The sequence below is a fragment of the Raineyella sp. genome, assembly GCF_034933565.1.
In the GTDB taxonomy this organism is placed as follows: Bacteria; Actinomycetota; Actinomycetes; order Propionibacteriales; family Propionibacteriaceae; genus Raineyella.
On record NZ_JAYFNG010000030.1, the window covers coordinates 1 to 57,671 of the forward strand.

A 57,671-nucleotide genomic window follows, 5' to 3' on the forward strand; every position below is an offset into this window, starting at 1 on the left:
TGGGGGCGGTGGGCGGCGACGTCGACCATGAATCCCTCGCCCCGCAGGCCGTCGGCGACGAGCTTCGAGAGGGAGGGATCGTCCTCGACCATCAGCACACGCATGGGCCCATTGTCGTCCCTCGGTGGACGCCATGTGGGCCACCCCGCCGCGGTGGTGGTCGGCTCGCGGGGTGCAGCGGCGTCGGGCGGCCTGCCGGGGCGGGCGTAGGGGCACCGGACGGCCTGCGGGGGCGGGCGTAGGGGCACCGGGCGGCCTGCGGGGGCGGTGCGCGGGCGGTCGTCGGGCCGGCGACCCTCCGGGGGCTAGCCTGCAGCCGTGACTCTTGTCATCGCCCATCGTGGCTGGTCCTCCCGTCAGCCCGAGCAGAGCCGCGCGGCGTACGTCGCCGCGATCGACCTGGCCGCCCGCACCGGGCGTCGGTTGGGACTCGAATGCGACACCCACTTCAGCGCCGACGACCGGTTGGTCTGCCTGCACGACCTCGACCTGGCGCGTACCGGCGGCCTCGAGGTGGCCGCCCGCGACCTGACCGTCGCCCAGCTCAAGGGCATCGACATCGGCTCCTGGCTGGTCGGCCCCGGGGCCACCGCCGAGCAACGGGAACTGATCACGGTGCCCGAGCTGTTCGACCTGGTGGCCGAGGCCCGGGGGCGCGGCGTCGACGTCCTCGCGGTGGTGGAGACCAAGCACCCCAACCCGCGCGGCACCGACGTCGAGCGCGCGCTGGCCGACCTGTTGCGCGAGCGCGGCTGGGTCCGCGCCGACGCGCCGGTACGGATGATCAGCTTCAACCCCGAGGGCGTACGCGTCTTCGCCGAGCTGCTGCCCGACGTCCCCCGGTCGCAGCTGCAGTACCCCGTGCCGGTGCTGGCCGGCGTGGAAGCCCCCGCCGTCAGCCCCTGGCTCGGCATGGTGCGCCGCGACCCCGACCTGGTGCGTCGCGCCCACGAGGCCGGATTCGAGGTGCATGTCTGGACAGTGAACGATCCCGCCGACATCGCCTTCTGCCTGCAGCTCGGGGTCGACGCGATCACCACCGACCAGCCCGACGTCGCGCTGCAACTGGTCGTGGACTGAGACAGGCCCGGGCCCGGCGGCCGGGCGGGCGCTCCGGGCTGTGCGGTCCGGATTTGCGTGGTCCGGGTTGCGTGGTCCGGGCCTCGTGGGTGGGGCTGTGAGGGCGGGGCTGGCGTGTATCGGCCGATGCTGTTGATGGACGCTCCCCTTCCTCGCATGGGCCGACGGGGCTCCGTCGGTCAGGTCGAGGAACGTCGCCTGATACGTGGAGCATCGGTCAACGTGTGGAGCATCGGCTGTGGGCGTACGGCATCGCCGGGTGGATGGGGCCGGGGGGCGTCGGCTGTGGGCGTACGGCACTACCGGGCGGAGGAGAGCGGGCGGGCAGTGTCCGAAGGTGTCGGTGCGGGTGCGTGGCACTGCCGAGACCGGTAGGGCGAAGCTCCGGGATCCGGTCGGGACCGAAGGCGTGCAGCACCGACCGGCATACCGGCATACCGGTCGACCGGTCGCCCGGCATACCGAGGATGCATCGGCGCATCCGTTCGTGTGATGTACACCTCGGTGTCACGTCGACAGCGCCGCGCATTCATCGACGAGGGGCAACGTTCGAGCACGTGAGTCCGTCGATGCTCTCGCCGCGGACGAGCGGCGCAATCCCTGGTGCGGTGGCCCAGGCCCCGAACGGGGCGGCTGTTCCCCTCGATGGGGTGGCCCTGACGAACGGGGTGACCCCGTCCCCTGGTGCGGTGGCCCAGGCCCCGAACGGGGTGACCCCGAACGGGGCGGCTGTTCCCCTCGATGGGGTGGCTCTGACGAACGGGGTGGCCCCGTCCCCCGGCGTGGTGGCCCAGGCCCCGAACGGGAAGGCCTCGTCCCCCGGTGTAGGGGCGCCGGCCCCTGACGTGGTGCCGCGGCGGCGGCCGTACGCCTGGCGTGAGGTCGGGTTGGCCGCGGTGCTGGTGCTGCCCAACGTGGTGCTGCTGGCGCTGTTCACCTACCGGCCGCTGCTGGACAACATCTGGCTGTCCTTCTTCCACTGGAACATCTCCTCGCCGCGCCGTACGTTCGTCGGCCCGGCGAACTACGTGGAGTGGTTCACCGCCCGCGACACCGGCACGGTGGTGCTCAACACACTGGTCTTCACCGTCGCGGCGGTGGCCGGGTCGATGGTGCTCGGGCTGGCGCTGGCGCTGCTGCTGGACCAGAAGCTGTTCGGCCGCGGGGCCGTACGATCCATGGTCTTCGCCCCGTTCGTCATCTCGGGGGCGGCGATCGGTGTCGCGTTCCAGTTCGTCTTCGACCCGACGTTCGGGCTGATCCAGGACCTGCTCGGCCGGCTGGGCGTCGCGTCGCCGAACTTCTACCAGGTGCCCGGCTGGGCGCTGTTCATGGTGACGGTCACCTACATCTGGAAGAACGTCGGCTACGTCTTCGTCATCTACCTGGCCGCCCTGCAGGGCCGGCGGGCCGAGCTGGACGAGGCGGCGGAGATCGACGGCACCTCGACGGTCCGCAAGTTCTTCCGGGTCACGCTGCCGCAACTGCGGCCGACGACGTTCTTCCTGTCGGTCACCGTGCTGCTCAACTCGCTGCAGGTGTTCGACATCATCAACGTGATGACGCGGGGCGGCCCACTGGGCACCGGCACCACCACGATGGTCTACCAGGTTTACCAGGAGACCTTCGTCAACTCCCGCGCGGGCTACGGCGCCGCGGTGGCCACCATCATGTTCCTGGTCGTCCTCGCCGTCACGCTCGTCCAGGTGCGTCTCCAGGACAGGCAGGACTGACGATGACGATCACGCACACCGACGCCCCGCTCGAGGACGGCTCGCCCGTCCCGGAGACCGAGGGTGTGCGACGTCCGCGTCGCCGGTCCACCTCCGGGACCGGTCGTACGCGTCGCGGGTCCGCCGCCGCGAGCCGGGACGTGGAGACCGAAGGAGCGCGACGTACGCGTCGGCCCACCCGCGAGTCGGGGGAGCGCGGCGTCGCCGGCCGGATGCTCGGCTACCTCGGCATCGTGGTCACCGTCGCAGTGATCATGGTCCCGCTCTACTTCATCGTGATCACCTCGCTGAAGACCCGGCCGGACATCTACTCCGACCCGATCACCTGGTGGCCGCACCCGCTCGCCCCGGAGAACTACACCTACGTCCGCACCGAGGTGGCCTTCCTCACCTACCTGCGCAACTCGCTCATCATCACCGGCACCCTGGTGGTGGTGAAGGTGACGCTGGGCGTGCTCACCGCGTACGCCCTGGCGTTCCTGCGGTTCCCGGGGCGCAACGTCATCTTCATCGGGGTGATCGCCTCGCTGATGGTGCCGAACCAGATCACCGTCATCTCCAACTACGCCCTGGTCGCCGGCTGGGGGTGGCGCAACACCTTCCAGGGCATCATCGTGCCGCTGGCCGGGGTGGCGTTCGGCACCTTCCTGATGCGCAACCACTTCCTCTCCCTGCCGCGGGAGATCCGCGAGGCCGCACTGATGGACGGTGCCGGGTTCGTCCGGACCCTGTTCCGGGTGATCCTGCCGATGTCGTGGCCGACGGTGGTCGCCTTCGCACTGATCACCATCGTCAACGAATGGAACGAGTACCTCTGGCCGTTCCTGATGTCCGACGGCGCCGAGGTGGCCCCGCTGCCGGTCGGCCTGACGTTCCTGCAGAACAACGAGGGCCTGACCAACTGGGGCCCGGTGATGGCCGGCACCGTGCTCGCCTCACTGCCGATCCTCGTCGTCTTCCTCATCCTGCAGAAACAGATGATCAAGGGCCTCACCGCCGGCGCCGTGAAGGGCTGACCGCCGTGAAGGGCCGGCCCCACCGCCTCCGATCCCCCTCCCTGGCCGCGTACGGCACCCGATGCCGTCCACGATCCACCATCAGCAACCCCCTGCCAGCACGCCCATCAGCAGTCCACAACAGAAGGAATGGAACGAGCATGTCCCTCTCCCGTCGTCGTTTCCTCGCCCTGTCCGGTGCCGCCGCCTCGGTGGGAGCCCTCGCCGCCTGCGGCACCCGGGCCTCCGCCGGTCAGAAGGGCAACGGCACGCTCCAGTTCTGGTCCAACCACCCGGGCAAGTCGCAGGCCATCGAGCAGAAGATGATCGACGCCTGGAACACCGCCAACCCGAACACCCCGGCCAGGCTCGTCGACGGTGGTGCCAACTACGAGGAGCTGGCGCAGAAGTTCAACGCCGCCCTCGCCGGTGGTGAGCTGCCCGACGTGATCGTCGCCTCGGACGTCACCTGGTTCAACTTCGCCCTCAACAAGGCCACCACCCCGCTCGACGAGCTGTGGGCCACGGCCGGGGTGAAGGCCGAGACCTTCGTCGACACCCTGCGCGAGGACTACGCCTACAACGGCAAGCACTACGGCATGCCGTACTCCCGGTCGACCAACCTGATGTACCTCAGCACCGAGCTGATGCAGAAGGCCGGCCTCGGCAGCACCGGCCCGGCCACCTGGGCGCAGTTCGCCGAGTGGGCCCCGAAGCTCAAGGAGGCCAACGGCGGCAGGCCGGCGCTGGTCGTCCCGGACGGCAAGAGCTACCTCGACTGGTACTTCCAGGGCATGGTGTGGACCTTCGGTGGCGCGTACTCCGACGGCTGGACCCCCACCTTCACCAAGGCCGGGACCATCGCCGCCGGCCAGTTCCTGCAGGATCAGGTCAAGGCCGGCAACATCGCCATCTCCCATGACGCGGTGAACCAGTTCTCCACCGGCGGCGCCGCCGCCCTGCTGGAGTCGACCGGCTCGCTGAGCGGGCTGACCGCGTCCGCCTCGTCGCCCTTCTTCACCGCCTACCTGCCCGGCCCGAGGCCGGGTGCCGCGACCGGCGGCGCCGGCCTGGCCGTGCCCGCCGGGATCAGTGACGAGCGCAAGGTGACCGCGGTGAAGTTCATCGACCACCTCACCAACACCGCCAACACGGTGACGTTCACCCAGGCCACCGGCTACATGCCGGTCCGCAAGGACGCCCTGGACGACGCGGCCGAGCAGAAGTTCCTCGCCCAGAACCCGAACGCCACCACCGCTATCCGCCAGGTGAACGAGAACACCAGGTCGCAGGACGCCGCCCGCGTCTTCGTCCCCGGTGGCGGCCAGCGGATCGGCGCCGCGCTGGACCGGATCACCACCGGCAAGGAAGACGTGGCGACCGTCTTCGGGCAGCTGCAGGACGAGACCCAGAAGGTCATCGACCGCGACATCAAGCCGCTGCTCTGACCCGCCGGGTCCGCTCGCCGCGGACCCACCGGTCCGCGTCGGGCGGGACGTACGCCGTACGCCACAGCGTCGTACCTCCCGCCCGGCGCGGCCGGCCCCCGCCACCCCGCCCCACGTCCCCTGGGGGCGGCCCGTCCCGTTCCCCGCACACCCGCCCCACCACGTACGTCCACGTCCCAGGAGGACCCCATGGCCACCGTCGACTTCGTCGCGGCCACCCGCATCTTCGACCCCGCGCAGCGGCCGGCGGTGAACCGGCTCGACCTGTCCATCGAGGACGGCGAGTTCCTCGTCCTGGTCGGGCCGTCGGGCTGCGGCAAGTCCACCACGCTGCGGATGCTCGCCGGCCTGGAGCCGGTCGACGCCGGCAGCATCATGATCGACGGCAAGGACGTGACGACGATGCGGCCGCGGGACCGCGACTGCGCCATGGTCTTCCAGAGCTACGCGCTGTACCCGAACATGACGGCCCGGCAGAACATGGCCTTCGCGCTGGAGAACGCGAAGATGCCCCGGCCCGAGATCACCACCAAGGTCGAGACCGCCGCGCGGATGCTGCAGCTGGAGGACCTGCTCGACCGCAAGCCCGGCAAGATGTCCGGCGGGCAGCGGCAGCGCGTGGCGATGGGCCGCGCGATCGTCCGCGACCCCAAGGTCTTCTGCATGGACGAGCCGCTGTCGAACCTGGACGCGAAGCTGCGCGTGTCGACCCGCTCCGAGATCGCCGCACTGCAGCGCCGGCTGGGGGTGACCACGGTGTACGTCACCCACGACCAGACCGAGGCGATGACGATGGGGGACCGCGTCTGTGTCCTCGACGCCGGCCGGCTGCAGCAGGTCGACCGCCCGACGACCCTGTACGAAGCGCCGTACAACACCTTCGTGGCCGGGTTCATCGGCTCCCCGGCGATCACCCTGCTGGACGGCGTCCCGATCCGCGAGGGTCGCGCCCTGCTCGGCGGCACGGCGCAGCACTCCGGGATCGACCTGGGCATGCCGCCGCGGCTGGTGGCGAAGCTGGCCGCCACCGGCGCCTCCTCGGTGATCGTCGGGATCCGCCCCGAGGCCTGGGAGATCGTCGACACCGCTACCGCTACCGCCTCCACCGACGTCACCGGCGCCGCCTGCCTCGATGCCGCCTCCGTGGGTGCTGCGTCCGTCGAAGCTGCCGATGCCCCCGGGCTCGACACCATCGCGCTGACCGTCGACCTGGTGGAGGAGCTGGGCTCGGAGTCCTTCGCGCATTGCACCCCGGCGGCGGCGGAGGGCCCCGTGACCGTACGCGGGGGCCGGCTGACCGTACGCGCCGACAAGCACCAGCACCTGGCTGCCGGGCAGCGCCTCCGGGTCCGACCGCGACCGGGGGAGTGCAAGTTCTTCGACCCGGCCGGCGAGGTCAACCTTGAGTACCTCTGATCGCCCACGTCTGCTCGGCCACACGTCTGCTCGGCCACACGCCTGCTCGGCCACACGCCGAGGTGCTCGTCGTGACGGGAGGCACCGCTGGGCGCCAGTTGTTGCGTCGACCGATATCCGCCGGCTGCGGTGCCGGCCGGGGCGAGCCGACCTCACCGGTGGGGCCCGGATGGGCCTACCCTCGTCAGGAGGGGCCGGGGCCCGGTGCGGACGCGTCCGAGTCGGGCCACGTCCGAGCAGCCGCTGCCGTCCCGGACGACGACGAGGAGGCCGTGTGATGGAGATCGTGAACCTGCCGGCGGGTGATCCACGCTGGGCCGCAGCGCTGCCGGTGCTGCAGCAGTTGCGGACCCACCTGGGGGCCGACGACCTGACGGAGGTGCTGGCCTCCGACGCGCAGCGGCCCTCGTTCTTCGCGGCGTTCGAGGGGGATGTCTGTCTGGGGGTGTGCGGGTGGCGGGTCATCGCGAACACCTCCGCGGGCCGCAAGCTCTACGTCGACGACCTGGTGACCGCCGATTCGGTGCGGTCGCAGGGGGTCGGGGCCGCGCTGCTGGAACACGCCGAGGAGATCGCCCGGCGGCACCGCTGCGGTGTGCTGGACCTGGACTCCGGCGTGCAGCGGCACGCGGCGCATCGTTTCTACCTGCGTGAGCGGTTGGACATCGTGTCCTTCCACTTCGCCGAGAGCCTGCAGATCGACGAGTGACCCGGGCGGCCGCCCGGTCGGGAACGCTGACCGTTCCCGCCCCTCGTCAGGCCTGGTCGCGCTGCGACAACGAGAGGCCCGACGGGTGGGACCTGCGACGGTGTGCCGCCTGACGGCGAGCCGTCCGACAGCGGGACCTGCGACGGTGTGCCTGCCGTCGGTGGGACCTGCGACGGCGTGCTGTCCGACGGTGTGCCTGCCGTCGGTGGGACCTCCGACCTGTCACCGGCCGACCGGCGGGCCAGTGCCTCCAGGATCGCCACCGCCTCGGTTCGGCGTTCCCAGGGCACCAGCAGATGGTCGTGGAAGGCGCCGGCGATGACGTTGCAGCTCATCCGGGCGCGGGCCAGCGCGGTCGACACCGCCGCGGTCAGCCCGACCGCCTCGAGGGCCGAGTGCACCTGGAGGGTGACGACAGCGGCGACCTGGTCGTACGCCAGCCCCAGCCGGTCCGCCTCGGCCTGCGCCAGGACCAGCGTCAGGCCCTCGGCCTCGCGTACGGTGGCGAACGGCGAGACATCGTCCGGGAGGTCCTCGACGACGACGTGGACCACCGGTGTCGGTGACAGCTGCGGGGTCAGCTCGGCGAGCAACCGGGCCAGGTCGGTGATCGCCCCGTCCGAGGGGGACGGGAGCTCCGAAGGCCGGGGGCCGGAGGCGGACCGTGGGGCCGAAGGGCGGGGGTCCGAAGGGAACCCTGGGCCGGAGGTGGACGGTGGGCCCGAAGGGCGCGGGTCCGAAGGAACGAGGGGGCGCTCGGAGGTCATGGGCACAGTCTCGCCCGTCCGGACCGCCGGCGCCGCGGACCGAACGCCGCGAACCGAACGCCGCGGACCGAACGCCGCGGACCGAACGCCGCGAACCGAACGTACGCTGGGGGCCATGGCCCGGGAGTTCCGTACGGTGCGGCGGCCGGCGAGCATGGACACGCCGGAGTTCGACCTCGCCTATGTCCGCGCCCACCGGGGCGCCGGCGTGCCGGTGGTGATCATCCCCGGCGGTCCGGGGCTGGGGTCCGTCCGGGTGTACGGCGGCCTGCGGCGGTCCGCGCCTGACCTCGACATCGTCATGGTCGAGCACCGGGGCGTCGGGTATTCACGCCGTGACCTGACCGGCGCCGAGCTGCCCGCCTCCGCGATGACGGTCGCCGCCGCCGTCGACGACATCGCCGCTGTCCTGGACGCCGAACACATCGACCGGGCGGTGATCGTCGGCAGTTCGTACGGCACCTATCTCGCGCAGGGCTTCGGGGTGCGCCACCCGGAACGGGTGGTCGCGATGGTGCTCGACTCGACATTGCTCTCCGCGCAGGACCACGACGCCGTACGGGCCCATGCCCGCCGGCTGCTGTGGGAGGGGGAGCGCGGCCCGACCGCGGCCGCAGCCCGTCGGATCCGCCGGCTGGTCGAGAAGGAGGGGGCCGATCCGCTGCCGCTGGGCGCCACCTCGGCGTTCCTCTACGAGTTCGGCGGGGTGCCCCGGCTCGAGCGCTACCTGGAGCAGCGGGCCCGCCACCGCACCGGCCTGGTGGACCGTACGTTCCGGGTGGCGCGGACGCACGGCACTGCCCGGTCGGTGCCGTACGTGATGGAGTTCGGGCTGGTCGGCAACCTGGCCACCCGGGAACTGCAGTACGCCCCGGCCCCCGACGGGCTGATCTTCGACCCGGCGTACGCCACCGCCGGCCTGCTGGCCCGCTTCCCGGCGTTCGAGAAGGAGCCGTTCGACCTGCCCGCCGCGCTGCCGCGATTCGACTGGCCGGTGGTGGTGCTGACCGGGGAGCGGGACCTCACGACGCCGCCGAGCGTGGCGAAACGGACCGCCGCGCTGGCCCGTCGGTCCCGGTTCGTCCGGGTGCCGGGCATCGGGCACAGCGTGCTGGACTCCCACCCCGAGGCGCTGCTGGCCGCGATCCGGGCCCTGCTCCGGGGCGAGCCGATCTCGCTGGGCGGGCTGCGGCGCCGCGGCCTCACCCGACACCTGGCCCCGGCGATCGGTGGCCTGCTCGCCGTCGACCGGCTGTCGGCTGCCCTGCTCCGTGACGCTCCGTCCGGCCGGGACGGGGTGGACGGCCGGGACGGGGCGGACGGCCCCGATGGCCCCGGTATCGAGGGCCGGGACCCGATGGACGAGGAACAGCCCTCGGCTCCTCGCCCCTGACAGTCCGACGGACCGGCGGACGAGGGGCAGCTCTCCGGCCCCGGTCCTGACGATCCGGCAACGGACGGTCGCGTCAGGCGCGGGTGCGGGGCTCCTCGGTGGCTCCGGCGGCACTGCCTGCAGCCGGCTGTTCCGCCGCGGCCAGGGCGGCCTGGTAGCTCGGCTCGGTCCGCTTGATCCGGCGGATGACGTACGCCGTCAGCGGCATCACCGCGTACTGCACGGCGACCTTGTAGACGAACCCGAAGAACGTGTAGTTGGCCCACTGGCCGGGCGTGGTGATGCCGATCGCGGTCGCGGCGACCGAACAGAAGACGAGGGTGTCGACCAGTTCCCCGGCGCCCGTCGACCCGGCCAGCCGGCCGATCAGGCCGCGCTCCAGGCGCCGTTTCTTGCGGGCCCACATGATGAAGGAGTTCACCGACTGGCCGCAGATGAATCCGAGCATGCTGGCCAGCACGATCTGCCACACCGGGCCCAGCGCCGTCTCCAGGGCCGCCTGCTTGGCCAGCCCGTAGTCGTCGGTGAAGCCGGGCAGCGCGATGATGATCGCGTACGTCAGCACCGCCCCGATGCTGGTCAGGAACCCGGCGGTGATCGCCCGGCGGGCGGCGCGGACGCCATAGATCTCGGTGATGGTGTCGCCCAGGATGTAGGCGAGTGGGAAGAGGAAGAAGCCGCCGTCGGTGATGACCGGGCCGAGGACGACCCCCTTGGAGCCGCCGATGTTGGACAGCACGACGACCACGCACATGATCGCGAGCATCGTGGCGTAGCGGGGGGAACCGGGGTCCGCGTACGCCGCGCGGCGCAGGGGCTGGCCCTGGTGGGCATCGGTTGTCACTGCTGTCACAGGTCGGCAGTCTAGGCGTCGGAGCTGTCCGAGGTCCCTCGCCGCCGTCAGCGGTCCCGCCCCAGGAACCGGCCCGGCGGTCCGCAGGAACCCGGCCCAGCGGCCCGCCCCAGCGGCCCGGCTCGGTGGTCCGGCGCAGGAACCCGGCTCGGTGGTCCGGCGCAGGAGCCCGGCTCGGTGGCTCGACCCAGCGGCCCCTTCCAGGAACCCGGCCGGGCGGCCCGGCCCGGGGACCCGGCCCGAGAGCTGGCCGGCGGGGGGCGGAGGCGTGTCGAGGGCATCACCCCTTGTCGTACGGGTGTTCGATTCATTGTCAGAGGCCTCCTCTAGTGTCGGGGACATGGAACGGGAGTGGGGTACCCGGACCGGCGAGGTGCTCGCCGGGATCCTGGGGCTGCTTGACGGTCTGACCGAGGACTGTGGTCCGGGTGGTGACGGTGGTCCGGGTGACCGTGGATTCGCCTCCGATCGGGAGCGGGTGGATCTGGCATCGGCGGCGATCGAGGCCGCGGACCGGCTGCGCATGCTGGCGTCGGTGCTGATCGGTGAGGCCGAGGCCACCGGTGCTGATGTCGCGGCGACCGGTCTGTCGGTGGTGAGTTGGCTGGCCGACACCCGGCGGATGACGCGACGGGAGGTGTGGGCCTTGTTGCATCAGGGTCGTGACCTGGCGGCGTTCCCGCTGGTGCGGGCGGCGGGGTTGGCGGGCGAGGTGTCGCCGACCCAGGCGCGCTCGATCTGCGAGGTGCTGGTCGATCTGCCCGACGAGCTCGGCCCGGAGACGCTCCGGCAGGCCGAGGTGGACATGGTCGGTTTCGCCGCGGCCCTGGATTCGCGCGGCCTGACGACCGCGGCCGAGCACCTGCTGGAGGTCCTCGCGCCCGACACGGCGGACGAGCTGGAGGCCAAGAGGCTGGAGCGGGAGGCGCGGCGGGCCCGGCGTAACCGGTCGCTGTTCTTCGTCCCCGACGGGCAGGGGTCGGTCCTGATCAAGGGGAAGTTGCCGGTGCTGGCCGCGCAGGCGCTCATCGTGCAGATCGACGCGATCGTTGCCCGGGATCGCCGCGCCGCCCTGGATGCCCTGGATCCGCTGGCGGAGGAGGTGACTCCGGCGATGCGGCGGGCCGATGCGCTGGTCGAGCTGGCGGCTGCTGCCGCCCTGCACCAGGACGCGCCCGCCCACGGGGGTGATCGGCCGCGGATCGTGGTCACCGTCCCACTGGAGCGGCTGACGGAGCTGGCGACGTCCGGTGACCTGATCGGGCCGGGTGAGCGGGTTGCGGCGGGGGACCTACGGCAGCTGTGCTGCGATGCCGACCTCGTCCCGGTGGTCCTCGGTGGGCGCTCGGAGGCGCTGGATGTGGGGCGCGAGCATCGCCTGGTCACCGCACCGATCCGTACGGCACTGACCATCCGCGACCGGGGCTGCGTGTTCCCCGGTTGTGACAGGCCGCCAGCGGCGTGTCACGCGCATCATCTGGTCCCGTGGCAGAGCGGTGGAGCGACATCGCTGGACAACCTGGTGCTGGTGTGCGCGCACCATCACGGGATCGTGGAACCGACCGCGGACCCGCCGGGGCGTCGGTGGGAGATCCGGCTCGGCGCCGACGGCCTCCCCGAGGTCCTGCCACCGCTCCACGTCGATCGGACCCGCCGGCCCCGTCGCCACCAACGGTTCCGCGCCGCGCTGACCGCGTGAAGCCGCGATGACTCTGTGAAGAGGAGGCGGCCTGACGATGAGCGTCGGACTCTGCCGTGACGGTCTCGTCGTGACGGTCTCGTCGTGACGGTCTCGCCGTGATGGTCCTCTGTGGGAGGTGATCCCGTTGCGAGGGCCGTACTGCGACGATCCCGCTGTGGCGACCTGAGAACCCAATCCGCTGCCTCGCTTCCGGCCCACACGGCGAGGGCCGTACTGCGACGATCCCGCTGTGACGGACCCCTCGGACGGTGCCGTGGCGTGGGGCGGCTGCGGCGCGCCCGAACGGCGCGGGTACCGTCAGCGGCCCCAGTCCCCCAGGGCGCCCTCGAGTGCGCCGAGCGCCGCTTCGATCAGTGGCCAGCGCTCCTCCTCGCGGCAGCCGCCCGCGACCCAGCGCGCGCACGCTCCGTCGAGGAACCCGAGGAAGCCCCACAGGGCGAACTCATGGCGGTCCCACGGCGTTGGTAGCAGGATTCGGCGGAGGGTCTCGATGGTCGCGGCCCGGGCCTCCCTGCGGACCGCGAGCGTCTGGGCGGGTTCGGTGCCGCTCTCGAGGAATCCGCGGGTCGCGACCGCGCCGTCGGCGACATGGCCGAGCTGGATCTGCAGGGCTGCCGTCACCCGGTCGCGCGCTGAGGTGGTGGGCGGGAGAGTGTCGTCGGCGGCACGCTGCTGCCGGGCGAGGTCCGCGAGGGAAGCGCGGACGACCTCGGTGTAGAGCCCGGCCTTCGTGCTGAAGTAGCGAAACACCAGCGCCTCGGAGGAGCCCGCGGCGGCGGCGATATCGGCGACGGCGACATCGGCGTACGCGGCCCCGGCGAAGAGGTCGGTCGCCGCTGTCAGGATCTCGGCGCGACGGGTCTCGGCATCGAGGCGCTGCCGTGGGGAGCGATCCGTACGTGGCCCACGCTCGTGGTCGGCCGTACGCGCATGCTCCGCCACCTGGTCGTGTCCAGCCGCCTGGTCGTGTCCAGCCGCCTGGTCGTGCTCCGCCACCCGGTCGTGCCCAGCCGTAGGCCGATGGCCGGCCGTACGCACACGGTCCGTCGCACGTTTGTGGTCGGCCGAAAGTTCATGGTCAGGGGGCACGGGTTTCATTCTAGCAAGCTAGTGAGTTAGGCTCGGCATCATTGCTGAGGCTGACTCAGTAACGATGTTGATCGTCGGTTTGCCTGCACGTGCACCCTGCGCCTCCCGCACACCCGCAGGTCTCGGCGAGCCTGCCGGCCGGAAAGGAACTCCCATGTCTCTGCTCGACACCGCCGTCTGGTGGCACGTCTACCCGCTGGGCGCCCTCGGGGCCCCGATCCGTGGCGAACGACCGGCCGAGGTGGTGCATCGGCTGTCCGGCCTGGAGGCGTGGCTCGACCACGTCGTCGACCTCGGCTGCTCGGGGCTGCTGCTCGGTCCTGTTTTCGCCTCCGACACCCACGGCTACGACACCCTCGACCACTTCGCCCTCGACCCCCGGCTCGGCGACGACGCGGACTTCGACCACCTGCTCGCCGCGGCGGCCGAGCGGGGTCTGGCCGTGGTGCTCGACGGGGTGTTCAACCACGTCGGCCGTCGCCATCCCTGGGTCGAGCGGGCGCTGGCCGAGGGGCCGCAGAGCGAGTGCGCCGGCCTGGTCCGGATCGACTGGTCCGACGACGGCCAGGGCCACCGCCGGGGCGTCCCGGCGACCTGGGAGGGGCACGGCGACCTCGTCCCGCTGCGCCACGACGATCCCCGGGTCGCGGACGCGGTGGTGGCGATCATGCTGCACTGGTTGCGTCGTGGCATCGCCGGCTGGCGCCTCGACGTCGCCTACTCGGTGCCGTCGTGGTTCTGGCGCACCGTCCTCGCCCGGGTCCGCGCCGAGTTCCCGGAGATGATCGTAATCGGCGAGGTCATCCACGGCGACTATCCGGCGATCGCCGCCGCGGGCACCCTCGACTCGGTCACCGGGTACGAGCTGTGGAAGGCGACCTGGAGCTCGCTGCGCGACCGCAACCTCTGGGAACTCGCCTGGGCGCTGGAGCGCCACGACCGGTTCAGCCGTGACGTCGTCCTGCAGACCTTCGTCGGCAACCACGACGTCGACCGGATCGCCGACACCGTCGGCGACGCCGGGGCGGCTCTCGCCCTCGCCGTGCTGATGACCACCCCCGGCATGCCGAGCATCTACTACGGCGACGAGGAGGCCTTCCGCGGTCGCAAGGGCACCGGGCCCGCCGCGGACGATCCGGTCCGGCCGCCACTGCCCGCCGGCCCCGACCGACTCGCCCCGTACGGCGCCTGGATGTACCGGCTGCACCAGGACCTGATCGGGCTGCGCCGCCGCCACCCCTGGCTGGTCCGTGCCCGGCTGCGGGTGGTCGGCAAGGACTGCACCTGGATCACCTACGAGTCGACCGGACCGGCGGGACAGACCGTACGGGTCGGGATCACCCTGGATCCGCACCCGGCGGTGCGGATCCGGACGGACTCCGAGGAGCTCACCTGGTCGGGCGCGCCGCTCGACATGGCGGTCCGGTGACCGCCCGGTGAGCCCTTGCGGTCGGGTCGGCGTCGAGCGGGTGTCCGCAGGCTGCCCCGGCGGGTCTGCCGGCCCGTACGACCGCGTGACGACGGTGCGTGCGGCGCCCGGGGGGAAACCCAGGAGCGTCCGGCGACATGCCATCCCGATGCGGGAGACCGATGGCGCGCCGACTAGCATCCCTGAACAGTGCCATCCGGCTCTCCGGCCCCGCGTGAGCGGACCGGCCGATCGCCCGCGCGGCGGCGCCCGGGTGGGTGGCCCCCGATGAGCCCCCTGGCGGGTGGCCCGGACGAGCGGTAGGAAGGCAGGACTGTGGTGGAGACCGGTGGAGGCCGTACGGCCGACGGTGCGGGGGGCGCGCAGGGCGCGGCTCCGGACGATCCCGACAGGCACGATCACAGCAGGCAGGCACCCCCGGTCCCGGGCCCCGACGCGGGTGCGCCCGGTGGCTCCGACGCGGGGGAGCACCGCGGTCCCGAGGCCGGCGGGCACGACGTGAGTGCGCACAACGTGAGCGGGCACGGTCCGGATGTCGGAACGTACGATGCGGTCGTCGTCGGCGCCGGGTTCGCCGGCACCACGATCGCCCGGGAGCTCGCCGAGCGCGGCGGGCGGCGGGTGCTCGTCCTCGAACAACGCCCGCACATCGGCGGCAACGCGTACGACCATGTCGACGAGGCCGGGGTGCTGGTGCACAAGTACGGCCCGCACATCTTCCACACCCGCGACGAGCGGGTCTTCGACTACCTGTCCCGCTTCACGCAGTGGAACGGCTACTCCCACGAGGTGCTGGCGAACGTCCACGGCACCTTCCTGCCGGTCCCGTTCAACAAGGTGTCGATGCGTCTCGCGTTCGGCGAGGAGCGTGGCGAGCAGCTGATCGCCAAGATGGTCGCCCGCTTCGGTGACGGCGCCAAGGTCTCGATCAACGATCTGCGGGCCGAGGACGATCCGGAGCTGGCCGAGGTCGCCGAGTACGTCTACCGCAACGTCTTCCTCACCTACACGCTCAAGCAGTGGGGCACCACGCCGGACAAGATCGACGCGTCGGTCACCGCCCGGGTGCCGGTGTTCCTCTCCGAGGACTGCCGCTACTTCCAGGACCCGCACCAGGGCCTGCCGACCGACGGCTACACCGCGCTGATCGGGCGGATGCTCGACCACCCCGGCATCACCGTCCGCACCGACGTCGACGCCCGCACGGTGCTCGACCTGACCACGCCGGGGGTGGTCCGGATCGACGGGCAGACCTTCGCCGGCACGGTCGTCTACACCGGCCCGCTGGACGAGCTGTTCGACAACCGCTTCGGCAGCCTGCCGTACCGTTCGCTGGACTTCGTCTTCGAGACCTACCAGCAGGACTGGTTCCAGCAACGCGGCACGATCAACTACACGGTCTCCGAGGACTACACCCGGATCACCGAGTTCAAGTACCTCACCCGCCAGGAGCTGGCCGGGGTGACGACGATCGTGCGGGAGTACTCCAAGCCGTACGAGCCGGACACCGGGATGGACCCGTACTACCCGGTGCTCGACGCCGAGCACCTCGCGCTGCACGGCAGGTACGTGGCGCTGACCCAGGAGTACCCCGACTTCCACCCGATCGGCCGGCTCGCCGAGTACCGCTACTACAACATGGACGCGACCGTGGCGAACGCCCTGGCGCTGTCCGACCGGCTCCTCGCCGGAGCCCCAGGGCCCCGCAGCGGCGGCCGGGCCGCAGCACAGACCGAGGAGAACTGAATGCCCGCCGCTGACCGTCCGATCCTGAGCATCGCGATCCCCTGCTACAACTCGGCCGACTACATGGACCACTGCGTCGAGTCGCTGCTGACGGGCGCGACCGACGTCGAGATCATCATCGTCGACGACGGCTCGACCAAGGACAACACGGCGGCGAAGGCCGACGCCTGGGGCCGTCGCCACCCCGACACGATCAAGGTCATCCACCAGGAGAACAAGGGCCACGGCGGCGCGGTGAACGCCGGCCTGGCCGCGGCGACCGGGCACTACTTCCGGGTGGTCGACTCCGACGACTGGCTCGGCCGCGACGCCCTGGGCCTGCTGCTCAGCAAGCTGCGCGGGTTCGTGGCGTCCGGCGATCCGGTCGACCTCGTGGTGACGAACTACGTGTACGAGCACGTCGCCACCGGCAGCCGTCGGGTGATCCGCTACCTCGGCCCGCTGCCGACCAACAAGAAGGTCGCCTGGGAGAAGACCCGGCTCTTCGCGCTGGGGCAGAACATCCTGATGCACGCCGCGACGTACCGGACCCAGGTGCTGCGGGACAGCGGCGTGGTGCTGCCCGAGCACACCTTCTACGTGGACAACATCTACGTGTATGTGCCGCTGCCGAACGTCAGGACCCTCTACTACCTGCCGGTCGACCTCTACCACTACTTCATCGGCCGCGACGACCAGTCGGTCAACGAGTCCGTGATGCTGGGGCGTCTCGACCAGCAGATGCGGGTCACTCGGGCGATGGTCGAGGCGCACAAGTTGCCCGAGGGGATCCCGGACCGCAAGCTGGCCCGGTACATGGAGAACTACCTGGCGCTGATCGTCGCGGCGTCGTCGATCTTCGCCATCATCCGAGGCGACGAGGAGGCGCTGGAGATGCGCCGGTCGATGTGGGAACACATCGACTCGGTCGATCCGGACCTGCGGGCGCGGCTGGGCCGTCACTTCGTGGTGCTCGGCTCCAACCTCGCCGGGCCGCTGGGCCGGCGGCTGTCGATCGCCGGCTACCGGATCGCGCAGCGGCTGTTCCACTTCAACTGAGCAGGCGGCGCCCCGTCCCTGACTGAGCGGGCGGCCCCGTCCGGCTCAGCGCAGGACGGGGCGCTCGTCCCAGGACTTGTCGAGCCGGGTCAGCACCACCACGCCGGTGACCGCCAGTGCGGCGAAGAGGACCATCGTGACGGCGGCCGGCACGTCCAGCAGCCGTCCCTCGCCGAGGACAGCGATGCCGTACGTCACGGCGATGACCGGGCTGGTGATGGTCGTCGAGCCGACCACGATCTCGCTGGGCCCGGTGGCGAAGCCCTGCTGGATCATCCAGCCGGCGGTCAGGCTGCCCAGCGCCAGGGCGATCAGGATCGTCCACAGCAGCGGGGAGTGCATCCAGTTGACCTTGCGGATGAAGTCGATCAGCGACTTCACCAGGGCCGCCTCGAGGCCGTAGAGCATCGCCCCGCCGGAGGACCACAGCAGGCAGCGCCAGTGCTTGGGGCCGTGGGCGCCGAGCAGGCCGAAGGCGAGGGTGAGCAGGTAGACCACTGCGGCCCCGATCGCGACGCGCACCCCGTTGAGGTCGGAGCGCGGCACGGCGTGCAGGGCGCTCTGGACGGTGAAGGCGGCGGTGGCGCCCACGGTGAGGGTCACCGCCAGGCCGACCCGGCGCCGGATCCGCTGGTGGTGCAGCCGGGCCTGGATCAGGATCGACCACGGGAAGGCCAACAGCCCGACCGGCTGGACCACGCTCACCGGGGCCAGCGACAGGGCGATGATCTGCAGGATCGCCGAGATGCCGAGCAGGACCGCGCCCGCCAGCCACCGGCGCGAGGTGACCGTCTGCAGGAATGCCCGGAAGCCGAGCGGGCGCTTCTCCTCGTTGCGATGCACCTTGCGCTTGATGGCGCGGTGCTGGAACGAAGCGGAGAGTGCGTAGCAGAACGAACCGACGACGACCAGGATGATCGCGAGCGTGGTGTTCTGACCCACGGTTCTCCTTCGGTCGGGTGTGTGGCGGCTGTGCAGATGTTGTGACAGCCATGTCTGCACCCAAACCTAGGGCCGGGCGGGTCCGCGCCGCGAACCGGGGCCCCGTCCGCGGGGGACCTTCCAGGAATGTCCCCCAGCGCGCCCGGGCCGGCGGGCCCTCGGCGGATCGGTCCGCTCCGCCGGAGGCGCTCGCCCCCGGCCGGAGACAGCCGGGCTCACGGTGGTGGTCGGGGTCCGGTCCGGAGGCAGCCGGGTCGCTCCGGGTGATGGTCAGGCGCCGGGTGCGACGCCGAGGGCGAGCTCCGCTGCGGCCCAGCCGGCGCGCAGCCGACGGTCGTGACTGGCCACGACCACCGCGCCGGGGTAGTCCGGGAGGGACCGCTCGAGCTGGGTGGCCAGCAGCAGCGAGAAGTGGTTCGTCGGCTCGTCGAGCAGCAGCACGTCCGGCGGTGCGGCGAGCAGGATCGCCAGGTCCAGACGGCGGCGCTGACCGACGCTGAGGGTGCCCAACGGCCGCTCCTCGTCCCGGCCCGCGACCAGGCCGAACCGACCCAGCGGCGTACGCCCGGCCCGGTCGGCCCCGACCGCCTCCCGGTAGGTGTCGAGGACCGTACGGTCCGGGTCGCGGGGCACGATGTCCTGGCCGAGCAGCCCGACCGACAGCCGCCCCACCCGCGACACCGTCCCGGTGGTGGGGGTCAGGGTGCCGGCGAGGATCGCCAGCAGGGTCGACTTCCCGGAGCCGTTCGGGCCGGTGACCAGCAGCCGGGTGGTGACGCCGAGTGCGACCGAGATCGGTGCCAGCCGCCCGGGGATCGCCACCTCGGTGGCGACCAGGACCGGCCCGGGCGTCCGCCCCCGCGGGGACGGTGTGCCGGCCAGGCCGCTGAACCGCAGCTCGGCCGGTGGCCTGCGCACCTGGGCCGCCTCGAGCGCGGCCAGCGCGGCGGAGGCGTCGGTGACCCGGCGCGACACGACGGTGGCGTTGCGGTCGGCGTAGAACTTCTTCGCGGCCCTGCCCTCGGTGCGGGGTGCCCGGCCGGCGTGCCCGACGGTGTGGTCGGCGCGGACGCGCCGGCGGAGCCGCTCGAGCTCGGCCTGTTCGTCGCGGTACTGCCGTTCCCAGCGCTCCCGGGCTGCGTCCCGCTCGGCCCGGTAGGCCGTGTAGCTGCCGGCGTAGCGGGTCACCCCGAAGCCCGACCCGGGCGAGTCGCGGTCGTGGCGGACGGCCGCGTACGCCACCGGCGCGGGATCCAGGTCGAGGAGGACGGTGGCCGCCTCGTCGAGGAACGCCCGGTCGTGGCTGGCCAGCAGCACCGGGCCGGTCCACCCGGCGAGCAGGTCGACGAGCAGGGCGGTGGCCGCGTCGTCCAGGTGGTTGGTGGGCTCGTCGAGCAGCAGGGTGTCGGGCCGGCGGACCAGCAGCCAGGCCAGCGACAGTCGGGCCACCTGGCCCCCGGACATGGCCTCGGCCTTGCGGTCGGCGCGGATCGCGCCCAGACCGAGGCCCTCGACGAGCCGGTCGACCAGGTGCCCGGCCTGCCAGGCCTGCCGGGCCTCGGCCTCCTGCAGGGCGGCCTCGAAGCGGTCGGCCGCCGAGGCCTCGCCGCGGGCCATCGCCTCACCCGCGGCCTCCACCCGGCGGGCGATCGCACGCAGCGGCGCCACGGCGTCGGCCAGCACCTCGGCGCGGGTGAGCCCGAGCGGGAACGGCGGCTGCTGGTGGAACAGGCCGACGCTCCCGGGGGCGGTGACGATGCCGGTGTCGGGCCGGTCGAGGCCGGCGACGATCCGCAGCAGGGTCGACTTGCCGGATCCGTTCTCCCCGATCAGGCAGGCCCGGGCGCCGGACGCCACCAAGAAGGACACGTCGGTGAGCACCCGACGGTCGGCGAAGGAGCGGGAGACCCCGTCCACCCGCAGGTGGTCGGCGCCCGCGGCCGACGAGGCCGCCAGGGGAGCGCGGGCGGACCGCCGAGCGGCACCGGGGGTGCCGGCGTGGGGGTGCGAAGAAATATGCGATGACGGCATCAGGATCCTGGGAGGGCAGCGGGAATCCCGCCGGGCAGGGCCTCGGGCGCGGGACGGACTCGATCCTCAGGACAGCACGGGCTGAGTCTACCCCGGGACGTACGGGCCGGACCAGCACGTACGGTCGGCGGCCGTCGGCGGCGTACGGCCGGGGTCGGGATCCGTGGCGATCAGCGGGCCGTCGGCGGCATACGGCCGGCGGCGTACGGGGGGCGGTGGATCAGCGGCGTACGGGCAGCGGCGTACGGCCGGGGTCGGGATCAGCGGCGGACCGGCCGCAGGGAGTCCAGGGCGGCGCGGACCACGGGGTGCGGGCAGAGCGGCTCGATCAGGATGACGTCGTGCATCCGCGGGGCGGACTGGCGCTGGTAGACGTCGGGGAAGCCGGTCATCGCCGCGGTGAGGAAGGCTGTGCTGCAGGGCTGCCAGCCGCCATCGGCGAGCCGGGGCAGCCAGCCCTCGCGCAGCTCGTCCCACTCTTGCTGCTTGAGGTCGAGACAGTCGGCGAGGAACCCGATGGTGTCCACCACCTCGTCGTCACGGACCACCTCGGCGCCCATCGCCACGACGGGTTGGTCCCGGTCCCACTGGACGACCCGGCCGGGATCGTCGAAGGTGAGCCGGGCGCAGCGCTGTTCGATCTCGGCGAACGGCTCCATCAGGACGTCGGCGACCAGGGTCTGCGGGGAGCGGGCGACGAGGACCTGGTCGAGCAGGTCGAGGTCGGTGGTCCCGGCCGGGAACACGCCGATCGGCAGCGGGCGCGGCGTCAGATCGGCCCGGCGTGCGGCGAGCTGGCCCATCGTCGTCGCGATCTCGGCGAACGGGTGGAGCTCACGGGCCCACAGGTGAGCCTCCGCCACCGTGTCCGTCCAGGTGAACTCGATCATTGCTGCCCCTCTGCCTGGTTCCGGCTCGTCTGGTTCCGACGGTGCCTGGCCCCGACTCCGTCTGGTTCCGACTGCGCCTGGCTTCGGCCGTGTGTGTTCGGTCCGTGCGTGTTTCCGGCTCGGCCTGGTTCCGGCTGGCTTGGTCGGAGTCCTTGTCCGGTTCCAGTGTGCCGGGTCAGCGCTCCGCGTCGGCCAGGTGGTGCTGCACCTCGTGCAGCCAGTAATCGGCCAAGGACGCGATGGTGAAGCGCATGCCGTCCGCGCGCAGCCCGGGCCGTTGCCAGGCGTCCTCCTCCAGTGCGGCGAACAGCTCGGCGGCGCGATGGGCCGCCGTCTCGTAGTCGGAGGCGACCGAGCGCGGGTCGCGAGCGTTGTAGTCGCCCTCGACGGCGGCGACCTCACCGTCCCACTCCGCGAAGGTCGGCGTGTCCTCCGACCGCATCTGCTCGACCCGGGTGGTGAACACCCGATGGACGTCCAGCACGTGGCAGGCGTACTCCAGCGGCGACCACACGTCGGGTTCGGGACGTACGGCCACGTCGGCGCGCTCCAGCACGACTCGCCAGCGTCCGATCGAGTCGGTCAGCCGTGCGGGGATCGCACTGAGCGGACGGATCGGCCGGAAGCCGCACTGCGCGCAGCCCTCGAAGCCGGCCACCGTCCAGTCGGTCGTGTCGGGACGGGACGGGGTGCTGTGCGCCGGCCGGCGAGAGATCTCCACCCCTGCATCGTAGGTTTCGTCCCCGTCGCAGGGCCAGAGCCGGCGGCCCGTACGCATCGCGGGCCGCGCCCGGCGTACGCATCGCGCATCGTGAGCCGAGCCCGGCGTACGCACCGCTTCGTTGACCCGCCCGACGGAGGGGGCGGGGATCTTCGCCGCGTCTCAGCGCGCTCCGGCTATCGTCGGGGGGGCGTACGTCTCCCGATGGGCCCGACCGCTTGGATGCCATGACCTTCATCACGTTCCTGCACTCCATCCCTCCGCTGGCGGTCTACCTCGTCATCGGGCTGCTGGTCGGTGTGGAGAGCATCGGGGTGCCCGTCCCCGGGGAGACGGCGCTGATGACGGGGTCGCTGATGAGCACCCGTCCCGACCTGCACCTGTCCGGGGTGTGGGTGGCGGTGGCCGCCTTCACCGGCGCGGTGGTCGGGGACTCGATCGGGTACAGCGTCGGCCGGCACTACGGACCGTCGCTGCTCGACCGGCTGGCCCGACGGTTCCCGCGCCATGTCACGGCGGACCGGATCGCGTACGCCGAACACCTCTTCGACCGCTACGGCACCGGCACGGTCTTCGTCGGACGGTTCATCGCCCTGTTACGGATGTTCGCCGGCCCGCTCGCGGGCACCCTGCGGCTGACCTATCCCCGCTTCCTGATGGCCAACGCCGCGGGCGCGGCCTGCTGGGCCGGGGGGATCTCGATCATCATCCACCTGCTCGGTGCAGCCGCCGACCGCTACCTCAAGGACGCGAGCTGGGTCCTGCTGGTGGTCGTCCTGGCGGCCGGCCTGGTCGTCGGGCGGGTGGTCGGGCGCTCGTTCGAGCATCGGGTGGAGCGGTACGCCGCCGAACGGCTCGCCGCCGACGGTGGGTCGGCCGATCCGCCCGCACCGGGGCAGTGACCGGCGCCCCGCTCCCGGGCCGGGCCGCAGTGGCTCCGGCGGGGCGGGGGATGCAGCGGAGTGGAGTGCTGGTCGCGCTGGATGCAGCGGAGCGGGGCTGTGGCGGAGCGGGGTCAGAAGCTCGAGGCGATCGAGGCGACGAGGTTGACCGTCGAGGCCAGGATCACCGCGCCGAGCAGGTAACTGAGCAGGGTGTGGCGCAGCACCGTACGGCGGATCGCCTTGCCGGTGATGTCGGTGTCGCTGACCTGGTAGGTCATCCCCAGGGTGAAGGACAGGTAGGCGAAGTCCTGGTAGTCGGGGTCCTCGTCCTGGTTGAAGTCGACTCCTCCGTCGCCGTCGTAGTAGAGGCGGGCGTAGCGGACGGTGAACAGGACGTGCACCAGCACCCAGGAGGCGGCGACGCAGAGCACGCCGAGTCCGGTCTCGATGATCGCCGCGACGCCCTTCTGGGAGCCCGCGGCCAGCAGGACGCCGACCCCGACCAGGCTCGCCATCGAGGCGACCAGCAGGATGACGTCGGTGGCGCCGCGCCCGGCGTCCTCCTCGGTGGCGTGGGAGCGGGTGTCCGCCGGGTCCATGCCGGCGACGATGGCCCAGGTCCACGCGCAGTAGACCCCGGCGGTGACGATCCAGCCCGACACGGCCGCGGCCTCGGGGCGCCAGGTGAGCATCACCACGGCCCCGGCGACCACCCCCAGCGCCAGGCTCACGATCAGTCGGACCAGCACCAACCGGTGAAACGGGCGTGCAGTGCTCACATCGTCTCCTCTCGTCGGCGGGCCGTCGGCGGGCCGGTGGATCGTCTGCGGAACGGCCCCGTGGCGACCCGCGGTGGCACGGTGCCGCCCGCCCGACACCGGTCCGTCACAGCCTGCTGCTAGGTTCGCCGCACGCGGACGTCCGCAGCGGGCCCGCCCCACGGTGTGCTCGCAGGCACGTGTCGCACATTATGGACCGAATCCGGGAGGATCCCATGGCCGGTGGACTCGCCGCCCTGCTCGATGACGTGGCGATGATCGCGAAAGCCGCCAGCGCCACCACCACCAAGGCGATGGGTGTGGTGGTCGACGACGCCGCGGTGACCCCGCAGTACGTGGCCGGGATCCACCCGAGCCGTGAGCTGCCGGTCATCTGGCGGATCGCCAGGGGGTCACTGGTCAACAAGGCGATCCTGATCGTCCTGCTGCTGGTGCTCGACCACTTCCTGCCGGTCGTGCTCACCCCGCTGCTCATGCTGGGTGGTCTCTACCTCTCCTTCGAGGGCGCGGAGAAGCTCCTCGACGCGGTCCGCGGGGGCGGGCACAGGATGCCGGAGGAGCCCGGGCAGGGCGGGCCGGCGGTGGACCGCGGCGCCGCGGAGGAGCGGACCCTGGTGAACGGCGCCGTCCGTACGGACTTCATCCTGTCCGCCGAGATCATGGTGATCTCCCTGGCGACGGTGAACGCCGGCCGCTCCTCGTCCATGGCGCTGCTGCCGAAGACGCTCATCCTGGTGCTGGTGGCCGTGACGCTGACCGCCGTCGTGTACGGGGCGGTCGCGCTGATCGTCAAGATGGACGACATCGGCCTGGTGCTCGAGGGGCGGGAGCGTCGCGGCTCCCGGCGGGTCGGCGCCGCGCTGGTGGCGGCCATGCCGGTGGTGCTGTCGGTGCTGTCGACCGTCGGCATCGCCGCGATGCTGTGGGTCGGTGGGCACATCCTCGTCACCGGCGCGAACACCCTGGGCTGGCACGCCCCGGCCGATCTGCTGCACCATCTCGCTGCGCCGGCGCACGAGGTCCCCGGCGTCGGTGGGCTGCTGGCCTGGCTGATCGACACCCTCGGCTCAGCCGTGGTCGCGATCGTGCTCGGTGGCCTCCTGGTGGGTATCACCCACCTGGTGCCGTCGCGGCGCCACGACGGGCACCGAAGCGCCTGACCGGCCTGGACCCCGACCGGCGTCCCCCGGACCGGCCTGGACCCCGACCGGCGTCCCCCGGACCGGCGTTGACCCGGACCGGCGTCCCCCGGACCGGCGTTGACCCGGACCGGCGTCCCCCCGGACCGGCGTTGACTTTGCCCGGCGTTGGCCCTGCCCGGTGTTCCCCCGGACCCTCGGCGTACGGCCCGGCCGGGCCGTACGCCGGCGTCAGCGGATGGCTGACCGGAAGCCGCGCAGCCGCAGGCTGTTGGTGACCACGAAGACGCTGGAGAAGGCCATCGCGGCGCCGGCGATCATCGGGTTGAGCAGGCCGAGGGCGGCCAGCGGGATGGCGCACACGTTGTAGGCGAAGGCCCAGAAGAGGTTGCCCTTGATCGTCGCGAGCGTACGACGCGACAGCCGGATCGCGTCCACCGCGGCGCGCAGGTCGCCCCGCACCAGGGTGAGGTCGGCCGCCTCGATCGCCACGTCGGTGCCGGTGCCCATGGCCAGGCCGAGATCGGCCCGGGCGAGCGCGGCGGCGTCGTTCACGCCGTCGCCGACCATCGCCACCACCCGGCCCTCTGCCTGCAGTTCCTTGACCACCCGGACCTTGTCCTGGGGCAGGACCTCGGCGATCACACGGTCGATGCCGAGGGTGTCCGCCACCTGCTGGGCGACCGTACGGTTGTCACCGGTCAGCAGCACCGGGGTGAGACCGAGTCCCCGGAGCCGCGAGATCGCCTCTGGGCTGGTCGGCCGGATCGCGTCCGCGACGGTGATGACGCCGCGCGCGGCCCCGTCCCAGGCGACGACCACCGCGGTGCGCCCGGCCGCCTCGGCGTCCGCCGCGGCCCGGGCCAGCTCCGGCGGCAACCCGGCGCTCTCGCCGGTGAGGCGTCCGCTGTCGTCGCCGGTCGGTCGTTCACTGCTGCCGCCGACCGGGTGCCCGCTCTCCTCGCCGGCCAGCAGGGTGCGGCGGCCGACGAGGACCGTACGTCCCTCGACGGTGCCGCGGACGCCGCGGCCCGCCAGGTTGGTGAAGCCCTCGACGTCCGACAGCGGGCCGACGCGGTCCTCGGCGCCCCGCGCGACGGCGCGGGCGATCGGGTGCTCGGAGGCGGCCTCCACCGCACCGCCGAGGCGGAGCACCTCGTCGACGGTGGTGCCGTCGGCGGCGTACGCGTCGATCAGGGTCATCGTGCCGGTGGTCACGGTGCCGGTCTTGTCCAGCACGATCGTGTCGACCTTGCGGGTGGACTCGAGGACCTCGGGGCCCTTGATCAGGATGCCGAGCTGGGCGCCGCGGCCGGTGCCGACCAGCAGGGCGGTCGGCGTGGCCAGGCCCAGGGCGCAGGGGCAGGCGACGATGAGCACCGCGACGGCTGCGGTGAAGGCCGCCGTCAGCGGGAAGCCCAGGGCGATCCAGGTGGCGAGGGTGGCGAGGGCGACGACGATGACGATCGGCACGAAGACGCCCGAGACCCGGTCGGCGAGCCGCTGGATCTCGGCCTTGCCCGACTGGGCGTCCTCGACCAGGCGGGCCATCCGGGCCAGTCGGGTGTCGGCGCCGATCCGGGTGGCCCGGACGACCAGCCGGCCGCCGGCGTTCACCGTGGCCCCGGTGACGGTGTCGTCGGGGGCGACCTCCACCGGCACCGACTCGCCGGTGAGCATCGAGGCGTCGACGGCGGACGTGCCGGCGACGACCACCCCGTCGGTGGCGATCTTCTCCCCGGGGCGGACGACGAACTCGTCGCCGACGCGCAGATCGTCGATCGGGATCCGCACCTCCGCACCGTCGCGGAGCACCGCGACGTCCTTCGCGCCGAGCTCGAGCAGGGCGCGCAGTGCGGCGCCGGCGCGGCGCTTCGACCGCTTCTCGATGTAGCGGCCCAGCAGGATGAACATCACCACGCCCGAGGCGACCTCGAGGTAGATGTTCGCCGCACCGTCGCTCGGGCCGACGGTCAGCTCGAACGGGTGCTTCATCCCGGTCATCCCGGCGGTGCCGAAGAACAGGGCGTACAGCGACCACAGGTACGCCGCCCCGGTCCCCATCGAGACCAGGGTGTCCATCGTCGCGGCGCCGTGGCGCAGGTTGGTCCACGCCGCGCGGTGGAACGGCCAGGCCGCCCAGACGATCACCGGCGAGGCCAGGGTGAGGGACAGCCACTGCCAGTTGTCGAACTGCAGGGCCGGCACCATCGCCATCAGGATCACCGGGACCGAGAGCACGGCACTGCCGATCAGCCGCTGGCGCAGCGCCCGCAGCTCGAGCTCCTGGCGGTCCGGGGCGCCCGGGCGTTCCGCCCCATCGGCGCCCGCACCCGTGCCTGCCGCTGCGCCCGCCTGCGCACCGGCGTCGCGGGGCGTGGCGACCCGCGGGAGGGCGGCGGAGTAGCCGGCGGCGGCCACGGTGTCGAGCAGCTGCTGGGCGTCGTACCCGTCCGGGACGCTGACGTGGGCCTTCTCGGTGGCGTAGTTGACCGCGGCGGTGACGCCGTCGAGCTTGTTGAGCTTGCGTTCGATCCGGTTCGCACAGGAGGCGCAGGTCATGCCGCCGATCTCGAGGTCGAGTTCGGTGAGGTGGCCGAGAGCCGTGGGGATGGATCTCTTGTCGACCTGGGTCGCTGACATGGAGGGGGCTCCTTGCTGCACGGGATCGAAGTGTTGCCCGCGCGGACGCGGACGGTGCTGACGGGACGGTGCTGATCAGCCGGCGGTGATCGGGCGATGGTGATCAGCGGATGGTGATCGGGCGGCGGTAGTGGGGGGTGATCAGAGGGCGAGGATCACGGCGCGCTGATCAGGCGGGAACGACCTGGTAGCCGGCCTCCTGGACCGCCGCGGCGACCGCGGACGGGTCGAGCGGGGCGGCGCTGGTCACCACGAGCCTGCCGGTGAGGTGGCTGACCTCGACCGACTCGACGCCGGGGATCTCGCCGACCTCCTCGCTGACCGACATCTCGCAGTGGTGGCAGGTCATGCCGGATACCTGGTACTCGGTAGTGGTCGACATCGTCTGGTTCTCCCTCAGGGACGTACGTCAGAGGTACCCCTTGGGGGTATCTCTCCAACAGCAGTCACTATACCCCTGTGGGGTATGTCGGCAAGGTGCTCCGTCGACCCCGGACCGGTTCCCCGGGAACGCCGGACGCAGCGGTGGGATGCTCGTCCCATGGCAACTCTCACGGTGCCCCTCGAGGACGCGGATGCCACCCTGGCGACGGTCGGTGGCAAGGGCCTCAATCTCATCCGGCTGACCCGGGCGGGATATCCGGTGCCGCGTGGTTTCGTGGTCACCACGGCGGCCTACGCCGCCCACGTCGCCGCTCACGGCCTGGGCCCGGTGATCGCCGCGGCTCTCGAGGGGGTCGACCCGGCCGATGCCGCCGGACCGGAACGGGCCTGCGCGACCATCCGGGCGGCCTTCGCCGCCGGAGGGATGCCGGACGAGGTCCGCGACGCCGTCCTCGCCGCAGCATCGGCCGCGGGGCTGGTCCCCGCAGGCTCGCCCGGAGCGCGGGAGGTCCCCCTGGCCGTACGGTCCTCCGCGACGGCCGAGGACCTGGCCGACCTGTCGTTCGCCGGCCAGCAGGAGACCTACCTCAACGTGCTCGGCGCCGACCAGCTGGTGCGCGCCGTGGTCGACTGCTGGTCGAGCCTGTGGACCGCGCGGGCGATCGGTTACCGGCTCCGCAACGGCATCTCCCAGGACGGCCTCGGCCTGGCTGTCGTGGTCCAGGCACTGGTCCCTGCCATGGTCAGCGGCGTGATGTTCACCGCCGACCCGCTCACCGGTGTCCGCGCCCACACCGCGGTGGACGCCGTGCCCGGGCTGGGGGAAGCACTGGTCTCCGGCCTGACCGAGCCGGACCACTGGCTCGTCGACGCCGAGGGCCGGGTGCTGGAGTGCACGCCGGGGGCCAAGGCGGTCACCACGGTGCCGATCGCCGGTGGTGGTGTCGCGTCGGTGGCGCGGGAGGGTGGTGTCGCGTCGGTGGCGCGGGAGGGTGGGGTCGCGTCGGTGGCGCGCGAGGCTGCGGTGACGGGATCCTCGACCGCCCCCGACGCCGGGGGGTCCGTCCGCACCGACGAGCCGGTCCTCACCGACGAGCAGGTCGCCGAGCTGGCCGCGCTGGGCCGGCGGATCCAGGGCACGTACGACGGCACCCCGCAGGACATCGAGTGGGCGCTCACCGCCGACGGCTTCCAGGTGCTGCAGACCCGGGCGATCACCTCGCTGTTCCCGCTGCCGCCGGGGCGGGACCCCGACGCGCTGTGGTTCTCCTTCGGCGCCTTCCAGGGGATGCTGCGGCCGATCACCCCGGTCGGGCGCGAGTCGCTGATCCGGCTCGCCTCCGGAGCGGCGGCGGTCTTCACCGGGGTGCCGGCCGACCCGGCGCGCCAGGGCGTCATCGCCGTCGCCGGGGAGCGGCTCTGGGCCCGGATCGACGCACTGGCCCGGGACCCGATCGGCGCCCGGGTCCTGCCGGTGATGCTGTCCATCGGCGAACCGGGCACCGGCGCGATCCTGCGCCGGCTGGAGACCGACCCACGGTGGCGACCGGTCCGGACCCGCCCGACCGCGGCGACCCTGGCCATGGTGGGCCGGTTCGGCGGCATCGTGCTGCGCGGCCTGCCGCTCAGCCTGGTCGCCCCCGGGGTGCGCCGCCGCCGGTTCGATCGGGCGATGGAGGCGATGGTGGCCGCCGCCGAGGCTTCCCAGGATGCGGCCTCCCGGCGGAGCGACCCGTACGAACGCCTGACCGCCCGGGTCGACGCCGCCGGGATCACCCTGCGTGACGGTCTGGCCGAGGGGCTGAGGAATTTTGCGCCGATGATGGCGCCGGGCTCCGCGATGATCGCCGTCCTGCGTCGCCTCGCCGCCCCACTCGGGGCGGAGGGGGAACGCCTGGTGATGGAGACCATGCGGGCCCTGCCCGGCAACCCGACGACGGCGATGGATCTGGCCCTGTGGCAGGTCGCGGTGGTCGTCCGCCGCGACCCGGGTGCCCTGGCGCTGTTCGTCGAGCGGGATGCGGCCGAGCTGGCCGAGCTGTTCCGCCGCGGCGCGCTGCCGGTGTCGACCGACCGGGCACTGCGGGACTTCCTCGCCACGTACGGCATGCGCGGGGTGGCCGAGATCGATCTCGGGGCGCCGCGCTGGCGCGACGACCCGGTCCAGCTGATGGCCACCCTGCGCAGCTACGTCCGGATGGACGATCCCGCCGTCGCGCCCGATGCCGTTCTCGCCGCCGGGATCCGGACCAGCCGGGAGGCCGTCGACCGGCTGGCCACCCTGCTGGGCGGCCGCGGCCGCTGGCCGCGGCGCGGGCCGGTCCGGTTCGCCGCGACCCGGCTGCGGATCCTGCTCGGCGCCCGGGAGGTGCCGAAGTTCACCCTCGTCCGCCTGCTCGGCCGGATCCGCGAGGGGCTGCTCGCCTCAGGGGCCGACCTGGTGGCACTGGGCCGCCTGGACCGGCCCGACGACGTGATGTTCCTCCACTACCACGAGCTGCGCGGGGCGGGGGTCGACTCGGACCAGGACCTGCGCGCCCGGGTCGCCGGGCGGAGAGCGGCGTACGACCGGGAGCTGCGCCGCCGGCAGGTGCCGCGGCTGATCGGCGGGGACGGCCGCACCTGGTACGAAGGTCTCGGCGGGGGTACTGAGGCCACCGGGGAGATCGTCGGCAGTCCGGTGTCGCCGGGCGTGGTCGAGGGCGCGGTCCGGGTGGTGCTCGACCCGAGCACGGCACATCTGGAGCCGGGCGAGATCCTCGTCTGCCCCGGCACCGACCCGGCCTGGACCCCGCTCTTCCTGCCGGCCGCCGGCCTGGTGACCGAGGTCGGCGGGATGATGACCCACGGCTCGGTGGTCGCCCGCGAGTACGGCATCCCGGCCGTCGTCGGGGTGCACCGGGCCACCACCCGGCTGGCCACCGGCCAACGGATCCGTCTGGACGGGTCCACGGGGGTGATCGAGGTGCTGCCATGACCTGGATCGGGATCAGTGGCCTGCACCATCCCGACGACGTCGCCCTGTGCGCGGCGCTCGGGGTCGACGCGCTCGGGTTCGTCGTCGGCTTCCCGCACCGGGGGCCGTGGAACCTGACCCTCGACGAGGCCGAGGAACTGGTGCTCGGGGTGCCCGGGACGGTCCAACGGGTGGCGGTGGTCGGCGAGGACCCCGACACCGTCCTGGCGACCACCCGCCGGCTGCAACCACGGATCGTCCAGCTGCACGCCGACGAACCGCCGGGAGTCACCCTGCGCCTGGTGGGTCTGCTGCACGCCCATGACGTACGGGTGATGAAGACCCTGCGCCTGCGCCGCGATGACGGCACCCCCGTGGGCCGCCACGTCCACGGCGCCGACCCGCTCGCGGCGGCCCGGCTGCTGGTCGGGACCGGCATCGACCTGCTGATGGTCGACCTGGTCGACGCGCCCGGCCCGCCCGGCCCGCCCGGCCCGCCCGGCTCGGGCGGGTCAGCCGCGCTGTCGGCGGCCCGGCGGATCCGGGAGGGGATCGAGCTGCCGGTTGTCCTGGCCGGCGGCCTGCGCCCCGACACCGTACGGACCGCGCTCGAGGCGGTCGACCCGGACGGCGTCGACGTGATCAGCGGGGTCGAGGGTGCCGGGCATCGGACGGATCCGGCGAAGGTGGCCGCCCTCGTGGTGGCGGTCAGGGGTCAGGGCGCGATGACCCCGGGGCACGACCGGCGCTCCGCGGGCGACGCCTGACCGGTGCGGGTCACCGCTTCCGCTCGACCGGTGCCGGTCGCCGACCCTGCTCGGCCGTGCCGGTCATTGATCCCGCTCGATCCCGCCGGTCACTGATCCACGCTCGCCGCCGCCTCCAGCGCCGCGGCGGTGTCGGTGTCGGTCACCAGGTGGTTGAAGAAGCCGGCCCGGCTGGCAGCGATGATCGAGCCGATCTTGTTGCGGCCCACCGCCACGGCGATGGCGTGCGGCACCTCGCGGAGCTCCTCCAGGCGCATGGCCATCAGCCGGTCGTTGCTCTCCAGCTCGATCGGGGTGCCATGGATGTCGTACGGTCGCGCGTTGATGTCGCCGACCGCCGACCGCAGCCAGCGCGGGTTGCCCTGGAAGGTGCTCGGCATGATGGTCCGGGTCAGCGGTGGGGCGCCGACGCCCAGCAGCGCGGCCTTCGCGGTCCTCCACAGGCTGACGACCTCCTGGATGTGCGGGTCGCGCAGCAGCGACTCGTACAGGTCGGCACTGGGCAGCGCGGGGGCATAGAGCAGCACCGGCCGGCCGGTGAGCTTCATCGCCAGCCGGCGGGCGATCTCGTTGGTCTGGTACGGGCCCTCGGACTCCAGCTGGCCCCCCACGGTGGGGGCGACCAGCACCCCGGGGGCCGGCGGCAGGGGGTGGCCGACCACCTGGTAGACGGTGACGCCGGAGGAGACCAGCAGCCCGTCGCCGGCGACCAGGCCGGCGTCCTCGATCGCGCGGCCGACGCCGGGCGCCAGCACCGCGCCGATGTCGCGGCGCCCGACCGTGGGGGTGACGTAGACCTTCCGCAGGCCGAGCAGGGCGGCCAGTCGTCCGGCGAGCTCGGCGTCCTGCTCGAACCGCGGCTCGCGTACCTCGATCGTCACGATGCCGGCGGCCCGGGCCTCGCTGAGCAGTCGGCTCACCGTCGGGCGGCTCACCCCGAGGGCCTCGGCGATCTCCGCCTGGGTCGCGTTGTCGACGTAGTAGGCCAGGGCGGCCTGGTAGAGGATCGCCGGATCGAAACGTCCGCGTGACGACATCGACGACCGGCCTCCGCGGGCCGTGTCCGGCACCTCACCCATCACTCATCCCCCTGACGGCGACCCGCTGCCGGGACGCCCCTGGTCGGCAAGACCTCATTGTCGATCGTCGACAAGACCCCCATTGTCGAACGAATGCGCTACGAGCGTAGCGTGAACGAATGTTCAGCACAACAGTTGCACAAAAGTGCTGGACAAATGTTGGCTGAGCCGCCTAAGGTCGAACCGACGTGGCAATGAGGCGCGTCAACCCCTGAAGGGACGGAGTTCAAAGGTGAACAACACACTTCCCGAGACGATGAAGGCAGTCATCAATCACGGGCCTCGCGACTACCGCTTGGAGCAGCTGCCGGTGCCGACCCGCGGGCCCGGGGAACTGCTGCTCAAGGTCGAGGCGGTGGGTATCTGCGCCAGCGACCTGAAGAACTGGGCCGGTGCGGCGAAGTTCTGGGGCGATGAGAACCGGCCGGCCTGGGCCGAGACCGAGGTCGTCCCGGGGCACGAGATCACCGGGCGGATCATCGGCCTGGATGACGAGGCGCGGGCCCACTGGGGGGTCGAGCTCGACGACCGGGTCGTGCTGGAGCAGATCGTCCCGTGCTGGGACTGCCTCTACTGTGACCACGGCGATTACCACATGTGCCAGCCGCACAACATGTACGGCTTCAAGCGCGCCAACCCGGGCGGCATGGAGGAGTACATGGTGGTCAGCACCAACTCCCTGGTGCACCGGATCAGCAAGGACATCCCGCCGGCCCACGCCGCGTTCGCCGAGCCGCTGTCCTGCGCCCTGCACGCCGTCGAGCGGGCGAACATCCGCTTCAACGACACCGTGGTGGTGGCCGGTGCCGGCCCGATCGGCCTCGGCATGATCGCCGGTGCCGCAGCGAAGTCGCCGGCCCGGATCATCGCCCTCGACATGGATCCGCGCAAGCTGGAGATCGCCGAGAAGACCGGCGCGACGATGACGATCAACATCGCCGAACAGGATGCGGTCCAGGTCATCAAGGACCTCACCGGTGGCTACGGCGCCGACGTCTACCTGGAGGGCACCGGGCACCCCTCGGCCGTCCCGCAGGGCCTCAACCTGCTGCGCAAGCTCGGCCGCTACGTGGAGTACTCGGTCTTCAAGGAGAACGTCTCGGTCGACTGGTCGATCATCTCCGACGACAAGGAGCTCGACGTCCTGGGTGCACACCTCGGCCCGAACTGCTGGCCGGCCGCCATCAAGCTGATCGAGACCGGCAAACTCCCGCTGGACGAGATCTGCACCCACCAGCTCCCGCTCGAGGACTTCCAGAAGGGCCTGGACATGGTCGCCTCCGGCAAGGAGTCCATCAAGGTCAGCCTCATCCCCTGACCTGCATCCCCCACCCATCCCCCGAAACAGCCCACCGGTTCTGACAACGAAGTCGAGGACAACATGAATTCACCGTTCAGCGAGCCCATGAGCCGCCGCCGCATCCTTCAGGGACTCGGACTCGCCGCCTCCGCCCCCCTGCTGGCCGCCTGCGTCGGCCCGGGACAGAAGTCGACCAACAACGGGGCCAACGCGGTCACCGGTTCGTTCGACTGGAAGAAGGCCAAGGGCACCAGCATCAAGATCCTGCAGACCCCGCACGTCTACCAGCAGACCTACCAGCCCCTGTTCAAGGAGTTCACCGATCTGACCGGGATCACGGTGACGGCCGACCTGGTCCCGGAGGCGGACTACTTCACCAAGCTCAACACCGAGCTCGCCGGTGGTAGCGCGACCCACGACGTGTTCATGATGGGCGCCTACTGGGTCTGGCAGTACGGCCCGCCCGGCTGGCTGGAGGACCTGGACCCGTGGATCAACAACACCGCCGCGACCGGCTCCGAGTTCGACTACGAGGACTTCTTCTCCGGCCTGCGGACCTCGATGAAGTGGGACTTCAAGGTCGGTGACGCGGCGGGCACCGGCGGCACGTACGCCCTCCCGTGGGGCTTCGAGCTGAACAACATCGCCTACAACAAGACGGTCTTCGACAAGCGGGGGATCAAGCCCGCCGAGACCTTCGACAACCTGATCCAGCTGGCCACCGACCTCACCGACCGCAAGAACGACATGTACGGCATCGCCTTCCGCGGGTCGAAGTCGTGGGCGACCATCCACCCCGGGTTCATGACGCAGTACAGCCGCGAGGGCGGCAAGGACTACGAGACCCAGAACGGCAAGCTGGTCGCCGCGATGAACTCCCCGACAGCGGTCGACTTCACCAAGAAGTGGGCCGAGCTGGCGAAGGTGGCCGGCCCGACCTCCTGGACCACGTACGAGTACCCGAACTGCACCGGTGACCTCGGTGACGGCAAGGCGATGATGGTCTACGACGCCGACTCGGCGACGTACCCCAAGAACGTCAAGGGCGCCTCGAAGATGGCCGGACAGCTCGCCTGGCACCCCGGCCCCGCCGGTGCCGGCGGCAGCCTGGCCACCAACATCTGGACCTGGGCGTGGGGGATGAACTCCAAGTCGAAGAACAAGCTCGCCGCCTGGCTGTTCATGCAGTGGGCCTCCGGCAAGGACGCGATGAACAAGGCGGTCCAGTCGGGCGCCTTCGCCGACCCGGTGCGTACCTCGGTGTTCAACGGCACGTTCAAGCAGACCCTCGGCTCGTTCCCCGGCTACCTGGAGGCGTTCGAGGCCCAGGTGCCGCAGGCCAAGGTGCTGTTCACCCCCCAGACCCGCTTCCTGGAGACCACCGAGGACTGGGCCGTGGCGCTGCAGAGCATCTACGGCGGCGCCGACGCCAAGTCCACCCTGGACGCCCTGGCCACCTCCAGCACGAACAAGGTGAACAGCTGACGCCCCGGCGCCGGCCGTCCACCCAGGATCGGAAGGTCCCGCAACTCACATGAGCATCCGCCAGCACGGGGCGCTGCGCAGTGCTGACGACACGGTCGGAGGGCACCAGCCCCCGACCGTGTCGCCTGCCAGGCGCAAATGGCGTCCTTACATCCTGTCCATTCCCGCCACCGTCATCCTGATCGGCATCCTGTACCCCTTCGTCCAGGGCGTCGGCTACACCTTCCTCAACTACCGGGCGACCGAGAGCAACGTCCACTTCGTCGGCCTGAGCAACTACCTCAAGGTCTTCACCGACCCGCTGTTCTGGGGCTCGGTCCGGATCACCCTCACCTTCGCCGTCGTGGCGACCGTCCTCGAGGCGGTGCTGGGCGTGATCATCGCCCTGCTGCTGAACCGCTCCAGCCTGATCGGCAAGATCTTCGAGAAGGTCCTGATCCTGCCGCTGATGATCGCCCCGGTGATCGCCGCGGTGATCTGGAAGCTGATGTTCAACCCGCAGTTCGGCATCCTGAACCACATCTTCAACCTGGGCTCGACGTTCGACTTCCTCAGCGAGAATCGCGCCCTCTGGTCGATCATCATGGTCGACCTGTGGATCTACACCCCCTTCGTCGCGATCCTCGTCCTCGCCGGCGTACGGTCCCTGCCGCGCGAGCCGTTCGAGGCGTCCGCCGTGGACGGTGCCAGCTGGTTCTACATGTTCCGGCGCCTGATGCTGCCGATGATGTGGCCCTACATCCTCGTCGCGGTGATCTTCCGGTTCATGGACTGCCTCAAGGTGTTCGACATCGTGTACGTGCTGACCCAGGGCGGCCCCGGCCATGCCACCAGCACCCTGCAGGTGAACGCGTACATCAACTCGATCATCAACTTCAACTACTCGGGTGGCGCGACGTACATGTTCATCCTCTGGATCATCGTGTACCTCACCGCCCAGCAACTGGTGAAGCTGCTGGGTCGCGCCCAGGCGCGCGCCGCCGGATCGGAGGGATGAGATGGCCCGCAAGGAACTGATGCCCGGTGAGAAGCGTTTCACCGTCCCCGCGGTGATCGCCGACATCGCCATCCTGGCCTGGTTCGTCTTCAGCCTGTTCCCCATCGTCTGGATGGTGATGCTGGCGCTGAAGACACCGGCCGAGCAGACCACGACGTACTTCCGCTTCTCCCCGACCCTGGAGAACTTCGTCACCGTCCTCTCCGAGCGCGGCACGATGCTGACCAGCGTCGACTTCAAGGCGGCCCTGATCTCCAGCACGGTGAACTGCCTGGGCGCCGTCGTGGTGTCCCTGGTGGTGGGCATCCCCGCCGCGTACGCGGCCGGCCGGTGGAAGTTCCGCGGGTCGGACAGCCTGATGTTCAACCTGCTGAGCTTCCGCTTCGCCCCCGAGCTGATGGTCATCGTGCCGTTGTTCGTCATCTACAACGGCCTGGGACTGTTCGACACCACGTTCGGCATGATCTGGGTGCTGCAGCTGGTCACCATGCCCCTGGTGGTGTGGATCCTGCGCTCCTACTTCGAGGATCTCCCCGAGGACCTGGAGCAGGCGGCACTGCTCGACGGCTACACCCGGCGGCGTGCCTTCACCATGGTCGCGCTGCCGCTGGTGCGGCCCGGGATCGCGGCCTCCGCCCTGCTGGCGTTCATCTTCGCGTGGAACAACTACATGTTCCCGCTGATCCTGACGAACTCCGGCTCGGTCACGGTGGCCATCACCAAGTTCCTGGGTGGTGGCGGTCAGGCGTACTACAACCTGACGGCCGCGGCCGGTGTGGTGGGCGCCCTGCCACCGCTGATCCTGGCCCTCACCATCCAGCGCTACCTCGTCCAGGGCCTGAGCTTCGGGGCGGTGAAGGGCTGATGGGCACCCTCAAGGTCCATGACCTGACCAAGACGTACGGCGAGACGGTCGCCATCGACCACCTCGGCATCGACGTGCGCGACGGCGAGTTCTTCGTCATCCTCGGCCCGTCGGGCGCCGGCAAGACGACGACGCTCAAGGCGATCGCCGGGCTGATCGAGATCGACGAGGGCAGCGTCGAGATCTCCGGGATCGACATGACCCAGGTCGAGCCGTACCACCGCAACGTCGCGATGGCGTTCGAGAGCTACGCGCTCTACCCGCAGAAGACGGTGGCCCAGAACCTGGCCTCGCCGCTGAAGTCGGGGCGTCACGCGCGCTATTCGGAACAAGAGCAGACCCAGAGGATCAACGATGTCACCACGACGCTGGGCATCAACCACCTGCTCGACCGGCTGCCGAAGGAGCTGTCCAACGGCCAGCGCCAGCGGACCGCGCTGGGCCGGGTCCTGGTGCGCCCCGCGGACATCTACCTGCTGGACGAGCCGCTGTCACACCTGGACGCGAAGCTGCGGGCGTCCATGCGGGCGGAGCTGAAGGCGATCGCGTCGCGCTCCAGCACGACGACCCTGTACGTGACGCACGACTACCAGGAGGCGCTCGCCCTCGCGGATCGCATCGCCGTGCTCCGTACGGGGAAGTTCATCCAGATCGGCACCCCCGAACAGATCTGGCGTGAACCGATCGATACCTTCGTCGCCCGGAGCGTCGGCCAGCCCGAGATCAACCTGGTCGACGCCGTCGTCCGGGGCGGTCGGGTGCGGGCGCTCGGCGGTGGCATCGAGTTCGCCGCCCCGGCGGCCCTCGGCCTGACCGAGGGCCAGCAGCTGCGGGTCGGCCTGCGGCCCAGCGAACTGATGGTGAACCGCGAGGTCCACGACCACGACTGGCTGCGGGTGGCCGGGAGGATCCGACTGACCGAGCGCCTCGGCCGCGACGTGGAGCTCGACATCGAGGTGGGCGACGGCAACCTGATCGTCGTCGAACGGGCGGACCGGCCGCACCAGGAGGGCGACGAGGTGATGCTGGACATCCACCTGCCGAACGTCCACCTGTTCGCGGGCGGTGAGCCGGACGAGGACACCGCCCGGCTCGGCTCCGCCCTGGGACACACCGCGGCCCCCCTCCCGGAGGCCCTCGAAGAGGAGGTGGGCGAATGAGCGCCAAGGTCGACGAGCTGCGCGGCGGCGATGCGCTGCCGCTGCGGCTGCGCAACGTCCGCAAGGTCTACCGGACCGGCAAGAAGGGCGTCGAGGCCGTCAAGTCGATGAACCTCGACATCGAGCCCGGCGAACTGATCACCCTGCTCGGCCCGTCCGGCTGTGGCAAGACGACCACGCTGCGGATGGTCGCCGGCCTGGAGACGATCACCTCCGGTGACGTCTTCATCGGCACCACCCGGGTCAACGACCTGCCGCCCAGCAAGCGCAACGTCGGTGTCGGGTTCGAGAGCTATGCCCTCTACCCGCCGCTCAACGTCCGGGAGAACCTCTCCTACGGCCTGAAGGCCGGCAAGCGAGTGGCCGACCCGGACAAGGTCGTCGCCGAGCTCGCCGACCGCCTGGAGATGCACGACCTGCTGGACCTGCGCCCGGCGTCCCTCTCCAGCGGCCAGAAGCAGCGCGTCGCGCTGGCCCGGGCGCTGATCCGCAAGCCGCCGGTGCTGCTGCTCGACGAGCCGCTGGGCCACCTCGACGCGGCCGCCCGCCAGCACGTCCGTCGCGAGCTGAAGCTGCTGCAGCGCCAGTTCGGCTACACCACCATCGTGGTCACCCACGACCAGTTGGAGGCGATGACACTGTCGGACCGGATGGCGGTGATGAACGGCGGCATCATCCAGCAGTACGGCACCCCGGACGAGATCTTCGACGACCCGGCGAACCTCTTCGTGGCGGACTTCGTCGGTGAGCCGAGCATCAACCTGTTCGACGGCACCGTCGTCCGCGACGGGGACCGGACGATGATCCGGGTCGGCGACGACATCCTCGAGACGGCCGCCCGGCAGGCCCCGGACGGCGCCACGGTGACCGTGGGCCTGCGCCCGCAGGACTGCAAGCACGCGGAGCACGGCCTGACCGGCACCGTCTTCGTGTACGAGGACCTGCTCGAGCACGGCATCGCCCTGGTCCGGCATCCGGCGGTCCCGGACAAGAACCTGGTCGTCCAGACCCCCGCCGAGCTGCAGCTGGCCCCCGGCCAGTCGGTCACCTTCTCGGCGCCGCCCGGGCGGGTCTACCTGTTCGACAAGGCCAGCGGGGACCGCATCCGCTGACCGCCCCACGGCCCGGTGGTCTCCGGGGTCGGGCAGCCATCGCCCACCGCCGGAGCACCACCGGGGCCGGATCCTCGCGATGAGCAGCGACGGAAAGGACGCGCCATGACTCATCTGTTCAACGATCCCGAAACTTTCATGGAGGACGCACTCGTCGGCTTCTGTGACGCCTTCTCCCGCTACGTGCTGCAGGTCCCCGGGGGTGTCGTCCGCCGGGCGGCCACCCCGGAGGGCAAGGTCGCCGTCGTGGTCGGTGGCGGCTCGGGCCACTACCCCGCCTTCTGCGGTGTCGTCGGCGACGGCTTCGCCGACGGCGCGGTGGTGGGCAACATCTTCACCTCCCCCTCCACCGAGGACGCCTACAACGTCGGCCGCGCCGCGCAGAACGGCGGCGGCGTCCTCTTCATCACCGGCAACTACGCCGGTGACGTGATGAACTTCAACCTGGCCCAGGAGCGGCTGATCGCCGACGGCGTGCCGACCCGCAACGTGTACGTCACCGATGACGTGGCCAGCGCCCCGGTGACCGAGATCGCCAAGCGCCGCGGCATCGCCGGTGACTTCGTCGTCTTCAAGGTGGCCGGTGCCGCCGCGGACGAGGGCGCCGATCTGGCCGAGGTGGAACGCCTCGCCATCCTGGCCAACGACCGGACCCGGACGATGGGCGTCGGCCTGGACGGCTGCACCATGCCCGGTGCCGCCGACAAGCTGTTCCACGTCCCGCCGGGGCGGATGGGCGTCGGACTGGGCATCCACGGTGAGCCGGGCATCGCCGAGTCCGACCTGCTGCCCGCCCGCGACCTGGCCGTGATGCTGCTGGAGCGGGTGCTGGCCGAGGAGCCGGCCGACTCCACCAAGCGGGTCGGGGTGATCCTCAACGGCCTGGGTGCCACGAAGTACGAGGAGCTCTTCGTCGTCTGGCGGACCGTGGCCGCCGAGCTGGCCCGGCGCGGCTACACCGTCGTCGACCCCGAGGTCGGCGAACTGGTCACCAGCCTCGACATGGCCGGCATCTCGCTGACCCTGGTCCACCTCGACGAGGAACTGGAGAAGTACTGGACCGCCCCGGCCGACACCCCGGCCTATCGCAAGGGGGCGGTGGACCGGCGCGACGCCCCGGTCCGTGACCTCTCCGCCCTGGTCACCGCCGGCGGGGACGTACGACAGGGCAGTGCCGGCTCGCGGGAGGCCGCCGCGGTGGCCGTCCGGGGGCTGGCGGCGATGGATGCCCGGATGCGCGCCGAGGAGGAGGAACTGGCCCGGATCGACGCGATCGCCGGTGACGGCGACCACGGCCGCGGCATGGTCCGCGGGGTCAGCAACGCGCTCGAGGCCGCGCAGGCGGCGGCCGCCGCGGAGGGCGGCGTACGGTCCGTGCTCGGTGCTGCGGGCGAGGCGTGGGCCGGCAGGGCCGGCGGCACCTCCGGGGTGCTGTGGGGCCGGGCCCTGCAGGCGTTCGGCGAGGTGCTCGGCGATGACACCGACCGGATCGACGCGACCCAGGTGGTCGCCGGGGCGCGGGCGTTCCTCGACTCGATGGTGACCCTCGGCAAGGCGCACGTGGGGGACAAGACGATGCTCGACGCCCTGGTGCCGTTCGTCGACGGGCTGGAGCAGGAGGTGGCGGCCGGTCGGTCGCTCACCGAGGCCTGGGGCGATGCCGCGCAGATCGCGGTGCGCGCCGCGGCCGACACGGCGGCGCTGTCGCCGAAGGTCGGGCGGGCCCGCCCGCTCGCCGAGCGCAGCGTCGGCACCCCCGACGCGGGCGCCACATCGCTGGCCATGTGCGTCGTGGAAGTGGGTGACGTCCTCGCGGACCGGAAGGCCGGACAGGGCAGTGCCGGACAGAGCGGTGCCGGACAGGCACGTGCCGGACACGGAAGTGGTGAACAGGAATGACCGACAAGTACCGCGTGGTGGTGGGCGCCGATGACGCCGGCTACGACTACAAGGAACGGATCAAGGCCGATCTCGAGAAGGACGAGCGCGTCGCCGAGGTGATCGACGTCGGGGTGGACTCCGAGCAGCTGACCGACTACCCCCACATCGCCGTCGACGCGGCCCGCAAGATCGCCGCCGGCGAGGCGGACCGGGCGCTGCTGATCTGCGGCACCGGGCTGGGGATGGCGATCAGCGCCAACAAGGTGCACGGGGTGCGGGCGGTCACCGCCCACGACTCGTACTCGGTGGAACGCTCCGTGCTCAGCAACAACGCCCAGGTGCTGTGCATGGGCCAGCGGGTGGTCGGCATCGAGCTGGCCCGCCGGCTGGCCAAGGAATGGCTGGACTACACCTTCGACGAGGGCTCGCCCTCCGCCGTCAAGGTGGCGGCGATCAACGAGTACGACAGCTGATCGCCCGCTGACGGCCCCCCGACGCCCGGTCCTGAGGGCCGGGTGGCGCCCCGGACCCGGGTCCCCCACCCGGGCCCGGGGCCGGACCGACCGCCGTACGTTCCCGCCGCCGGCGCCCGTGCCGGCGACCCTCGACTTGCGACCTTCGACTTGCGACCTTCGACTCCGGGAGTGACCCATGATGCAACTCGAATCCCTGCCGGACCACCTCCGGCGCGCCGTCGCCGAGACCCGCGAGCGGGTGGCCGCGCTGCATGCCGAACTGCCCCGCTGGGGCCTGGTCGTCTGGACCGCCGGCAACATCTCCGAGCGGGTGCCCGGCGCCGACCTGTTCGTGATCAAACCGTCCGGTGTGTCGTACGACGACCTGCGGCCCGAGCAGATGGTCGTCTGCACCCTCGACGGGGCCAAGATCGACGACGGCACGCCGCGCTCGCTCCGGCCCTCCTCCGACACCGCCGCCCACGCCTACGTCTACCGGCACATGCCTGCGGTGGGTGGGGTGGTGCACACGCACTCCACGTACGCCACCGCCTTCGCCGCCCGTGGCCAGCAGATCCCCTGCATCCTCACCATGGTGGCGGACGAGTTCGGCGGGCCGATCCCGGTCGGGCCGCTGGCCATCATCGGGGACGACTCGATCGGGCAGGGCATCGTCGACACCCTCACCGGCCACCGCTCCCGCGCGGTGCTGATGGCCCAGCACGGCCCGTTCACCATCGGCGCCGACGGCCGCGACGCCGTCAAGGCCGCGGTGATGTGCGAGGAGGTGGCCCGCGCGGTCAGCATCGCGCAGCAGCAGGGGCCGGTCCCGCCGCTGCCGCAGGCGATGATCGACAAGCTGTGGTACCGCTACCAGAACGTCTACGGGCAGCACGACGTGGACGAGCAGCCCGGGGTCCACGGGCAGCCAGGGGAGGCCGCCGGGTAGCCGCTGCCCGCGTGCGGAGGAGACGCCGCTCCGCACCGGAGCCCTGCGCGTGGTGGTGATCCCGCTGCCCGCGTGCGGAGGAGACGTCGTACGGTGCCCTCGGGAGGCCCAGCCTCGCCCCGTCCGGGGGCGCCGTACGACCCTCGGCGCGGGTCGGACCCCATGCGGGGCAGGCGTCCACCTTGGTCGGCCCCCTACGGGGTCAGGTCCCTCCACGGGGCAGGCCTCCACGGGGCAGGCCTCCACCTGCCAGCCCTCCGCGCGGTCAGGTCTCCGCGCGGTCAGAAGTTGACCGAACCGCCGTCGACCGAGGTCCGGTCCCCGGCCAGCAGGTGCGGCCCGTCGCCGCGGATCTGGCGGTGCAGCGCCTCCATGTCGGCATCCAGCTTCGCCGAGCTGAGGGCGGTGCTGTAGAGGCTGTCGAGGAGTGCCTCGGGGACCGTACGGTCGAACTTGTAGTAGATCTTGTGCTCCAGGGCGGCCCAGAAATCCATTGCGATGGTGCGGAACTGCACCTCCACCGGGACCCGGGCGGTCCGGTCGGTGAGGAACACCGGGACCTCGAAGATCACGTGCAGGCTGCGGTAGCCGTTGGGCTTGGGCTCGGCGATGTAGTTCTTCACCTTGAGCACGGTGAGGTCGTTCTGCGCGCACAGCACGTCCCGCACCCGGTACACGTCGCTCTCGAACGAGGTGATCACCCGGACGCCGGCGATGTCGGTGATCGCCTCGCGGACGCCGTCGATGGTGGGGTCGACGTGGCGGCGCCGGGCCTTCGCGACGATGCTCGCGGGGGACTTGAGCCGCGCCGTCAGGTGCTCGATCGGGTTGTAGTCGTAGGCGTGCTCGTACTCCCGGCGCAGGATCGTCAGCTTGGTCATGACCTCGTCGATGCCGGCCTGGTAGGTCAGCAGGACGCGGGACAATTGGCTCCCGTGGGCGACCAGTCGCTCGTACGCCACGAAGGTGTCGTCGCGGGGATCGTCGGCATCGATGTCATCGCCCATACGGTCCAGCGTAGGTCGTGCCCGGTCAGCGGCCGGTCAGAGGGTTGAACCATCATCTACCCTCGGGGCATCCGTCGGACCGTCCGGCACAGGAGGACCCATGACCAGCCGCCCCACGACCCGTCGCCCCACGACCGAAACGCTCATCCGACGCCTCCACCACACGGACGAGAACGTCCGGCTGCGGGCCGCGATGGACCTCGGCACCTCGGCGGACCCCGAGGCCGCGGCCGTGCTCGTCGGCCGGCTCGGTGCGGAGGCGGACCCGGCGGTCAAGGAGATGATCACCTGGGCGGCGGTGCAGCACGCCGAGCACGCGATGGGTGCGCTGATGGTGCAGCTCTACAGCGCCGACGCGCCGGTCCGGGCGCAGGCCGCGCACGTGCTCAGCAAGATCGGCGGCGAGCCCGTCGTCCGGCCGATCCTGCCGGTGATCGGCGACGAGGACCCGGTGGTGGCGGTCAAGGCCGCCCGGGCGGCCGCGTCCACCGGCAGCCCCGCGGTCGTCCCGGCGCTCATCGCCCGGCTGGGGGAGGGCGACGCCGCCGTCCGGGACGCCCTCACCGATGCCCTGATCGTGCTGGCGCAGTGGGCCGTCGAGCCGCTCGTCGCCGCCCTGGCCGACCCGGACCCGATCGTCCGGATCCATGCCGCCGACACCCTCTCCGATCTCGGCAGCCCGCAGGCCGACCCGGCGATCCCGACCCTCGCCGCTCACCTGGCCGATCCCGAGCCCGATGTCCGACTGGCGATGCTGTGTGCCCTCAGCCGGCTCGATCACGCGGCGACCGACGGGCTGCTGACGGACCTGGCCGCCGGGGCGGACGCCGAACTGGCGTACGTCGCCGGTCGCCTGCTGCGGCACCGCTGAGTCCTGCAGCGCCGCGGCCCTGCAGCGCCGCGGCCCTGCGGCGCCGCTGGGGGCCGGGCGGCGCGAACGTCGGTGGGTGTCGGACCCACCTCGTACAGTGCTGACCATGACCAGTCCCGCTCCGCTGCACCTGCCCGCGCCCGAGCACGCCGCCGCCTGGCTCGAGGAGCGGCGGACGGCGTTGCTGGACGAAGTGGAGCGCCGGGTGGCCGACCTCAGGGCCGCCCCACCCGGCGACCCGATGGGCACGCTGCGCCGGTGGAACGACATCACCCTGGCGCTCAGCGACCTGTGGGCCATCGGGTCGGTCCACGCGCAGGTCCACCCCGCCGAGGAGGTCCGTACGCTCGGCGACCGGGTGGTGCAGGAGGCCAGCCGGGTGTCCACCGAGTTGTCCCTCGACCCGGAGCTCTACGCGGTGTTCGCCGCGCTCGACCCGACCGGCCTGCTCGATGCCGACCACCGGCCCGATCCGGTCGCCCGCCGGCTGCTCGAGCGGGTGCTGCGTGACTTCCGCCGTTCCGGGGTCGATCGTGACGAGGCGACCCGGGCCCGGCTACGGGAGCTCGACAGCCGCCAGGTCGACCTGGGTCAGCAGATGAGTCGGACGATCCGCGCCGACGTGCGGTCGGTGCGGGTGACGCCGGAGCAGTTGGCCGGTCTTCCGGAGGACTGGATCGATGCCCATCCGGCCGACGAGGACGGCCTGGTCACGGTGACCACCGACTATCCCGACGCAGTGCCGTACGTCACCTTCGCCGAGGACGCGGCCGTCCGCCGGGCGCTGCGGGTCGAGTTCCTCAACCGCGGCTGGCCCGACAACGATGCCGTGCTGCGGGAGTTGTTCGCGGTGCGCCGGGAGGTGGCGGAGCTGCTCGGCTACGGCAGCTGGCCCGACTACGCCGCCGAGGTGATGATGATCGGCACCGGCGAGGCGATCCCCGCCTTCGTCGACCGGATCGCGGAGCTGGCCCTCCAGCCCGCCCGGCGCGACCATGCCGTGCTGCTCGACCGGCTGCGCCGCGACGTCCCCGGAGCGACGACGATCGACGCGGCCGACTCCGCCTACTACGCCGAACTGGTCCGCCGCGAGCGGTACGGCGTGGATGCCCAGCAGGTCCGCCGCTACTTCGACGTCGACAAGGTCCGCGCCGGCCTGCTCGAGGTCACCGGCCGGCTGTTCGGCCTGACGTACGTCCCGGTCGACCCCGCCGAGGCGCACGTCTGGCACGAGGAGGTGGCCGCCTACGACGTGCTCCGCGCCGACGCCGACGCCGACGCCGACGCCGCGGGCGCGGGCACCGGGGAGCGGATCGGCCGGATCTTCCTCGACCTGCACCCTCGCGAGGGCAAGTACAAGCACGCCGCCCAGTTCACCCTCGCCGAGGGGGTCCGGGACCGGCGGCTGCCCGAGGGGGTACTGGTCTGCAACTTCCCGCGCGGCCTGATGCAACACGACGATGTGGTGACGCTGTTCCACGAGTTCGGCCACCTGGTCCACCACGTGCTCGGTGGGCGGTCGGAGTGGGTGCGGTTCTCCGGGGTCGCCACCGAGTGGGACTTCGTCGAGGCGCCCAGCCAGCTGCTCGAGGAGTGGGCCTGGGACCCGGCGGTGCTCGCCACCTTCGCCACCGACGAGGCGGGCGTGCCGATCCCCGCGGACCTGGTCGAACGGATGCGTCGCGCGGAGGACTTCGGCAAGGGCTACCACGCCCGCACCCAGATGTTCTACGCCGCCCTGGCGTACGACCTGCACGCCCACGACGTGCCCGACCTCACTGCCCGGGTGAAGGAGCTGCAGGAGCGTTACTCGCTGTTCCCCTACCTCGAGGGCACGCACTTCCACTGCAACTTCGGCCATCTCGACGGCTACTCCAGCGGCTACTACACGTACGCCTGGTCCCAGGTGATCGCCAAGGACCTGTTCTCCGCGTTCGACCCCGACGACCTGTTCGAGCCCGGGGTCGCGGCCCGCTACCGCGACACCATCCTGGCCCGCGGCGGGGAGCTGGACGCCGCCGACCTGGTCGAGGACTTCCTCGGCCGGCCCTCGACGTTCGACGCGTACGCCGCCTGGCTGGCCCGGTGAGGGCGATGTATGACAGGGCTGCACATGACAATGACAGGGCTGCGCATGACGTGGCTGCGCATGACCGGGGGCGTGGATGACGGAGGCGCGGATGACGCTGCGTGACGAGGCCCGGACGATCCTGCAGGACCTGACCGGCGTGCCCGGGGCCGACTTCCGCGACGGCCAGTTCGAGGCGATCGAAGCACTGGTCGCCGACCGGCGCCGGGCCCTGGTGGTCCAGCGCACCGGCTGGGGCAAGTCCGCGGTCTACTTCGTCTCCTGCCTGCTGCGACGTCGCCAGGGGGCCGGGGTCACCGTCATCGTCTCCCCGCTGCTGGCCCTGATGCGTGACCAGCTCGCCGCGGCGCAGCGGGCCGGCATCCGCGCGGCGGCGATCAACTCGGCGAACGCGACACAGTGGGACGAGACCATCGCGGCGGTGCAGGCCGGCGACGTCGACCTGCTGCTGATCTCCCCCGAACGCCTCACCAATCCGCGGTTCCGCGAGACGGTGCTGCCCGTCCTGATCGCCGACCTGGGACTGCTCGTCGTCGACGAGGCGCACTGCATCTCCGACTGGGGCCACGACTTCCGGCCAGACTACCGGCGGATCCGCGACCTGATCGCCCGGCTCCCCGAGGGGGTGCCGATCCTCGCCACCACCGCCACCGCCAACAGCCGGGTGATCACCGACATCGCGGAGCAACTGGGCGTACGCCTCCAGGGCGCCGGGCCCAGCACTGCGCCCCCGGCCACCGCGATCCCCCCTGCCGACGCGTCGGCCGCGATCTCCTCGCTCACCGCGCTCTCTTCGTCCTCCGCGCCGCCCCCGTCGAGCGACGTCTTCGTTGTCCGTGGCCCGCTGGCCCGTGACTCGCTGCGCCTCGGCGTGCTGACGTTGCCGACCTCCCGCCACCGGCTGGGCTGGCTGCTGGCCCATCTTGGTGACCTGCCCGGCAGCGGCATCATCTATGCGCTGACCGTCTCCGCCGCCGAGGACACCGCGCGCCTGCTCGCCTCGTACGGTCATCGCGTCCTCGCCTACACCGGCCGGACCGATCCGGCCGACCGTGAGGCGGCCGAACAGGCGCTGAAGACCAACGCGGTGAAGGCGTTGGTCGCCACCAGTGCGCTCGGGATGGGGTTCGACAAGCCCGATCTGGGGTTCGTCGTGCACCTCGGCGCGCCCTCGTCGCCGGTCGCGTACTACCAGCAGGTCGGCCGGGCCGGGCGCGCCGTGCAGTCCGCCGACGTGCTGCTGCTGCCGGGCCCGGAGGACCGCGACATCTGGCAGTACTTCGCCTCCGCCTCGATGCCCAGTCAGGCGAAGGCTTCCGCGGTGCTGTCCGCGCTGGCCGAGGCCGGTCGGCCGCTGTCGGTCGCCGCTCTGGAGGCCCGGGTCGACATCCGGCGCACGCCCCTGGAGCTGCTGCTGAAGGTGCTCGCGGTGGACGGCGCGGCCGAGAAGCTCAGCCAGGGCTGGACGACAACCGGGGCGCCGTGGACGTACGACGCCGAGCGGTACGGCCGGATCGCCGCGGCCCGGACCGCCGAGCAACAGGCGATGCTCGAGTACGAGCGCGGCACGACCTGCCGGATGGAGTTCCTCACCGCCCAGCTCGACGACCCGCAGGCCCACCCCTGTGGGCGCTGCGATGCCTGCCTGGCGGCGACGGGCCAGCGGCCCTGGTACGCCGAGGACGTGCCCGAGGAGTCCCTGGGACTGGCCGGCGCCCAGCTCCAGCACGTCGGGGTGCCGATCGAGCCGCGCCACCAGTGGCCCTCCGGGATGGACCGGCTCGGCATCGCGGTGAAGGGACGGATCGCGGCCGGGGATACCGTCGAGGAGGGCCGGGCCGTCGCCCGGCTGACCGACCTCGGTCACGGCCGGGCGCTGCGGGACCTGTTCGCCCCCGACACCGAGGGGCGGCCGGTCGACCGGCCCCTGCCCGCCGCTCTGGCCCAGGCGTGCATCCGGGTGCTCAGCGGCTGGGACTGGGCCGTCCGACCGGTCGCGGTGATCGGGGTCGGGACCCTCGGCCGGCCCCAGCTGGTCGCCTCGACCGTCTCCGGACTGGCCCGGGTGGGCCGGCTGGCCGATCTCGGGATGCTCCCGCTGCGCCCGGGGGCGGGCCCGACGGCTGCAGGCAACAGCGCCTTCCGGCTGGCTTCGGTGTGGGACCGCTGGGAGGTCCCGGCAGAGCTCGCCGAACGCCTGGCGGGCCTGGACGGACCGGTCCTGCTCGTCGACGACCTGGTCGATTCACGCTGGACGATGGCCGTCGCCGGACGGCTGCTGCGGCAGGCCGGCGCCCCGGCGGTGCTACCGTTGGCCCTGGGACTGGCGGGGTGACGACCCGGACCTGAGGTGTGAGCCGGCGATCCCGGTCAGCCCGGGGCAACCTCGGTCAGCTCCACCTCCGGTCAGCTCCACCTCCGGTCAGCCGCGGGTTCCCCGGTGATCCCTGGTCAGTTCCGGTGATCCCTGGTCAGTCCCAGTCAGGCGGCCGCGGGCAACTCGATGTCGAAGAGGACCTGTACGCAGTCGAAGAGTCGGAAGCCTGCACCGGCCTGCAGCGGGAAGATCCGGTCCGGCTGTTCAGCCGCGGCCCGGGCCGCCGCCTGCACGATGCGCTCGACCAGGTCGGGATCGGGAGCCTCGCCGGTGCCGATGGCGCGTCCGTCCGGGAGGGTGAACACCCGGGCCCCGGGCCGCCCGGTCAGCTTCACGCCACCCTCGTGCACGTACGTGTGGTGGGCCTGACACAGCAGGACCAGGTTGTCGAGATCGGTCGCCCCGCCGTCGGCCCAGAAGACGATGTGGTGCGCCTTCAACCGCCGCCGCTGCCGGCAGCCGGGGAACTGACAGCTCCCGTCCCGGACCCGCAACGCGCGTCGCTGGGCGGGGGTGGCCAACCGCCGCGTCCGGCCCATCGCCAGTACGTCACCTTCGGCGTCACAGATCATCCCGACGACATCCCCGTCACAGGCGTGGCGGGCTGCGGTGGTCGCTTCGACCGGGCCACCACGCTCGATCCATGCCTGTGACGCCCGCAGACTCGCTGGCCCGTGCCCGGGTGCCGACGCTCCCGACGTTCCCGCGGGAACGTCCCCGCCTGACGCCACCGGCGAGGTCGACGCCACCCCGCCGTTCGCCGCCGCCGGCTCGACTGGCACGTTCGATGCCACCGTGTCGGTCGATGCCACCGTGTCGTTCGGGAAAGCGATCGCTCCGGTGAGCGTCTCGACACCGACATGGACCACCACCAGGTTCGGATCGTCGACACAGGTCGTCGGGACCGCGTCCAGGTAGCCGCGGGCCACGTCGTACAGTGCTGCGACCGCGTCGATGACCGACCGATCAGCCGTGCCGTTGCCGTTGGCATTGGTCGCGTCCACGTTGCCCCGGCGGTGGTCGATGGCGTCTACGTCGACCTGGCCCTGGTGGTCGACCTGGCCCTGGTGGTCGGCCTGGCCCGGGTGGTTGACGTGGCGGTGCTCGTGGATGTGGCCGTCGTCGGCGGGCGCGATCGGCTCGTCCGGATGGTCGAGCCGGCGGTCGGTCGCCGCCTCGAGGGCGCCGCGCACGACCGCGGCCTCTTCCGGCAGCATCCGTACGCTGAGGGTGACCATGCCGTCATCGGTCTCGCGCCACGACAGCCGGCGCCGCTCGACCTGGCCCAGGTGCGTCCCGGCGTGGGCGCGATAGGAACGGACCGTGCGGGCCAGCTGGGAGGCGGTCTGGGCCCGGGCCACCTCGCACAGCTCGGCCTCCTCGACCCGTCCGGCCAACCGCGTCACCTCACGGACCTTCGAGTACGTCAGGACGCCGTCGGAGAACAGCTCCGCCACCGTCGGCATGGAGCGTAGCGCCCGCGCGACCCGGACGTGCTCCCGTGCGGTGCCGGGGCTCATCGAACACGCCCACCCCAGCCAGTGTGCGCACGAGGTGATCCCCTCGAACCAGGCCCATCCCACGCCTGCGTCGAACTGTCCGACCAGCTCCAGCAGCCGCGCATCGCAACGCGCCCGGGCAGTCGCCGCCCCCTGGATCCCGACCCCCAGGTCCTCCGCCTCCGGGCGTGGCAACCGATCCGTCCCGACGGCCTCCGACCACTCCCACATGTTCCCCCCAACCGTACGGATGTTCGATACCAGGAGTCTCCACCGGAGCACTGACACTGACGCGGGCATCGGGCAGTCGCCTCGCCGCATTCCCCGGGAGGCAGTGGGACACCGGGCTAGAGTCGCAATATGAAGTTCCGCTACCTCGGCACGTCTGGTCTCAAGATCTCCGAGATCACGTACGGCAACTGGATCACCCATGGCTCGCAGGTCCAGAGCGAGACCGCGATCGCCTGTGTGCACGCCGCGCTGGACGCCGGCATCACCACCTTCGACACCGCTGACACCTACGCGAACACCGCCGCCGAGTCGGTCCTCGGCGAGGCCCTCAACGGGGAACGGCGCGAGTCGCTGGAGATCTTCACCAAGGTCTACTGGCCCACCGGCCCCAAGGGCCACAACGACTGCGGGCTGTCCCGCAAGCACATCATGGAGTCCATCGACGGCTCGCTGCGGCGGCTGGGCACCGACTACGTCGACCTCTACCAGGCGCACCGCTACGACGTGGAGACGCCGCTGGAGGAGACGATGCAGGCCTTCGCGGACATCGTCCGCCAGGGCAAGGCCCTCTACATCGGCGTGTCCGAGTGGACCGCCGAGCAGCTGCGCGCCGGCCAGGAACTCGCCACCCAGATGGGCTTCCGGATCATCAGCTCCCAGCCGCAGTACTCCATGCTGTGGCGGGTGATCGAGCCGCGCGTCATCCCCGCCGCCAAGGAGCTGGGCATCTCCCAGATCGTCTGGTCGCCGATGGCCCAGGGGGTGCTGAGCGGCAAGTACCGGCCCGGCGCCCCGGCCCCGGCCGGCAGCCGCGCCACCGACGAGAAGGGCGGGGCGAACTTCATCCGCCGCTTCCTGGACAACCAGGAGCTCGTCGCCCGGGTCCAGGATCTCCGCCCGATCGCCGACGAACTGGGCCTGTCCATGGCCCAGATGGCGATCGCCTGGGTGCTGCAGAACGACAACGTCTCGGCCGCCCTGGTCGGTGCCTCCCGCCCCGAGCAGATCGCCCACAACGTCGCCGCGTGCGGGGTCACCATCCCGCCGGAGCTGATGATGCGCATCGACCGTACGCTCGGCGACGTCGTCGTCCGCGACCCGTCGCTGACCCGGGCCCCCGAAGGCCGCCCGGCCTGATGCCGCCGGGCCCGGCGGGGGCGGTGATCGTCACAGGCCCGGCGATGTCACAGGCCCGGCGATGTCACAAGACCAGCGATGTCACAAGACCAGCGACCGTCACAGATCGGCCGCTCAGCCGACGACCGAGCTGACCCAGATCAGCGTCTCGTCGGTGAACCGGGGCGACTCGCTCTCCCAGTCGCTGGTGCCGCCGTCGTCGGGCCCCCCGGTCATGCCGTGGATGACGCCGTCCGCCGTGTACCACGGTGACCCGCTCGTCCCGTCCGGCAGGTCGCAGGAGTCTGCGGTGATCCCGCCGGGCTCCACACTCACCGGTAGCCCGTCGCACCCGGTGAGCTCATCGCTGTCACTGGGATATCCCCGGATCGACACCGTGCTGCCGTCCGCCACGGCGGTACCGACGGTGAAGCCGCCGCCCACGGCCGCCTCGAGGTCGCCGTCGACCTGCAGCAGGGCCAGGTCCTCGGTGGCGGCCCCGGCGGGCAGGTCCCCCTGGGGGGTGACCCGGTCGACCACCGACCAGGTACGTCCCGCGGCATCGATCGACTCGGGCGTGTCGCAGTGCGCCGCGGTGAGCAGCCAGGAACCGCTCGGGGTGTCGAGCACCGCCGCGGTACAGGTGGTCCGGACGATCCACGCGTGCAGGTCGGCGGCGGTGGACGCCGGCCGGGCGGTGAGAGCCGTGGTGGGTGCCGCTGCGCTCGGGGTCACCGTTGACGTCGGGGTTGCCGCCGCGCTCGGAGGTGGGGCCGCGGCAGGAGCCGGGGTCGCGTTCAGGGGCGTGGCCGGGGTCACGGTCGGGACCATGCTCGGGGTCACCGCGTGCCGACCCATCAGGCCGACCAGGAAGTGGGCGTGGGCGACCGCGGGCACCGCGAAGGCAACGCCGGCCAGAGCGACCCCGGCCGCTCCGCCGGCGATCACCCGTCGGCTGATCCCGGCCCTCATGGTCCTGTCTCCTCCTGGCTCGCCCGACCCTGCCAGCCCAGTCTGGCACGGTGCCTGTGACGGGCGGATGTCAGCGCTGGTTGATCCGGACCAGGGTGCCGGCGGGGTCGCGGACCGCGAAGTCACGGACCCCCCAGGGCTGGTCGGTGGGCTCCTGGACGATCTCGGCACCGCTCGCCTCGACCTTGGCGTACGTCTCCGCCAGGTCGTCGGTGGCGAGCAGGACCATGGCGTAGCTGCCCTTGGCGATCAGTTCACTGACGGTCCGCTTCTCGTCGTCGGTGAGGGTGGGGTCGACGTTCGGCGGGGCCAGCACGATGTTGGTGTCGGGCTGACCGGCCGGGCCGATCGTGAGCCAGCGCATCGCGCCGGAGCCGACGTCGAGGCGCACCTCGAAGCCGAGGGTGTCGCGCCAGAACCCGAGGGACGCCTCCGGGTCGGTCTGCGGGAGGAACGTGGAGTGAATCGTGATGTCCATGACTCCACGCTAGGAGCAGGGGCCCCGGCGATGCTTCTTCATTCCTGACCGTTGTCCCGGGTGGGGCGGGCCACCTGCTTGACCACACAGGCCGGCAGGCCCGCCCACCGGGAAGCGGTGCGCTGGTACGTGCTCGGTGGCATGCCGACCAGTTCGGAGAACCGGGTGCTGAATGTGCCGAGCGAGGAGTAGCCCACCGCGAAGCACACCTCGGTGACGCTCAGGTCGCCGCGTTGCAGCAGCGCCATCGCCCGCTCGATCCGCCGTGTCATCAGGTAGCCGTACGGCGACTCCCCGTACGCCGCCCGGAACAGCCGGCTCAGGTGCCCCGAGGACATGTGCACCCCGCGGGCCAGTGACTCGACGTCCAGCGGCCGGTCGTATTCCCGGTCGATCCGGTCCCGGACACTGCGCAGCCGGGCCAGGTCGCGCAGCCGGGTGTCGTCCGGCCGCCGGGTGTCGTCGGTGCGGCGGTCGGTCACGCCCACGATGGTGTCACAGCTCGAGGTGGTGTCGCAGCCCATGGTGGTGTCGCAGCCCACGGTGATGTCGCCGCTCGAGGTGGTGTCACAGCTCGAGGTGGCCGCCGGCTCAGGCACCCGCGAAGAGCGTCCGGAGGGTGGTCACCTCGGCGTCCGGAAGGTCACGCCCGCGGCCGGTGAGGCTGAGGTGCCAGGTCAACTGCGCGGTGTACTCCAGCCGCTCCATCATCAGATAGGCGCTCAGCAGGTCGTGACCCCAGGTCAGGGCTCCGTGGTTCTCGAGGAGACAGGCACGGTTCCCGGCCACCAGGGGCACCACCGAGTCAGGAACGGCCTGGGTGGAGGGGGTCGCGTACGGTGCCAGCGGAACCTGCGGCATCGTGACCACGGTCTCGGGCAGCATCCTGGCCGAGATGGGCTGCCCCGCCACCGCCCACATCGTCGCGTACAGGGGATGAGCGTGCACCACGGCACCGACGGAGGGATCCTCGCGGTAGACCGCCAGGTGCATCTTGATCTCGGACGAGGGGGGCAGCGCCCGATCGTCCACCGGATCACCGTCCACGGTGACGATCGGGAGCAGGTCTGCGTCCATCATCGCCTTGCTCACCCCGGTGGGGGTGCAGATGATGCGGTCCTGTCCGAGGCGCACTGAGATGTTCCCATCGTTGGCGGCGACCATCCCCTTCTGCCAGAGCCATCGGCCGACCTGACAGATCTGCTCCCTGATCGTCGTCTCGTCCATCTCAGTCCTCGGCCCCTCCGGACAGCTCCGCATAGACCGCGGCCGCCTGGTCGGGGGTCAGGCCGTCGTGCACGACGCCCCGGACGGCCCGGATCATCGCCACGGGATCCTGGCGCTGGAAGATGTTGCGGCCCATGTCGACACCCGCGGCTCCCTGGTCGATGGCCTTGTACGCCATGGTCAGTGCCTCGCCGACCGGCAGCTTCTTGCCCCCGGCCATGATGATCGGGACCGGACAGGCCGCTACCACGCGCTCGAACCCCTCCTCGATGAAGTACGTCTTGACCATCTGGGCCCCGAACTCGGCGATGATCCGGGTCGCCAGACCGAAGTAGCGGGCGTCCCTGGTCATCTCCTTGCCGACCGCCGTGACACCCAGCACCGGGATGCCGTACTGCAGGCCGGCGTCGATGAGCGTGTTCAGGTTCTGGATGGAGCGGGACTCGTGCTCGCCACCGATGAAGACCTGCACCGCCACGGCCGCCGCATCCAGCCGGGCGGCGTCCGCCATCTCGACCGCGACGTGTTCATCGGACAGTTCCTTCAGCATGGACGGGCCGCCCGAGGCGCGCAGGACCAGCGCATTGTCACAGGACGCGGGGATGACGGACCGGAACGCGCCGCGGGTCGCCATCAGCGCATCCGCGTACGGGGCCAGCGGGACGATGGACAGGTCGAGGCGCTCCAGGCCATGGGTCGGCCCCTGGAAGTAGCCGTGGTCGAAGGCCAGCATGGTGGTGCGGCCGTCCGGCCCGAAGATCCGGGACAACCGGTGACGCATGCCGAAGTCGAGCTGGCCGGCGCCCTTCACCGGGCAACCTGCGGTCACCTGGGGCGAGTCGAGGCCCCAGTTCCGGGCCTCGACGGTGCTGTCTAGATCGGCCATGGGTGTTCCTTTCGATGGACGACGTGTCACGGCGTGACCTGTCGATGTGTGATGTGTGATGTGTGATGTGTGATGGGTTGTGCGTGTGCGTGTGCGTGTGCGTGTGCGTGTGGGCTACGTGCCCGTGCCCGTGCCGCGTGACGTGGTGGGCGACGCGGGCGGGGTGGATGGGGCGGGCCGGCGACGCTCACCGTGGAGGTGCGGGCACCTCGGGGCGTGCGGGGACCTCGGGGGCGGGCTGGCCCGGCGTCCAGGGCAGGTTGATGGTGTCGCCCGGGCTCTGGGGGGACTTGATGAAGACCATCTTGAACAGGCCGGGCGAGTCGTTGACGAAGTAGTGCATCTCGTCGGGCTGACAGCGGTGGACGTCGCCCGGCTCGAGGGCGAACGAGCGCTGGCAGTCGACCCACAGGGTTGCGTTGCCCTCGAGGATGATGAACGACTCGTCGCAGAAGTGGTGGATGTGGTTGGTCATCTCGTCGCCGGGACGCAGCGTCAGCAGGCCGATGTCGCTGCTGGGTCCCTGGATGACGTACGCCGGGCCCCAGTCGTCGTAGCGTGGCTTGAGGTCGTCAAGGCGTCCGGATTGCATGGTCGTGCCTCCTGGTGCGCAGGGGTGGGATGTGGCAATGGTGGGATATGGCAGTGGGATTGATGACCGCCCCGATCGGGCCGGCCCTTCGGGGGTCGTTCCGAGGGGCTTCTGAGGGCTCGTCCTGAGGGGGCGTGCTGAGGGGCTCAGATGACCCGTTCGTTGCCGCCGTCGATGGGGACCTGGGCGCCCGTGGTGCAGGCGAAGGCGTCGGAGGCCATGGTCAGGGCCAGTCGGCCGACGGCGGCGCTGGTGATCTCGGTGTGCATGAGGTTGCGCCGCTTGTAGTCCTCGACACTCATGCCGTAGTGCTCGGCCCGGGCGGCCAGCAGATCCGGGGTCCACAGCCCGGTGTCGAAGACGGCATCGGGATGGATCATGTTCACCCGGATCCGGTCCGCGGCCCATTCCAGCGCCGCCACCCGGGTCAGCTGCGCCACCCCCGCCTTGGAGGCCGAGTACGCCGAGGCGCCCGGCCCGGGGGCCTTGACGTTCTTCGAGGCGATCAGGATCACCCGCCCGTGCGGGACGGCGTTCGCCAGGGCGGGATGCGCCTGACCGTAGAGATCGGCGACCGAGTCGAGGTTGACCGCCATCGTGCGCCGCCATGCCTGCATCGAGAGATCGCCGAGGTTGGCACTCGTCGGGAAGATGCCGGCGGCCACGACGAGCACGTCGAGCCCGCCGAAGACCTCGAACTGCTGGGCCAGGGCGGCCGCGACGGCGTCGTGGTCGGTGACGTCCACCCGGATCCCCAGGTAGTCCTCGTCGTCGAAGGTCGACGCGACGCTCTCCGACATGTCCCAGCCCACGACGCTGGCCCCGGCGGCCAGGAGTGCCTCGGCGCAGCCCCGGCCGATCCCTGACGCAGCGCCGGTCACCAGGGCGACCTGGCCGATCAGCGGGCGGGCCGCGTCGGAGCGTCGGAGTTTGGCCTGTTGCGGTGCCCAGTACTCCAGATCGAAGACGTGGTCAGGCGAGGCCGGGCGGTAGCCGCCGAGGGCCTCCGCCTGTCGGACGGCTCGCATCGTGTGTTTCGTGATCTCGGCGGTCGCGGCCGCTTCGTGTCCGTTGCGGCCGAAGGTGAGCATCCCCAGCTCCGGGTCGAGAACGACCCGGGGGGCGGCATCGAGCATGGTCACGTCGTCGCGGCCCGTACGGTCCAGGTTGTCCCGGAACCAGGCCCGGTGGACCTCGGCGTAGCCGGCGACGTCGGGACCGATCATCGGGCGGTAGCGCGTCCAGATCACGTGGTCCGGGGTGAGCGGGCCGCGAGCGATGGCCGCAACGAGGTCCTGGTCGGCGGCGAAGGCGCGGACCTCAGGGCTGGTGTCCCGCCGCATCACCAGTGGCCGCCCGGCGAGCTCCGACACCTCCCGGCGCAGCCGGACCAGCGTCAGGGTGTCCGGCTCGGTCACCCCGTCGGGGGAGAACTCGTCGGCGGGAAGCAGGTCGGCGGGGAGCGGGTCGGGGAGGGGAGTGAGATGCGGCAGGGCGGCCCGGGCGCGC

The 57,671-nt window shown here is 71.6% G+C and carries 48 protein-coding genes (1 of these 48 running past the window's edge); 28 read left to right on the forward strand and 20 right to left on the reverse strand.

Annotated elements, in window-relative coordinates:
• Positions 1 to 318: 318 nt before the first annotated feature.
• From VB059_RS09380 to VB059_RS09405, 6 genes are all read left to right on the forward strand, one after another.
• Positions 319 to 1,080, forward strand: coding sequence for a glycerophosphodiester phosphodiesterase (locus tag VB059_RS09380; protein WP_323421760.1), 762 nt, complete (start codon positions 319 to 321; stop codon positions 1,078 to 1,080).
• Between the two features lie 746 nt (positions 1,081 to 1,826).
• Positions 1,827 to 2,813 (forward strand): sugar ABC transporter permease, encoded by a 987-nt coding sequence (locus VB059_RS09385; protein ID WP_323421761.1) that lies wholly within the window; start codon positions 1,827 to 1,829, stop codon positions 2,811 to 2,813.
• Positions 2,814 to 2,815: 2 nt separating this feature from the next.
• On the forward strand, positions 2,816 to 3,829 hold the full coding sequence (locus tag VB059_RS09390) for a carbohydrate ABC transporter permease (RefSeq protein WP_323421762.1): 1,014 nt from the start codon (positions 2,816 to 2,818) through the stop codon (positions 3,827 to 3,829).
• A gap of 140 nt (positions 3,830 to 3,969) precedes the next feature.
• Positions 3,970 to 5,256, forward strand: a complete 1,287-nt coding sequence (locus tag VB059_RS09395; protein WP_323421763.1) for an ABC transporter substrate-binding protein — start codon at positions 3,970 to 3,972, stop codon at positions 5,254 to 5,256.
• Positions 5,257 to 5,445: 189 nt separating this feature from the next.
• Positions 5,446 to 6,672, forward strand: coding sequence for an ABC transporter ATP-binding protein (locus VB059_RS09400; protein WP_323421764.1), 1,227 nt, complete (start codon positions 5,446 to 5,448; stop codon positions 6,670 to 6,672).
• 277 nt (positions 6,673 to 6,949) lie between these two features.
• The gene (locus VB059_RS09405; protein ID WP_323421765.1) at positions 6,950 to 7,381 is read left to right on the forward strand and encodes a GNAT family N-acetyltransferase; all 432 of its coding nucleotides are present in this window, start codon (positions 6,950 to 6,952) and stop codon (positions 7,379 to 7,381) included.
• Here the strand turns inward: VB059_RS09405 and VB059_RS09410 are convergent.
• Entirely contained in the window at positions 7,315 to 8,304 is a 990-nt protein-coding gene (locus VB059_RS09410; protein ID WP_323421814.1) for an ACT domain-containing protein, read from the reverse strand. The two genes, VB059_RS09405 and VB059_RS09410, sit on opposite strands and share 67 nt — an antisense overlap.
• Here VB059_RS09410 and VB059_RS09415 point away from each other — a divergent pair.
• Positions 8,264 to 9,541 (forward strand): alpha/beta hydrolase, encoded by a 1,278-nt coding sequence (locus VB059_RS09415; protein WP_323421766.1) that lies wholly within the window; start codon positions 8,264 to 8,266, stop codon positions 9,539 to 9,541. The genes VB059_RS09410 and VB059_RS09415 overlap by 41 nt on opposite strands.
• A 73-nt stretch (positions 9,542 to 9,614) precedes the next feature.
• Here the strand turns inward: VB059_RS09415 and VB059_RS09420 are convergent, their stop codons facing one another.
• A complete protein-coding gene (locus VB059_RS09420) occupies positions 9,615 to 10,394 on the reverse strand; it encodes a queuosine precursor transporter (protein ID WP_323421767.1) in 780 nt (259 codons plus the stop codon).
• 340 nt (positions 10,395 to 10,734) lie between these two features.
• Between VB059_RS09420 and VB059_RS09425 the strand changes: the two genes are divergently transcribed.
• Positions 10,735 to 12,093: an HNH endonuclease signature motif containing protein gene (locus VB059_RS09425; RefSeq protein ID WP_323421768.1), complete on the forward strand. Its 1,359-nt coding sequence runs from the start codon at positions 10,735 to 10,737 to the stop codon at positions 12,091 to 12,093.
• Positions 12,094 to 12,393: 300 nt separating this feature from the next.
• Here VB059_RS09425 and VB059_RS09430 read toward each other — a convergent pair whose 3' ends face one another.
• The gene (locus tag VB059_RS09430) at positions 12,394 to 13,038 is read right to left on the reverse strand and encodes a TetR/AcrR family transcriptional regulator (RefSeq protein ID WP_323421769.1); all 645 of its coding nucleotides are present in this window, start codon (positions 13,036 to 13,038) and stop codon (positions 12,394 to 12,396) included.
• A gap of 301 nt (positions 13,039 to 13,339) precedes the next feature.
• Between VB059_RS09430 and VB059_RS09435 the strand changes: the two genes are divergently transcribed.
• The 3 genes from VB059_RS09435 (at position 13,340) to VB059_RS09445 (ending at position 17,398) form a co-directional block, all read left to right on the forward strand.
• Positions 13,340 to 14,614 carry an alpha-amylase family glycosyl hydrolase gene (locus VB059_RS09435; RefSeq protein ID WP_323421770.1) on the forward strand — a complete coding sequence of 425 codons (1,275 nt, stop codon included), beginning with the start codon at positions 13,340 to 13,342 and terminating at the stop codon, positions 14,612 to 14,614.
• Between the two features lie 498 nt (positions 14,615 to 15,112).
• Positions 15,113 to 16,360, forward strand: a complete 1,248-nt coding sequence (gene glf, locus VB059_RS09440; protein WP_323421771.1) for a UDP-galactopyranose mutase — start codon at positions 15,113 to 15,115, stop codon at positions 16,358 to 16,360.
• Positions 16,361 to 17,398 (forward strand): glycosyltransferase family 2 protein, encoded by a 1,038-nt coding sequence (locus VB059_RS09445; protein ID WP_323421772.1) that lies wholly within the window; start codon positions 16,361 to 16,363, stop codon positions 17,396 to 17,398.
• Between the two features lie 45 nt (positions 17,399 to 17,443).
• On the opposite strand, the gene VB059_RS09450 is transcribed toward VB059_RS09445, so the two are convergent.
• The 4 genes from VB059_RS09450 to VB059_RS09465 form a co-directional block, all read right to left on the reverse strand.
• Positions 17,444 to 18,340 (reverse strand): DMT family transporter, encoded by an 897-nt coding sequence (locus VB059_RS09450; RefSeq protein WP_323421773.1) that lies wholly within the window; start codon positions 18,338 to 18,340, stop codon positions 17,444 to 17,446.
• A gap of 270 nt (positions 18,341 to 18,610) precedes the next feature.
• Positions 18,611 to 20,371 (reverse strand): ABC-F family ATP-binding cassette domain-containing protein, encoded by a 1,761-nt coding sequence (locus tag VB059_RS09455; protein WP_323421774.1) that lies wholly within the window; start codon positions 20,369 to 20,371, stop codon positions 18,611 to 18,613.
• 260 nt (positions 20,372 to 20,631) lie between these two features.
• The gene (locus VB059_RS09460) at positions 20,632 to 21,261 is read right to left on the reverse strand and encodes a hypothetical protein (RefSeq protein ID WP_323421775.1); all 630 of its coding nucleotides are present in this window, start codon (positions 21,259 to 21,261) and stop codon (positions 20,632 to 20,634) included.
• A 175-nt stretch (positions 21,262 to 21,436) separates the two neighbouring features.
• Entirely contained in the window at positions 21,437 to 21,982 is a 546-nt protein-coding gene (locus VB059_RS09465) for a DinB family protein (RefSeq protein ID WP_323421776.1), read from the reverse strand.
• Positions 21,983 to 22,209: 227 nt separating this feature from the next.
• Here VB059_RS09465 and VB059_RS09470 point away from each other — a divergent pair, with 227 nt between their 5' ends.
• Positions 22,210 to 22,884: a DedA family protein gene (locus VB059_RS09470; protein ID WP_323421777.1), complete on the forward strand. Its 675-nt coding sequence runs from the start codon at positions 22,210 to 22,212 to the stop codon at positions 22,882 to 22,884.
• Positions 22,885 to 22,997: 113 nt separating this feature from the next.
• Here VB059_RS09470 and VB059_RS09475 read toward each other — a convergent pair whose 3' ends face one another.
• Positions 22,998 to 23,645, reverse strand: a complete 648-nt coding sequence (locus VB059_RS09475) for a DUF1345 domain-containing protein (protein ID WP_323421778.1) — start codon at positions 23,643 to 23,645, stop codon at positions 22,998 to 23,000.
• Positions 23,646 to 23,860: 215 nt separating this feature from the next.
• On the opposite strand from VB059_RS09475, the gene VB059_RS09480 reads away from it, so the two are divergent.
• Complete coding sequence (locus VB059_RS09480) at positions 23,861 to 24,805, forward strand: DUF808 domain-containing protein (protein ID WP_323421779.1); 945 nt, start codon at positions 23,861 to 23,863, stop codon at positions 24,803 to 24,805.
• Between the two features lie 210 nt (positions 24,806 to 25,015).
• Here the strand turns inward: VB059_RS09480 and VB059_RS09485 are convergent, their stop codons facing one another.
• Together VB059_RS09485 and VB059_RS09490 are read right to left on the reverse strand one after the other, a co-directional pair.
• A complete protein-coding gene (locus VB059_RS09485; RefSeq protein ID WP_323421780.1) occupies positions 25,016 to 27,427 on the reverse strand; it encodes a heavy metal translocating P-type ATPase in 2,412 nt (803 codons plus the stop codon).
• Between the two features lie 169 nt (positions 27,428 to 27,596).
• Entirely contained in the window at positions 27,597 to 27,809 is a 213-nt protein-coding gene (locus VB059_RS09490) for a heavy-metal-associated domain-containing protein (RefSeq protein ID WP_323421781.1), read from the reverse strand.
• A gap of 159 nt (positions 27,810 to 27,968) precedes the next feature.
• Between VB059_RS09490 and VB059_RS09495 the strand changes: the two genes are divergently transcribed.
• A complete protein-coding gene (locus VB059_RS09495; RefSeq protein ID WP_323421782.1) occupies positions 27,969 to 30,788 on the forward strand; it encodes a PEP/pyruvate-binding domain-containing protein in 2,820 nt (939 codons plus the stop codon).
• Positions 30,785 to 31,534 (forward strand): phosphoribosylanthranilate isomerase, encoded by a 750-nt coding sequence (locus VB059_RS09500; RefSeq protein WP_323421783.1) that lies wholly within the window; start codon positions 30,785 to 30,787, stop codon positions 31,532 to 31,534. Before VB059_RS09495 ends, VB059_RS09500 begins: the two co-directional genes overlap by 4 nt.
• Before the next feature lie 89 nt (positions 31,535 to 31,623).
• Here VB059_RS09500 and VB059_RS09505 read toward each other — a convergent pair whose 3' ends face one another.
• Positions 31,624 to 32,613, reverse strand: a complete 990-nt coding sequence (locus tag VB059_RS09505) for a sugar-binding transcriptional regulator (protein ID WP_323421784.1) — start codon at positions 32,611 to 32,613, stop codon at positions 31,624 to 31,626.
• Positions 32,614 to 32,845: 232 nt separating this feature from the next.
• Between VB059_RS09505 and VB059_RS09510 the strand changes: the two genes are divergently transcribed.
• The 9 genes from VB059_RS09510 (at position 32,846) to VB059_RS09550 (ending at position 42,817) form a co-directional block, all read left to right on the forward strand.
• Positions 32,846 to 33,931 (forward strand): zinc-binding dehydrogenase, encoded by a 1,086-nt coding sequence (locus VB059_RS09510; RefSeq protein WP_323421785.1) that lies wholly within the window; start codon positions 32,846 to 32,848, stop codon positions 33,929 to 33,931.
• An 87-nt stretch (positions 33,932 to 34,018) separates the two neighbouring features.
• A complete protein-coding gene (locus VB059_RS09515; protein WP_323421786.1) occupies positions 34,019 to 35,398 on the forward strand; it encodes an ABC transporter substrate-binding protein in 1,380 nt (459 codons plus the stop codon).
• A 49-nt stretch (positions 35,399 to 35,447) separates the two neighbouring features.
• Positions 35,448 to 36,395 (forward strand): sugar ABC transporter permease, encoded by a 948-nt coding sequence (locus VB059_RS09520; RefSeq protein ID WP_323421787.1) that lies wholly within the window; start codon positions 35,448 to 35,450, stop codon positions 36,393 to 36,395.
• Position 36,396: 1 nt separating this feature from the next.
• Positions 36,397 to 37,260, forward strand: a complete 864-nt coding sequence (locus tag VB059_RS09525; RefSeq protein ID WP_323421788.1) for a carbohydrate ABC transporter permease — start codon at positions 36,397 to 36,399, stop codon at positions 37,258 to 37,260.
• On the forward strand, positions 37,260 to 38,420 hold the full coding sequence (locus tag VB059_RS09530; RefSeq protein WP_323421789.1) for an ABC transporter ATP-binding protein: 1,161 nt from the start codon (positions 37,260 to 37,262) through the stop codon (positions 38,418 to 38,420). The genes VB059_RS09525 and VB059_RS09530 overlap by 1 nt, the downstream gene beginning before the upstream one ends.
• Positions 38,417 to 39,532, forward strand: a complete 1,116-nt coding sequence (locus VB059_RS09535; protein ID WP_323421790.1) for an ABC transporter ATP-binding protein — start codon at positions 38,417 to 38,419, stop codon at positions 39,530 to 39,532. The genes VB059_RS09530 and VB059_RS09535 overlap by 4 nt, the downstream gene beginning before the upstream one ends.
• 105 nt (positions 39,533 to 39,637) lie before the next feature.
• On the forward strand, positions 39,638 to 41,431 hold the full coding sequence (locus VB059_RS09540) for a dihydroxyacetone kinase family protein (protein WP_323421791.1): 1,794 nt from the start codon (positions 39,638 to 39,640) through the stop codon (positions 41,429 to 41,431).
• The gene (locus VB059_RS09545) at positions 41,428 to 41,886 is read left to right on the forward strand and encodes a ribose-5-phosphate isomerase (protein WP_323421792.1); all 459 of its coding nucleotides are present in this window, start codon (positions 41,428 to 41,430) and stop codon (positions 41,884 to 41,886) included. Before VB059_RS09540 ends, VB059_RS09545 begins: the two co-directional genes overlap by 4 nt.
• 178 nt (positions 41,887 to 42,064) lie before the next feature.
• On the forward strand, positions 42,065 to 42,817 hold the full coding sequence (locus tag VB059_RS09550) for an L-ribulose-5-phosphate 4-epimerase (protein WP_416339533.1): 753 nt from the start codon (positions 42,065 to 42,067) through the stop codon (positions 42,815 to 42,817).
• Positions 42,818 to 43,098: 281 nt separating this feature from the next.
• Here VB059_RS09550 and VB059_RS09555 read toward each other — a convergent pair whose 3' ends face one another.
• Entirely contained in the window at positions 43,099 to 43,824 is a 726-nt protein-coding gene (locus VB059_RS09555; RefSeq protein ID WP_323421793.1) for a GTP pyrophosphokinase family protein, read from the reverse strand.
• Positions 43,825 to 43,924: 100 nt separating this feature from the next.
• Between VB059_RS09555 and VB059_RS09560 the strand changes: the two genes are divergently transcribed.
• From VB059_RS09560 to VB059_RS09570, 3 genes are all read left to right on the forward strand, one after another.
• Positions 43,925 to 44,695, forward strand: coding sequence for a HEAT repeat domain-containing protein (locus tag VB059_RS09560; protein WP_323421794.1), 771 nt, complete (start codon positions 43,925 to 43,927; stop codon positions 44,693 to 44,695).
• A 106-nt stretch (positions 44,696 to 44,801) separates the two neighbouring features.
• Positions 44,802 to 46,784: a M3 family metallopeptidase gene (locus VB059_RS09565; protein ID WP_323421795.1), complete on the forward strand. Its 1,983-nt coding sequence runs from the start codon at positions 44,802 to 44,804 to the stop codon at positions 46,782 to 46,784.
• Between the two features lie 91 nt (positions 46,785 to 46,875).
• Positions 46,876 to 49,119: a DEAD/DEAH box helicase gene (locus VB059_RS09570; RefSeq protein ID WP_323421796.1), complete on the forward strand. Its 2,244-nt coding sequence runs from the start codon at positions 46,876 to 46,878 to the stop codon at positions 49,117 to 49,119.
• Between the two features lie 146 nt (positions 49,120 to 49,265).
• Here VB059_RS09570 and VB059_RS09575 read toward each other — a convergent pair whose 3' ends face one another.
• Positions 49,266 to 50,891 (reverse strand): HNH endonuclease signature motif containing protein, encoded by a 1,626-nt coding sequence (locus VB059_RS09575; RefSeq protein WP_323421797.1) that lies wholly within the window; start codon positions 50,889 to 50,891, stop codon positions 49,266 to 49,268.
• A gap of 129 nt (positions 50,892 to 51,020) precedes the next feature.
• On the opposite strand from VB059_RS09575, the gene VB059_RS09580 reads away from it, so the two are divergent.
• On the forward strand, positions 51,021 to 52,028 hold the full coding sequence (locus tag VB059_RS09580) for an aldo/keto reductase family protein (protein WP_323421798.1): 1,008 nt from the start codon (positions 51,021 to 51,023) through the stop codon (positions 52,026 to 52,028).
• A 114-nt stretch (positions 52,029 to 52,142) separates the two neighbouring features.
• On the opposite strand, the gene VB059_RS09585 is transcribed toward VB059_RS09580, so the two are convergent.
• The 7 genes from VB059_RS09585 to VB059_RS09615 all read right to left on the reverse strand — a co-directional run.
• Entirely contained in the window at positions 52,143 to 52,979 is an 837-nt protein-coding gene (locus tag VB059_RS09585) for a hypothetical protein (protein ID WP_323421799.1), read from the reverse strand.
• A 70-nt stretch (positions 52,980 to 53,049) separates the two neighbouring features.
• Positions 53,050 to 53,457: a VOC family protein gene (locus VB059_RS09590; RefSeq protein ID WP_323421800.1), complete on the reverse strand. Its 408-nt coding sequence runs from the start codon at positions 53,455 to 53,457 to the stop codon at positions 53,050 to 53,052.
• 38 nt (positions 53,458 to 53,495) lie between these two features.
• Positions 53,496 to 54,056, reverse strand: coding sequence for an AraC family transcriptional regulator (locus VB059_RS09595; protein WP_323421801.1), 561 nt, complete (start codon positions 54,054 to 54,056; stop codon positions 53,496 to 53,498).
• Complete coding sequence (locus VB059_RS09600; protein ID WP_323421802.1) at positions 54,049 to 54,684, reverse strand: class II aldolase/adducin family protein; 636 nt, start codon at positions 54,682 to 54,684, stop codon at positions 54,049 to 54,051. The genes VB059_RS09595 and VB059_RS09600 overlap by 8 nt, the downstream gene beginning before the upstream one ends.
• A 1-nt stretch (position 54,685) precedes the next feature.
• A complete protein-coding gene (gene lsrF, locus VB059_RS09605) occupies positions 54,686 to 55,570 on the reverse strand; it encodes a 3-hydroxy-5-phosphonooxypentane-2,4-dione thiolase (RefSeq protein WP_323421803.1) in 885 nt (294 codons plus the stop codon).
• Positions 55,571 to 55,757: 187 nt separating this feature from the next.
• Entirely contained in the window at positions 55,758 to 56,162 is a 405-nt protein-coding gene (locus tag VB059_RS09610) for a cupin domain-containing protein (protein ID WP_323421804.1), read from the reverse strand.
• A 146-nt stretch (positions 56,163 to 56,308) separates the two neighbouring features.
• Positions 56,309 to 57,671: the 3' portion of a bifunctional aldolase/short-chain dehydrogenase gene (locus VB059_RS09615; RefSeq protein WP_323421805.1), read on the reverse strand. Its footprint extends 626 nt past the window's final position; only the last 1,363 of its 1,989 coding nucleotides appear in the window; its start codon lies off the right edge, out of view — the gene reads right to left on this strand; it ends in the stop codon at positions 56,309 to 56,311.

Bases quoted from the DNA above. Each gene is read 5' to 3' on its own strand.
- VB059_RS09445 (WP_323421772.1), top strand. From the start codon at position 16,361: ATGCCCGCCGCTGACCGTCCGATCCTGAGCATCGCGATCCCCTGCTAC.
- VB059_RS09505 (WP_323421784.1), bottom strand. From the start codon at position 32,613: ATGGGTGAGGTGCCGGACACGGCCCGCGGAGGCCGGTCGTCGATGTCG.
- VB059_RS09500 (WP_323421783.1), top strand. From the start codon at position 30,785: ATGACCTGGATCGGGATCAGTGGCCTGCACCATCCCGACGACGTCGCC.
- VB059_RS09610 (WP_323421804.1), bottom strand. From the start codon at position 56,162: ATGCAATCCGGACGCCTTGACGACCTCAAGCCACGCTACGACGACTGG.
- VB059_RS09555 (WP_323421793.1), bottom strand. From the start codon at position 43,824: ATGGGCGATGACATCGATGCCGACGATCCCCGCGACGACACCTTCGTG.
- VB059_RS09550 (WP_416339533.1), top strand. From the start codon at position 42,065: ATGATGCAACTCGAATCCCTGCCGGACCACCTCCGGCGCGCCGTCGCC.
- VB059_RS09560 (WP_323421794.1), top strand. From the start codon at position 43,925: ATGACCAGCCGCCCCACGACCCGTCGCCCCACGACCGAAACGCTCATC.
- VB059_RS09460 (WP_323421775.1), bottom strand. From the start codon at position 21,261: ATGATCGAGTTCACCTGGACGGACACGGTGGCGGAGGCTCACCTGTGG.
- VB059_RS09425 (WP_323421768.1), top strand. From the start codon at position 10,735: ATGGAACGGGAGTGGGGTACCCGGACCGGCGAGGTGCTCGCCGGGATC.
- VB059_RS09575 (WP_323421797.1), bottom strand. From the start codon at position 50,891: ATGTGGGAGTGGTCGGAGGCCGTCGGGACGGATCGGTTGCCACGCCCG.
- VB059_RS09415 (WP_323421766.1), top strand. From the start codon at position 8,264: ATGGCCCGGGAGTTCCGTACGGTGCGGCGGCCGGCGAGCATGGACACG.
- VB059_RS09455 (WP_323421774.1), bottom strand. From the start codon at position 20,371: ATGCCGTCATCGCATATTTCTTCGCACCCCCACGCCGGCACCCCCGGT.
- VB059_RS09410 (WP_323421814.1), bottom strand. From the start codon at position 8,304: ATGCTCGCCGGCCGCCGCACCGTACGGAACTCCCGGGCCATGGCCCCC.
- VB059_RS09515 (WP_323421786.1), top strand. From the start codon at position 34,019: ATGAGCCGCCGCCGCATCCTTCAGGGACTCGGACTCGCCGCCTCCGCC.
- lsrF (WP_323421803.1), bottom strand. From the start codon at position 55,570: ATGGCCGATCTAGACAGCACCGTCGAGGCCCGGAACTGGGGCCTCGAC.
- VB059_RS09525 (WP_323421788.1), top strand. From the start codon at position 36,397: ATGGCCCGCAAGGAACTGATGCCCGGTGAGAAGCGTTTCACCGTCCCC.
- VB059_RS09490 (WP_323421781.1), bottom strand. From the start codon at position 27,809: ATGTCGACCACTACCGAGTACCAGGTATCCGGCATGACCTGCCACCAC.
- VB059_RS09540 (WP_323421791.1), top strand. From the start codon at position 39,638: ATGACTCATCTGTTCAACGATCCCGAAACTTTCATGGAGGACGCACTC.
- VB059_RS09520 (WP_323421787.1), top strand. From the start codon at position 35,448: ATGAGCATCCGCCAGCACGGGGCGCTGCGCAGTGCTGACGACACGGTC.
- VB059_RS09590 (WP_323421800.1), bottom strand. From the start codon at position 53,457: ATGGACATCACGATTCACTCCACGTTCCTCCCGCAGACCGACCCGGAG.
- VB059_RS09495 (WP_323421782.1), top strand. From the start codon at position 27,969: ATGGCAACTCTCACGGTGCCCCTCGAGGACGCGGATGCCACCCTGGCG.
- VB059_RS09530 (WP_323421789.1), top strand. From the start codon at position 37,260: ATGGGCACCCTCAAGGTCCATGACCTGACCAAGACGTACGGCGAGACG.
- VB059_RS09580 (WP_323421798.1), top strand. From the start codon at position 51,021: ATGAAGTTCCGCTACCTCGGCACGTCTGGTCTCAAGATCTCCGAGATC.
- VB059_RS09600 (WP_323421802.1), bottom strand. From the start codon at position 54,684: ATGGACGAGACGACGATCAGGGAGCAGATCTGTCAGGTCGGCCGATGG.
- VB059_RS09535 (WP_323421790.1), top strand. From the start codon at position 38,417: ATGAGCGCCAAGGTCGACGAGCTGCGCGGCGGCGATGCGCTGCCGCTG.
- VB059_RS09405 (WP_323421765.1), top strand. From the start codon at position 6,950: ATGGAGATCGTGAACCTGCCGGCGGGTGATCCACGCTGGGCCGCAGCG.
- VB059_RS09435 (WP_323421770.1), top strand. From the start codon at position 13,340: ATGTCTCTGCTCGACACCGCCGTCTGGTGGCACGTCTACCCGCTGGGC.
- VB059_RS09585 (WP_323421799.1), bottom strand. From the start codon at position 52,979: ATGAGGGCCGGGATCAGCCGACGGGTGATCGCCGGCGGAGCGGCCGGG.
- VB059_RS09570 (WP_323421796.1), top strand. From the start codon at position 46,876: ATGACGCTGCGTGACGAGGCCCGGACGATCCTGCAGGACCTGACCGGC.
- VB059_RS09480 (WP_323421779.1), top strand. From the start codon at position 23,861: ATGGCCGGTGGACTCGCCGCCCTGCTCGATGACGTGGCGATGATCGCG.
- VB059_RS09470 (WP_323421777.1), top strand. From the start codon at position 22,210: ATGACCTTCATCACGTTCCTGCACTCCATCCCTCCGCTGGCGGTCTAC.
- VB059_RS09485 (WP_323421780.1), bottom strand. From the start codon at position 27,427: ATGTCAGCGACCCAGGTCGACAAGAGATCCATCCCCACGGCTCTCGGC.
- VB059_RS09395 (WP_323421763.1), top strand. From the start codon at position 3,970: ATGTCCCTCTCCCGTCGTCGTTTCCTCGCCCTGTCCGGTGCCGCCGCC.
- VB059_RS09390 (WP_323421762.1), top strand. From the start codon at position 2,816: ATGACGATCACGCACACCGACGCCCCGCTCGAGGACGGCTCGCCCGTC.
- VB059_RS09400 (WP_323421764.1), top strand. From the start codon at position 5,446: ATGGCCACCGTCGACTTCGTCGCGGCCACCCGCATCTTCGACCCCGCG.
- VB059_RS09565 (WP_323421795.1), top strand. From the start codon at position 44,802: ATGACCAGTCCCGCTCCGCTGCACCTGCCCGCGCCCGAGCACGCCGCC.
- VB059_RS09545 (WP_323421792.1), top strand. From the start codon at position 41,428: ATGACCGACAAGTACCGCGTGGTGGTGGGCGCCGATGACGCCGGCTAC.